Source organism: Aureimonas mangrovi (genome assembly GCF_014058705.1).
Lineage (GTDB): Bacteria > Pseudomonadota > Alphaproteobacteria > Rhizobiales > Rhizobiaceae > Aureimonas > Aureimonas mangrovi.
On sequence record NZ_CP059692.1, the window covers coordinates 2,120,166 to 2,173,362 of the forward strand.

Consider the following 53,197-nt stretch of genomic DNA (forward strand, 5'->3'; position numbering starts at 1 on the left):
GCGCGTGTTGGAATCGGAAACGTTGGCCGACCAGTAGACGAAGCCGAAGCTCGCCGCGAGGATCACCAGCGTGAAGATGCCGACGAGAACGTAATTGGCGCGGTTTTCCATCAGTCTTTCCCGTCGAAGGAAGCGTTTTCGTCTTGGGCGGGCGCGTCCTTCGCGCCGCCGTCCGGCGGCACGATGGTGCGCGCGCGCTTGCCGTGGAAGTACGTCTGCACCCACGGATCGTCGCATTCGAGCATGGTCTGGAGCGGACCTTCCACCAGGACCTTCTTCTGGCCGAGCACCGCGATGCGGTCGCAGGCCTGGAAGAGCGAGTCGAGGTCGTGCGTGACCATGTAGACGCTGAGGCCGAGCGTATCGCGCAGCGTCATGATGAGCTCGTCGAACTCTGCCGCGCCGATCGGGTCTAGGCCCGAGGTCGGCTCGTCGAGGAAGACGATGTCGGGGTCGAGCGCCAGCGCGCGGGCGAGCGCGGCACGCTTGATCATGCCGCCCGAAAGCTCGGATGGGTATTTTCCGGCGGCGTCGGGCGCGAGGCCGACGAGATCGATCTTCAGCCGAGCGAGGTCTTCCATCAGCTTCGGCGAGATGTCGAGATATTCGCGCATCGGCACCTGGATGTTCTCCAGGACGGTCAGCGAGGAGAACAGCGCACCCTGCTGGAAGAGAACGCCCCAACGCTGCTCGACCGAAAGGCGCTGCGCGTCGTTCGCCCGCTCATAGTCAACGCCGAAGACCTCGATCGTGCCGGCCTGCTTGGGGTTGAGGCCGAGGATCGTGCGCAGGAGCACCGACTTGCCGGTGCCCGACGCGCCGACGAAGCCGAGGATCTCGCCGCGCCGCACGTCGAGATCGAGGCCGTCGAGGATCTGCTTCGAGCCGAAGGACACCGAAACGCCGCGCGCACGGATGATGACGTCGTCGTCGCGCTCCTCGCTTGCGGCGTCCGGTCGGGTCCGCTCGTCCATCTCAGTACCCGATCGCTGCGTAGAAGATGGCGAAGATGCCGTCGACGAGGATGACGAGGAAGATCGCCTTCACCACCGCCGAGGTGACGTGGCGGCCGAGGCTTTCCGCGCTGCCGCCGACGCGCATGCCCTCGACGGAGGCGACGACACCGATGATGATCGCCATGAAAGGCGCCTTGATGAGGCCCGCGAAGATCGAGGCCATGTCCACGGCCTCGCGCAGACGCGCGATGAAGGCCTCGGGCGTAATGCCCGAATAGGTCCAGGCGACGAGGCCGGCGCCCAAGAGCCCGCAGATGTTGGCGACGAAGGCCAGGAGCGGCAGCACGATGGTCAGCGCGACGAGGCGCGGGAAGACGAGGACGCCGATCGGGTTGAGGCCGATGACGTGGAGCGCGTCCACTTCCTCACGCATCTTCATGGAGCCGATCTCGGCGGTGATGGCGCTGCCGGAGCGGCCCGCCACCATGATCGCGGTGAGAAGAACGCCGATCTCGCGCAGGGTCAGGATGCCGACGAGATCGACGACGAAGATCTCGGCGCCGAAATAACGAAGCTGGAAGGCGCCCTGCTGGGCGATGATGCCGCCGATCAGGAAGCTCATCAGCGCGATGATCGGCAGGGCGCGCACGCCCATGCGATCCATCTGGTTGACGATCGCGGCCGGGCGGAACTGCGTCTTGCCGGTCAGCCGGCGGCCGGCGCCATAGAGCGAGGCGCCGATGATGTTGAGCCCTGCGACGAATTCCGAGCCGAGGCCGGCGACGCTGCGCCCGAGCCCGTCGAGAAGCGTGATCGGCCCGAAGGACATGCCCCGCTTCTGCGGCGCCGGGCGATCGGTATCGAGGGCGCGCCGCACCGCCTCGAAAAGCGAGGCGTTGCCGCCCTCCACGCCCTCGAACCGCAGCTCGGCGCCCTTTTCGCCGAGCGCGCGCGCCAAGGTCTCGATGAGGTATGCGCCGGACGTGTCCAGGCGGCCGACATCGGTGCAGTCCATCACGATTGTGCGGCCGAGATCGGCCTTGCGCGTCTCCGCGACCGTCTTCTCCACCGAGCCGACCGTGCGGGCCAGCCAGTCACCCGTCACCTTGAGGCGCAGGCCGCCCTCGCCCTTCTCGGCCTCAAGCGCGGGAGGGACGGTGGGCCGTCCGCCGGCCTTCGTGGCCTTTTCGGCATCGGGGATGTCGAGCATCGTGTCGATTTCAGCCCTGGCTTGGTCTATTGCCACCAGACGCGGCGTATTCAATTTCCGGGGCGGGAGCCCTGGCGTCTTGCCGAAGTGTTAACGGCCGGTCGATGCTTTGTCATTGCGACACGGCACGTCAGGCCCCGTAATCGCGAAGGTTTTCAATGGCCCGTCGTCTTTCGGTCACAGTGGAACGGTTCCCGCTCGCCGCATCCTTCACCATTTCACGCGGCACGAAGACGGAGGCCGTCGTGGTCGTCTGCACCGTGGAGGACGAGTTCGGCCGCGGCTGGGGCGAGTGCGTGCCCTATGCGCGGTACGGCGAAACGACCGAGAGCGTCAGCGCCCAGCTCGAAAGCGTACGCGAGGCCGTGGAAGGCGGCGCCTCGCGCCAGACGGTCCAGGAGCTCCTGGCTCCCGGCGCTGCGCGCAACGCGCTCGATTGCGCGCTTTGGGACCTTGAGGCCAAGTCAGGCAACCGACGGCTGGAGGACATCCTCTGCAAGGCACCGGCACGCCCGGTGGAGACGGCCTACACGATTTCGATGGGCACCCCATCCGAAATGGGCGACGCCGCACGCGCCGTCGCCCATCGCGGCGTCCTGAAGGTGAAGGTGGGCGGACGCAACGACGCCGAGCGCATGCGCGCGGTCCGTTCGGCGGCGCGCGGTGCGAAGCTGATCATCGACGCCAACGAGGGATGGACGGCCGACAACGTCGCCGAGAACCTTCTCGCGGCCGCGGCCGTGAACGCGACGATCGTGGAACAGCCCCTGCCCGCCGACCAGGACGACATCCTTGCCGGCATTCCGCATCCCGTGCCGATCTGCGCCGACGAATCGGTCCACGCGACGAAGGACCTCGCCTCGCTGAGCGCGCGCTACGACTACGTGAACCTGAAGCTCGACAAGACCGGCGGGCTGACGGAGGGCATCGAATTCATGCGCGAGGCGCGCCGGCTCGGCTTCGGCGTCATGGTCGGCTGCATGGTCGGCACGTCGCTCGCGATGGCCCCCGCCGTCCTTCTGGCCCAGTATGCGGACCTCGTGGATCTCGACGGGCCACTCCTCCTCAAGCGCGACCGGCCACGCGGCCTCGTCTACGCATCCTCCACGGTCTCTCCGCCCTCGCCCGCTCTTTGGGGTTGAAGCAGAATCGCTGCATCGCAGCGAAACTCAACCGTTTCCATCGTGCGCTGAACCGTTTTAAGACGAGGCCCGAAACGCCCGCCGCTCGGCGGGCGCGAGCAGCCAAACGGAGCGTCCCATGTCGTCGAGCGAAGAGAAGAAGCCAGGGCACACGACCCGCGACCTCGACGAACAGGCGCTTTTCTATCACCGCCATCCCAAGCCCGGTAAGCTGGAGGTCGCGCCCACCAAGCCGCTCGGCAACCAGCGCGATCTCGCCCTCGCCTATTCGCCGGGCGTCGCCGCGCCCTGCAAGGCGATCGAGGCCGATCCTCAGCTTGCGGCCGACTATACGGGCCGCGCCAACCTGGTCGGCGTCGTCTCCAACGGCACGGCCGTCCTCGGCCTCGGCAATATCGGGCCGCTGGCCTCCAAGCCGGTGATGGAGGGCAAGGCGGTCCTGTTCAAGAAGTTCGCGGGGATCGACGTCTTCGACATCGAGATCGACGCCATGGAGATCGACCGCGTGGTGGACGTCGTCTCCGCACTGGAGCCGACCTTCGGCGGCATCAATCTCGAGGACATCAAGTCTCCCGAGTGCTTCGAGATCGAGGAACGGCTGCGCGCCAGGATGGGCATCCCCGTCTTCCACGACGACCAGCACGGCACCGCCATCATCGTCGCCGCGGGCGTGCGCAACGCACTTCTCCTCGCCGGCAAGGACATCGGCGAGGTGAAGATCGTCACCTCCGGTCTCGGCGCGGCCGCCATCGCCTGTCTCAACCTCCTCGTCTCCCTCGGCGCGAAGGTCGAAAACATCACCTGCACCGACATCGAAGGCGTCGTGTACAAGGGCCGCGACGGCCGCACCGACCGCTGGATGGATGTCTATGCGCGCGACACGCCGATGCGCACGCTGGCGGAAGCGATCGAAGGCGCCGACATCTTCCTCGGCCTTTCGGCTGCAGGCGTGCTCAAGCCCGAGCTACTGGAAAAGATGGCGCCGCGCCCGCTGATCATGGCGCTGGCCAACCCGACGCCGGAGATCATGCCCGAACTCGCGCGCGCCGTGCGCGCCGACGCGATGATCTGCACCGGCCGCTCGGATTATCCGAACCAGGTCAACAACGTTATCTGCTTCCCCTTCATCTTCCGCGGTGCGCTCGACTGCGGCGCGACCTCGATCAACGAGGAGATGAAGATCGCAGCCGTCGACGCCATCGCCGCGCTCGCACGCGAGGAGGTGTCGGAAGTCGCGGCCAAGGCCTACGGGTCCGAGACGCCCGTCTTCGGGCCGGACTATCTCATCCCCTCGCCCTTCGACCCGCGCCTGATCCTCAAGATCGCGCCGGCCGTGGCGAAGGTCGCCGAGGAGACGGGCGTCGCGACACGCCCCATCGCCGACTGGGACGCCTATCTCGACAGGCTGAACCGTTTCGTCTTCCGCTCCGGCCTGACGATGAAGCCGATCTTCCAGATCGCCCGCGATTCCGGCAAGCGCGTCATCTTCGCCGATGGCGAGGACGAGCGCGTCCTGCGCGCCGCGCAGGTCATGCTCGAGGAGAAGACCTGCGTTCCGATCCTCGTCGGCCGCCCCTCCGTCATCGGCACCCGGCTGGAGCGCTTCGGCCTGCGCATCCGGCCCGAGACGGATTTCGAGGTGGTGAACCCGGAGGACGATCCGCGCTATCGCGACTATGTCGATCACTATTTCTCGAAGGTCGGCCGGCGCGGCGTCGATCCGGACACGGCGCGCACGGTGGTACGCACCAACACGACGGTGATCGCGGCCGTTGCGCTTTCGCGCGGGGAAGCGGATGCAATGCTCTGCGGCCTTTCCTCGGGCCGCTATTCGCAGCATCTTCGCGACATCCAGCAGGTGATCGGTGTCGCGCCCGGCGTCCGTCGCCTGTCAGGCATGAGCCTCCTCATCGATTCGGACGGCGCGCTCTTCATGAGCGACACCTACGTCCAGGATAGCCCGTCGGCCGAGGATCTTGCCGAGATCATCCGCTTGTCGGCGATCGAGATCGAGCGCTTCGGCCTGAAGCCGCGAGCCGCGCTCGTCTCGCACTCCAACTTCGGCACGGTGCGCACGCCCGACACACTGAAGATGCGCAAGGCGCTTCAGGTCGTGCGCGAAAGCGGGCTCGACATCGAGATAGACGGCGAGATGCACGGCGACGCCGCGCTCTCGGAGGAGATGCGCAAGCGCGTGATGCCGGGCTCGACGCTGACCGGCTCCGCCAATCTTCTCGTCTTCCCCACCATCGACGCGGCCAACATCACGATGAACGTCGTGAAGGTGCGCACGGACGCGCTGCATGTCGGACCATTGCTCCTCGGCACCAACGCACCGGCCCACATCCTGACGCCGTCCGCCACCTCGCGCGGCGTCGTCAACATGGCCGCGATCGCGGTCGCGGAAGCCGTGCAGAAGAGCGGCCGCTAGAGTCTCGCGAGCGTCCTGTCGCGGCCGATCAGCGGCAGGAGAGCGGCCAGTTCCGGGCCGTGATCGAGCCCGGTGAGCGCCAGACGCAGCGGCATGAAGAGCGAGCGGCCCTTGGCGCCGCTCGCGTCCTTCACCGCACCGGTCCAGCTCTTCCAGGTCCTCTCGTCCCATGGCTCCGGCGGCAGGAGCGCCTTCGCCGCGTGAAGCACCTTGCGGGCTTCCTCGTCGAAGGCCGGGACCGACTGCGGCCCCTTCTCGACCGCCACCCACCAGAGCGCAGCATCGCCAACCTTCACGCAATTGCCCCGCACCGCCAGCCAGAACGGCTCGGCAACCTTGTCCGGCACGCCGGCGGAGCGCAGCCTTTCGGAGACGGCCTCGTGGGGCAGCGCATGGACGAGGTCGGCGTTCAGCCGGTCCAGCTCGGCCGGATCGAACTTCGCGCTCGAAGCGGAGATGGCCGAGAGGTCGAGCCGCTTGGCCAGCTTCTCCAAGTCCGACAGTGCCTCGATAGCGCCGGCCATGCCAGTGAGGACGGCGAGGCTCGCCACCGCCATCGGCTCGTAGCCCTCCTCGCGCAACGTGCGCAGCGAGAGGGCACCCGAGCGCTTCGACAGGCCCTCGCCGTCCGTCGTCGTCAGGAGGTTGTGGTGCCCGAAGGCCGGCAGCGAAAAGCCGAGCGCCTCGAAGATCGCGATCTGGACGGCGGTGTTGGCGACATGGTCCTCGCCCCGGATGACGTGGGTGATGCCCATCTTCCCGTCGTCGACGACAGAGGTGATCGTGTAGACATAGGTGCCGTCCTCTCGCACCAGCACGGGATCGGAGAGCGAGGCGAGGTCGATCACCTGTTCGCCGCGGATGAGGTCGTCCCAGCGCGCCTCGGTGCGGCGCATCTCGAACGGCGTCTCGCCGAAGTTCGGCAGGAGGAACCGCCAGTGCGCACGCCGCCCTTCGGCTTCCAGCGCGGCGCGATCCTCGGCCGTCAGCTTCAGCGCCTCGCGCCCATAGATCGGGGGACGGCCGGCGGCGAGATTGCGCCTGCGCCGTCGTTCCAGTTCGTCCGGCGTCTCGTAGCAAGGGTAGAGCAGCCCCGCCTCGCGGAGCCTCTCGACCGCCGCATCGTAGAGGGCGAGCCTGTCCTGCTGGCGCACGGAGGTACGCGGCAGAATGCCGATCCAGGCGAGGTCCTCGGCGATCGCCTGCGCATACTCCTCGCGCGATCGTGCGCGGTCGGTGTCGTCGTAACGCAGCACCATGTCTCCGCCCGCGCTATGGGCGAAGAGCCAGTTGATCAGCGCCGGGCGCAGGTTGCCGATGTGCAGGTGGCCCGTCGGCGACGGCGCGAAGCGCGTGAGGACGTTCATCAGCCGATCTCCGAGGCGCGTGAGAAGAAGGGGGCCAGGACGTCGGCGACGAGCATGCCACCCGCGATAGCCAGCCCGGCGAACGCGAAGACGAGGCCGAGGAGAAGCTGGCGCGCGGCGTGACGACGCTCCGGCTCGCGCTTCTCACCGAAAGCGCCCGCCAGACGCACATGGCGCGCATCAGCGAGGATGTCGACCGGCTCGCCCGCTTCCACGCGCATGCGCCGCAAGGCGAGCGCGAAGCGCATCAGAAACAGAAGGCCGAGAACGCCGGCGACAAGGGCCAGATCTTCGACGGTGGGGAGTTCAGACATGGTGGCCTTCGGGCTGTGCGTCGTGCGACGGCACATACAGGATCAGGAACGCGACCGGTACAGGCCCGCGCACTTCTCGTAACGTTTGCGCCCCATCCCTGTCCGGAAGCGTCACCCTTCATGAAAATGACGCCGTTTGGGCGCCAAGGGGCTTTCCAAGAAGGGCGTTCGCGACGAAAAGGCCCCGCGAGTGGCGCGGGAATCGCGAGCGCCGTGACGTGGCTGCACAGGCGAAACTGAGTTTGGACCAGATTCTCGGCCTCATCGATCGCTTCGGCATCGTCATCGTCTTCATCGGGACGTTCTTCGAGGGCGAGGTCTTCGCCATCATCGGCGGCTTTCTCGCCTATCGAGGCAGCCACACGCTCCAGTTCATGATGGGCCTTGCGTTCGTCGGCTCTTTCCTTGGCGATCTCGCCGTCTTTCTGTTCGCGCGATATTTCTCGGATTCGCCGTGGATCGTTAAGTGGACGCGCAAGCCGCGCTTTGCCCGCGCGCTGCGGCTCGTGGACCGGTTCCAAGCGTACTTCGTCATCGTGAACCGATACGTCTACGGTCTGCGCATGCCGGGGCTGATCGCGCTCGGCCTCTCCTCGATCACCGTCCCGCGCTTCCTCTTCCTCAACCTCATCGGCGCCGGCATCTGGGCGACGCTCTTCACGGGCATTGGCTTCTTCTTCGGCTACTCGATCTCCACCGTGTTCCAGCGGCTGGAGATCGTTGAGGAAGGAATCATTTACCTTCTAGTCGCCGTTGTCGTAGGCGCGGCACTGTTCGGCATCTGGTACCGCTGGGGGCCGGGCGCGGCCGGGCGCATGGCCGACCGCCGGGAAGAAGACAGAAAGGAAGCTCGCGAGCCCTAGGTCGGCCCTTCGCCATCGCGAGCATCGCGCTGACGATCCTTGCCTGCGCGCTCATCGTCCGTGCCGGCCTGCAAATGGTCGTAGCATTCGACGCCCGGACATGGAGCGTCGGGAGCACTCTCCTCGACACGATCGACCGCATCGTCGTCGCGATCGCTGCGTTCGACGTCGGCCAGTATCTTTTCGAGGAGGAAACGATCCGGGCGCGATATCCGGCAAGCGCGAAAAAGCTCCGCCCACGCTGGCGGCGTGGGCGGAAGCCGAAACAGGCCAGTAGCGCGGGCTCGCCCGCGCCGAACCCGGATCAGCCGGCGGCGCGAAGCGCCTCGGGCTGGACCGTCTCATGGTCGCGCTTGACCAGTTCGGAGACGAGGAAGGCGAGTTCCAGTGCCTGGTTGGCGTTCAGGCGCGGGTCGCAATGCGTGTGGTAGCGGTCCGACAGGTCTTCGGCGAGAACCGGGCGTCCACCGCCGGTGCATTCGGTCACGTCCTTGCCGGTCATCTCGATGTGGATGCCGCCGGCATGCGTGCCCTCGGCGCGGTGGACTTCGAAAAAGCGCTGCACCTCGGCGAGGATCCGGTCGAAGGGCCGTGTCTTGTAGCTGTTCACCGTGATGGTGTTGCCGTGCATAGGATCGCACGACCAGACCACCTTGCGGCCCTCGCGCTCCACCGCGCGGATGAGGCGCGGCAGATGCTCCTCGACCTTCTCATGTCCGAAGCGCGTGATCAGCGTCAGCCGGCCCGCCTCGTTGGCCGGGTTGAGCGCGTCGATCAGGCGCAGGAGGTCGTCCGCTTCCATCGACGGCCCGCATTTGAGGCCGAGCGGATTGCGGATGCCGCGGCAATACTCGACATGCGCATGATCGGCCTGGCGCGTGCGGTCGCCGATCCAGATCATGTGGCCGGAGGTGGCGTACCAGTCGCCGCTCGTCGAATCGACGCGTGTCAGCGCCTGCTCGTAGCCGAGCAGCAGCGCCTCGTGGCTGGTGAAGAAGTCCGTCTCGCGCAGGGCGGGATGCGACTCGCCGCTGATGCCGATGGCGCGCATGAAACCCATCGTCTCGGAGATGCGGTCCGCGATCTGCCCGTAGCGCTCGGCCTCCGGCGAACCGCCGACGAAGCCGAGCATCCACTGATGAACGTTCTCCAGATTGGCGTACCCGCCCTGCGCGAAGGCGCGCAGCAGGTTCAGCGTCGCGGCCGACTGGCGATAGGCCTCGAGCTGGCGCTCCGGGTTCGGAATGCGCGAGGCCTCGTCGAAGTCGATGCCGTTGATGATGTCGCCACGGTAGGACGGCAGCGTCTTGCCGTTCACCGTCTCCGAGCCGGACGAGCGCGGCTTGGCGAACTGGCCCGCGATGCGGCCGACCTTCACCACCGGCGAGGCCGCGGCGAAAGTGAGCACCACGGCCATCTGAAGGAAGGCGCGGAAGAAGTCGCGGATGTTGTCGGCGCCGTGTTCGGCAAAGCTCTCCGCGCAGTCGCCGCCCTGCAGAAGGAAGCCACGTCCCTCGGCGACTTCGGCGAGCTGACGCTTCAGCTTGCGCGCCTCACCTGCGAAGACCAGCGGCGGAAAGGTCGCGAGCCTGGCTTCCGTGTCGGCGAGCGCCATCGGGTCGGGATAGTCCGGCACCTGCAGGATAGGCTTGTCGCGCCAGCTCGACGGGGTCCAGTCCTTGGCCATGAGGCTCTCCTTCGCGATCTGCTCGAAGCGGGAGCCGCTTCGCTTCACCGCAATCCGTGGAGCAAGCCCGGCCGCCCGCCAGTCGATCTTCGAGCGCGTTTAATCACCAAAGCGACGATTTGTCATCATCGCGTCACCCGTAGGGCGTGACGACGTCCGGCATGGACACGCGCCGCACGCCCCGCGCGTCGAGAAGCTCATCGAACAGCGCTGCCTCGCCGTCGGCGAGATGCACGGAACGCGGATAGGCCGGGCGGTGGCGATCGCCGACGAGATCGGTCGAAAACCCGTCCGTCTCGGCGACGAACCGCCGCACACCTTCCTCTGCGTACAGCGCATGGAAGCCTTGCAGAACTGCATCGATATACGACTGGAGGATGAACGCGCCGACCTCAGACGCCGTCTCCTCTTCACGCGCCGCTTCGTAGATGAAAAGCGGCACGTCCGAGACCGGCTCCGCCTCGATCGTGCATCGCCCAGGCATCACGACTCGCCTGTGATAGCCGGCTTCGCGTTCGTCGACGGCGGGAAGGTGGTCGGCGTGATCGTAGACGACCACCCCTTGCGTCAGGTGCCCCTCCTCCGGCTTCACAGAAAGGAGGGCGGGCGCCCCTTCGGCACGTAGAAGCCAGAACCTTCGCCACCCCACGACGCTCGCACGGCGGATCGCGAGGAAGCGGGTGCGCAGCGTATGCTTGTTGACGAGCGAGCCGTAACCGAAGTAAGCGACCACCCGCCCTTCGGCGGCGAGCCTTCCAAGGTCTGGATGATCATCGTGGATGTCCATGCGGAAAGTGTCTAGCTGGTCGAGGGCGCTTGGCAAGGCCGGGCGAAACACTTCAAAGGTGATCCAGGGCGGAACCGCCCGATCAGTGCATTTGGCAAAAACGTGGTTGAACTGTGAAGGCGATCGCTCATATGAGTCGATCCCCGGGCTGCCACATTCCGGCCCTTCCTCACGCAAGGTTCGCGAGGCAGGGTTCGATATTTAGGACGAAGTCAGTAAACGAGGTCTTAATGCCGCAGGATGAATTGCAGCACGATCTCGGCGTTTCATCATTCGATGGTCTGGAACACCCTATGAACCGTTCACGGAATATCGCGATCCCCACGCGGGACGGATTGACGCTGGTCGGAACGCTCTACGAAGGCTCGGGAGACGGGCCGGCGATCCTCATCTCTTCAGCGGCGGCGGTCGAGCGCCGCTTCTACCGCGCCTTCGCCGAGAACCTCGTCGAGGCCGGCGCATCGGCCGTGCTTACCTATGACTATCGCGGCGTCGGGAGCTCGAAGGCCCGTTGCCGCAAGGCGCTACACATGAAGGACTGGGGCGTGCACGACATGCCCGCCGCCGTCTGCGCGCTGAAGAAGCTCGCACCCAACAAGCCGCTTGTCGGCATCGGCCACTCCTTCGGTGGCGTCGCGCTCGGCCTGTGCGGCGTCTCGGACGCCTTCGAGCGCTATGTCATGGTGGCCTCGCTGAACGGCTATTACGGGCGCACGCGCGAGCCGCTGAAGGTCTATGCGCGCATGAACCTTCTGGGCGTGCCGATGGCGCTGCTTCTCGGCAAGCTGCCGAAGGCTGCGGGCCTCGGCACCGCCCTGCCCGGCACGATCTTCCGTGATTGGGCGAAATGGTGCCGTCACCCGGAGTTCCTGTTCGCGGACCCGAAGGTCCCGGAGGCTCGCCGCTTTTCCGACGTGCGCATTCCGGTCTATTCGGTCGGAATCTCGGACGACAACTGGGGAACGCCGAAGGCTGTCACGGCGCTTCTCGACCAGTTCTCGAACGCGCCGGTCGAGGAAATCTGGATTTCGCCGAAGGATGCCGGCTGCGAGCAGATCGGCCACAACGGCTTCTTCCGCAGCAGCGTCTGCCAGGGCCTCTGGCCGAAGGTCTCCGATCTTCTGCTCGGGCGCAATCTTCCTGCGGTGCGTCAGGCGGCCTGAGCTAGCCGCTCACGGCGTGAAATTGACTCAAAGAAAGAGCGCCGTGCCTCATCCGACGCACGGCGCTCTTTTTTTGAATCGACGTCAGGCCCCCTAGCGACCGAACGGGTTTTGCGGGAGCGGCGCAGTCACGCCGCCTGTCAGGCGGCGACGCGCTCGCTGCCTTTAAGACGGTAGCTCGGCGTATACATCGTGACGAGTTCCTCGGCGGCGGCCGGATGCACAGCCATCGTCGCGTCGAAGGCCGCCTTGGTCAGTTTGGCCTTTACACAGATGCCGAGAACCTGTGCGAGCTCGCCCGCATCGGGGCCGAAGACGTGAGCACCGACGACGACGCCGCTCGCGGCCTCCACCACGAGCTTCATCATCGTCTTCTCGTCCCGGCCCGAAAGCGTATGCTTCATCGGCCGGAACGTCGCCTTGTAGATTTCGACCTCGTCGAATTCGCGCGCCGCATGCGCCTCGGTCATCCCGACCGTACCGATCTCGGGCTGCGAGAACACCGCCGTCGGGATCATATCGAAATCCGGTTTTGTCGGTCGGTCGAGATAGATCGTGTCGACGAAGCACATCGCCTCGTGGATCGCGACGGGCGTCAGGGCCACGCGCCCCGTGACGTCGCCGATCGCGTGGATGTGGTCGGCGGTAGTTTTGGAGTATTCGTCGACAACGATGGCGCCGCGCGAGTCCAGCTCGACCCCTGCCTTCTCGCAGCCCAGATCCTCCGTGTTGGGCTTGCGGCCGATGGCCAGCAGCACCTCGTCGGCATCCAGGCAGTCCCCGCTCTTCAGATGCGCCTCGAAACGGCCGTCCGGCTTCTGCACCACCTCGCGCAGCGTATCCTCGCAGCGGATGCGGATGCCCTTCTTCACCATCGCCTGATGCAGTTCATGACGCAGGTCGTCATCGAAGCCCTGCAGGATCTCGCGACCGCGGTAGACGAGCGTCGTCTCGACGCCGAGGCCGTGGAAGACGTTGGCGAACTCAACCGCAATGTAGCCGCCGCCGAGAATCACGACGGAGCGCGGCAGGCGCTTCAGGTGGAACGCCTCGTTCGACGAGATGCAGTGCTCGGCGCCGGGCATGTCGGCGAAGGGATTGGGGCGCCCACCCACCGCTATCAGAATGCGCTCGGCCGTGACCACCTTATCGGTCGCCAGCAGACGGATCTCGTGCGGCCCTTCGAGCACGGCGCGCGTTGCCAGAAGCTCCGCACCGGCGCCTTCGAGATTGCGCCGGTAGATGCTCTCCAGGCGGTCAATCTCGTTATCCTTGTTGGCGATCAGCTTGGCCCAGTCGAAGCTGCGCGAGCCGACCGACCAGCCGTAGCCGGCCGCGTCCTCAAAGGATTCGGAGAACTGCGAGGCGTAGACGAGGAGCTTCTTCGGCACGCAGCCGCGGATGACGCAGGTGCCGCCGAAACGGAACTCCTCCGCGATCGCAACGCGCTTGCCGAGCGCCGCCGAACGGCGCGCCGCGCGCACCCCGCCGGAGCCGCCGCCGATGACGAAGAGGTCGTAGTCGTAAGAGGGTTTCGTCACGATTCGCCGGTCCTTCAAACGAAAAGGGCGGCCGAGAGGGCCGCCCGAATGCCGATAGCGCGTTACGCCCTGGAAATCACTGCGCGGGGCTCGCCGCAGCCTCCGCAGGCGGGGCTAGATCGCGCATGCCCGCCTCGGAAGCGGTGCGCAGGTCGCGTACGATGCCGTTCGCCCAGATATCGGCGGCCGACATCATCTCGCGCGTGGCGAGAGGCCCCTGGTTGATCAGCTTGCGGCCGGCCTCCGAGGTATAGAACTGCGAAATCTCGCGCAGTTCCTGCTCGGTGAAGACGCGCGAATAGATGCGGGCAATCTCATTCTCGAGCGCGGCGCGCCGCGGCGCAAGCTCGATGGCGTTGTCGTCCACCATCGCCGAAATCTCGTTCTGGAGATTGGGGTTGTTGACGATCAGCTCCGCCTTGATCTGCGTCGCCGCGTTGATCAGCACCTCGTCGAACTGATCGGTGGTGTCGATCGCGGCGACCGCCTCGCGCGCTGCGGCCAGATGGGAGGGGCTCGCATCCTGCGCCTGCGCCGCGCCTGCCGAAAGGATCGTGGCGAGTGCCGCGAAAGCCATGCCGGCGTTCCGCCAGGTTTGGGTGAAAGCCATCAACTCTTCTTCTCCATCGGTCTTGGCCGGGTGAACGTTACGGTCACTAGGACGATCGCCCTGTTGCCGCAAGCCTTCGCCGCGCAATCAGCGGCCGATCCGCCGGACGCCGGACGGCCCGGCGAGGATCAATTCCTGCGCGAGACCGATGAACAGGCCGTGCTCGACCACGCCCGGCACGGCGTGAAGCGCCACAGACAGCGCTTCTGGATCGCGAATGAGGCCAAATGATGCGTCAAGAATAAGGTGCCCCCCATCGGTGATGAACGGTTCCTCGCCGCGCTTGCGCAACATGATCGTGCCCGCAAGCCCTTGTGCCGCCGCCACCTTTTCGATCGCCAGCACGGTCGCCGTCAGCCCGAAGCCGTTGACCTCGATCGGGAGAGGAAAGGCGCCGAGGGCATCGACCAGCTTGCTTTCGTCCGCGATCACGATCATGCGCCGCGAGGCCGCCGCGACGATCTTCTCGCGCAGGAGCGCGCCGCCGCCGCCCTTGACGAGCCGCAGATCGCCATCGGTCTCGTCCGCACCGTCGATGGTCAGGTCGAGTTCGGGCGTCTCGTCCAGCGTCGTCAAGCTCACGCCGACTTCCTCGCAAAGGGCTGCGGTGCGGGAAGACGTCGGCACGCCGATGACCTTCAGCCCGCTGGCGACCTGTTCGCCAAGGAGCTTCACGAAGGCCTCCGCCGTCGAGCCGGAGCCGATGCCGAGACGCATCCCGTCGCGCACCTCGCCCAGCGCCTCGCGCGCCGCTTCCCGTTTCAATTCCGCCGCATCCGCCATGACTTCGCTCCCCGCGCTCGCGGCTCTCTCCTACAGCATCGACGCGGGGATGGAAGGGCCGCGCCTGTGGCCGGTTTGCGCCAACGCGGGCGCGAACCGACCCGAGAGCAGCCTCGCGCAAGCCTGAAGCGGCGCCGCGCCTTGACGGGCGGGCGGGCCTTCGCAATCTGCCGAAGGGATGAGCCAGCTTCGCGTCACGCCCCCTCGCCCTTCCCCCGTGCCTTACGATCCAGCGGAGGACGGCCCCCTCCTCGCCGTCTTCGATCTCGACGGGACGCTTGTCGACAGTGCGCCGGACCTCGCCGCCAGCCTCAACCATTGCCTGCGCGGCGCCGGAATGGACGAGATTGGCCTCGACGACATCCGCCCCAATGCCGGCAAGGGCGTGCGCGTGATGCTCGAATACGCCTATGATCGTGCCGGCGTGCCGCTCGACGAAGACTTAAGGGCCGCGCATACAGAGCGGTTCCTAGCGCATTACCAGGCCCACATAGCCGATCTATCGCAGCCCTTTCCGGGAACCGTCGAGATGCTGGAGCGCCTTGCGGCGTGCGGCGTCGTCATGGCGGTGTGCACCAACAAATTCGAAGGCCTCGCGCGCAGCCTTTTGGACGCGCTCGGCCTCTCCTGCCATTTCGCCACCGTCTGCGGCGCGGATACCTTCGCCCGGCGCAAGCCCGATCCGATCCATCTTCTCGGAACGATCGAGCGCGCCGGCAGCAACGCCGCTCGCGCGGTGATGATCGGCGACACGATGACCGACATCGACGCGGCCTTCGCCTGTGGCATTCCTTCGATCCTGGCCGATTTCGGCTACGAGCCGGACGAGACCGCGCGGAGGGCGGCGACGCGCGTGATCTCGGACTTTGCCGCCATCGACGCGGATATGCTGGAAAGGCTTCTCGCCCGCCGCCTCGCGGCCGGTTGACGAAGGCGGGCGCCTCCGACTATATCGCCTGACCCGACGACGCGAGACGCCTCGCCGTCCGGCCGGGCGCGTAGCTCAGCGGGAGAGCACTCCCTTCACACGGGAGGGGTCACAGGTTCAATCCCTGTCGCGCCCACCATGTTTTCAGGGGTTTCCGGCCACTCCACCTCGTAGAACGAAGCACCTCAAAGCGGAACAGTGCATGAACGTGCGTGCTGGTGCGGGGGAAAATCGGGGGAATGTGGGGAGCCATGTTCGCTTGACGTTCTTTGTCCCCACATATCGCGATCTGTGGAAACCGGAGCTCGCCATGCCCGCCAAGACTCTCTACATCGTCCAGCAGTTCGAGCGGCAGGGGAAGAAGCTCGTCGCCGGCCGTCAGATGGAGTTTCCATCCGCCCAGGCGGCCGTGGCGCGGGCCGATCGTGACGCAGAGCGCCTGGCAGGCGTTGTCGCCATCACGCAAACGGTGGACACGGACACGGGCGAGGTTCTGGAGGAGCCGGCCGTGCTGGCGCGGCACGGCGATCTGCCGGCGGGCATGTTCGGGGAGGATTGAGGGCTGCCGTTTTGCAAGCGGGGGCAAACCCTGTCCCAAAGGCCGACCTGGAGGCTGAGTTCACGGCCATAGCTGCTTACCTGGTGGCGGGATATGAGGTGTCTTCAGAATCAAGGTGGATCGTTAATGGTGAACATCGAAGCCGTTGGGCCGCGTGTAGGATGCGGCGCAGCCATCATCGAGAACGGAAGGATTCTCCTAGTTCGGAGACGACGTCAGCCCGAGGCGGGATGTTGGGGGTTGCCTGGTGGCAAGGTCGATCTCTTCGAGCCAGTCGCCAAGGCTGTCGCGCGCGAGATACGCGAAGAACTCGGCATCACCATCGAGCCGATCGATCTGCTCTGCGTTGTAGATCAAATCGATCAGGTGAACGGTCAACACTGGATCGCTCCGGTGTTTCGCGTCGATCGCCACGAAGGTACGCCATCCATCTTGGAACCCGACGCGCTGTCGAGCCTAGAATGGTTCGATTTAGATGGCTTGCCCGCGGGCCTTACCGAAGCGACCAAGCAGGCTGTTGCTGCGCTTCAGCGCGAAACGGTCTGACCTTGCCATCGTTGGTCTGGCTATGGACGCAGCGGTGTCCGCGATCGACGAGGGCTTCGTGTGAGAAACCGATGCCTGGTGAAGCTCGACCTCGCTCAGTGGATCACAGGCCGAGGCATGAAAGGCGTGGTTCATGCTGACGGATGATGGGCTGCTCCTCCAGGATGAAGACGAAGCGTGAAAGCACTTCGCCGACGCGATGCGCTCGAGCTCGTCCGCAAAGCCTGCAATGAAGCTCAGGTGAGCGGTGAGGCCGACCAGTCGCGCTGGCTTTACCTCTTCGACCAGCAGGTGGCATCAGCGAGCAAGAAGACGCCGGAAGCGACGAGGCGATACCGCATGAAGTTGCGTCGCGACCTCGTCCAACAGCTCGCCTCGCTGGAAGGCGATGCGCTTTACCTGCCGCACCATGCAACAGATCCGGGCTATCAGGCCTGCGTGAAGCTTTACCGTGCCTTGATACGGCTGCTTGAGAGGCGTTTGGCTGAGAGCATGTCGGGCTGATTGAGAAGCGCTTTCCGCAGAAGCGGTTAGCGATCGCAACGCGACCTTCACCTATTCCCCGCAGATTGGTTAGATGAGAGCCCGACGCAGACAACGCGGAGACGGTTGGGAAAAGAGCGTGCTGTCGTGGCGATCAGCCAGGCAGCGCCTTTCACCGGCTGCAAAGCGGCGGCGCGATGCAAGTGGTGAACCGCGGCTCATGCTTCTGGTATCTGCCTGCCTTTTTGCCTTTGCTGCCCCCTTCGCCGTTCAGTCGTCAGGCGTGCTTGATCTGCGCGCAGCCGGTTGGTCGGTGCCGTCCGCGACAGCTGCTGATAGCAACGCCCCTGCTCTCGCCGTTCCCGTCTGCTCGGGCGGCAATCGCGCAGAACGTCGCCTTACCTGTGTTGTAGACGGCGATACAGGCTGGGAAGACGGCGTGAAATGGCGCCTGACATCACGCTCTGGCGGCGTGGACGCGCCGGAAATCAGCAGACCGGAGTGCTCGGCCGAGCGTGCTGCCGGCGATCGCGCAACACGCCGCCTGCAAGCGCTGATGGCCGGCGGCTATTCCATGAAGACTACCGGCACTGATCGCTACGATCGCGAGCTCGTTGTCATCACACTCGCTGACGGCCGCGATGCCGGTGAGATCCTGATCGCCGAAGGGCTGGCACAGTCTTGGCCGAACAGCGGCAATCCGTGGTGCCGATCGTGAAACCCGCTTGGCGAGACCCGTGGTTCGTGGCCGCTATAGTGTTCGGCGCTGCCAGTCTCTTGATGACCGTGGTTAAGGTGATGGCGTTCTTCGCCTAAAGCTCCCGGTCTTCCTACGCCGGGCGATGCCGCGTCTCGATGCGCAGAAGATGCCGAACCACGGCGCCCTGCTTCTCCGAAGCCTGTAGCGAGACGCCCTCCACTTCAATGTAATCCCGCTTACCGCACTTCGCGCATTTGAGGCGCTGCCGCATCGAATCCACCTCGCGATCCCCGACAAGCCTGATCATGTCCGTGAGCCAGTAGAGCCGGGGCGGCGTCCGGCACAGGAAACAGGTGATGCGGATCATCTGCCCGAGGTCGTGGCGTTGGCTGAGGCGGAGGCCGCTGTTGTCTCGTCGCGTCATGCAAACATATGGAGAACGCCGGGACGTTTCGGCAGGCGCACAGCCCCAACGGTGCGCGCCAGGATCCTGCGCGACACCGGCCCACCTACACGCTTTGGGCTTGCTCCGACCCGCACTTTCTTGATTTCCACAAACGGTCCCTCCGGGGACCGAACCAGCGCCGCGCCCGTATCGGTCAGCCGGACCGAACGAGTAGTCCGTACAACCAACGCGATGCCGAGCGGCTCCTCAGGTGGCCGGACCAACTAGCTGACGCCGAGTGGGTTACCCTACCCGGTCGGACGCAGCGCGAAAATTCTGCTCTTCGCGATGGTTAGGAGGAGGGGCAGCAGGTTGGGGTCCATGGTGATTGTCCAGCTTTCCTAACCAAGCTGCAAAGGAACCGGTCTCTACCAGCTACAAAGAATGGCGTGAATTATACCGGGACAGCTACGAGCCAGATCGGAAGATGATTCACATGGACAAGGTCGTTCTAATTACCGGCGCCTCAAGCGGGATCGGCGAAGGCATCGCGCGCGCCCTGGGCGTAGCCGGTGCGAAATTACTTCTCGGCGGCCGGCGGACAAACCGGCTTGAGGCGATCGCGAAGGAGATCGTGGCGGCCGGCGGAACGGCAGAAGTACGGTCGCTCGACGTCACCAGCCGGAAGGACATGTTCGCCTTTGCCACCGCCGCGCTTGAGCTCTGGGGGCGGATCGACGTGCTGGTAAATAATGCCGGCGTGATGCCGCTTTCACCGATGTCAGCGGGCAAGCATGATGAATGGGAGCGCATGATCGACGTCAACGTCAAAGGGGTGCTGTGGGGCATCGGCGCGGTCCTTCCATCGATGGACCGACAGCAATCAGGTCAAATCATCAACATTGCTTCGATCGGCGCGCTTAACGCAGTACCGACGGCCGCCGTCTACTGTGGCACGAAATTCGCAGTCCGAGCGATCTCAGACGGTCTTCGCCAAGAGAACAGCCATATCCGCGTGACCTGCGTCAATCCGGGTGTGGTCGAGAGCGAATTAGCCAGCACCATCACGCACGAAGAGACCATGGCGTTCATGGAGGAGTATCGCGCCATTGCCCTGCAGCCCGCCGATATCGGCCGCCTTGTCCGTCATGTGATCGAAAGCCCTGACAATGTCGGCGTGAACGAGATCACCGTTCGCCCCCAAGGGCAGCAGGGATGAACAAAACAATTCGGTCGTTCAAATTTTCTCACAGTGAAGGAGAGTAAACATGAAGCGTTCCTACATCCGGCACGGCCTGTGTCTTTCGCTTGTCGCCGCCGGCCTAGCCGCCTTGGGGACGCTGGCGCGGGCCGAAGCGCCTGATCCTGCCGCCGAACGGAACGCGGCCATCGTCCGCGAGGCCTTTGATCGCTGGGCCGCCGGCGGTAGCGTTTTTGATCCGCTGTTGTCGCCCGAACTGAGGTGGACGATCCACGGCTCCGGGCCGGTGGCGGGAACTTATGACCGTGAAAGCTTCCTCGAAGATGCTTCCATTCCGCTCGTCAGTCGGCTTTCAGAGCCTGTGGTGCCCGAGGTTCACGCGATCTGGTCGGTCGGCGACACGGTGATCGTCCGCTTCGACGGCTCGGGCACCACCACCTCGGGCGCGCCATATGAGAACCAGTTTGTCTGGATCTTCCAGATGGAAGACGGGCTCGTCGTGGAGGCCGAAGCTTTTCTTGACCTCGTCGCCTACGACGAAGTGGTCGAGAACAACGAGCCACTCGCCGAATGACTTGTCACAAGCGCCCCCGACAGGGCGCTTGATCCTCCTATCCTGATCAGGATTAAGATGATGCAGAAGAAACTAGCGTCCGCGATAGCCCTTGCAGTCCTCACCCAAACCGCCGAGGCTGAGACCGTAAAGCTCACAGCCAATCACCCCTACGTCGGAATGTGGGTGACGGATGACAACCGGATCCGCCACGAGTTGCTTCCGAACGGTCGATACGACGAAGCACGCGGCACGCGCGAAAGCGCTTATCAAGGCCGCTACGAGGTGGAGGGTAACTACATCCAATATTGGGATGATACCGGCTTTACCGCTGACGGCACTTTCGTCGATCGGGATACGCTGCACCATGGTGGCATGATCCTTCGGCGCCAGTGAGACGCGCATGAAAGGACATGAGCTAGGTCCTGTTGACAAAGTGGGTTCCGGATCGACTGAGTCGTGGTTCAAGGTTTCCTTTTAGGAGGTGGCACTGGCGCGGGGCGATCTGTCGGACGAGGAATGGGTGGTCATCAGCGAGCTTCTGCCAGGCATATCGGGGAGGATTGACGCCACCGGCAGCCTTCGACCCATTCACGTCATTGGGACCGCCGCGTGAAAGTACCCGAAAGCCGACATCCATTGCCCTTGGCCTCTCAATCCTGCGCGGTAGGCCGGACGACGATGCTGCCGATTTCAACGTCGTCTGGCTGCTCGATCGCAAAGGCAATGGCCCGCGCGATGGCGTCCGGCGAGATGGCGAGTTCCTGCTTCTGCCGGCTGACTGCTTCTCGAACGACCGGATCGGTGATCGAAGAATCGACGAATGTCGTGTCGATGAACCCCGGAGACACCTCGGTGACCCGGAGGCCCGGCACACATTCCTGCCGAAGAGCCTCGGTCGCCGTCCGCAGCGCATTCTTGGTCGCGGCGTAGACCCCCATGGTCGGGACGATCTTCAGCCCGGCGGTCGAGATGACATTCACGACGTGGCCGCTACGCTGGGCGCTGAAGATCGGCAGCACCGCCGCGATCCCATAGAGAGCGCCCTTCAGGTTGACGTCGATCATCGCGTCCCAGTCATCGAGCCGTAGAGCGTCAAAGCGGGAGATTGGTCCGATCCCGGCGTTGTTGACGATCACGTCCAGTCGGCCGAACCGATCCTGGGCCAAGCCAGCAAGGGCCTCGAGATCCGCGCGGCGGATTACGTCCACCCTTCGAAAGACGACGCTTCCGCCTTTATCCTCGATCTCGCCGGAAACGGTGGCGATCTCGTCCTCGGTTCTCGCTCCCAGCACGAGGCGAGCTCCGCGTGCGGCAAGGTTCAGAGCCGTGGCTCGGCCGATCCCTCGTCCGGCCCCGGTGATGGCGACGATCTTGTTCGCGACGGTCATGAACACCTCCTTGGTTGAGAGGAGCAAGCCTATGAGAGCGCCGCGAGCGGCTCTATGTTCGATAAACCGTTTTCCTGTCGCGATCCGCCAAAGTCATGCTTGATCCGTTTTCCCAAGTGGTGTCGCTCCTCGGCACAAGAAGCGTCCGCGGTACCAGCCTCGAGGCATCGGGCGACTGGTCGCTATCATTCGACGGCCGGGCACGCCTGAAGTTCGTGGCGGTGACGCGTGGTCAATGCTGGCTCCTGCTTCCAGACAGGCAGCCGGAGCCGGTGGAGGATGGTGACGTCGTTCTCCTGAGCGACACGCGCTACGCCGTGGCGAGTGATCTCGGCATCGAACCTGTCGACGGCATGAAGCTCTACGCCGGTCCGGGACAGGACGTGGTGCGGTTGGGTGATGGTGGCGACACTGCGATGATAGGGGGCGGTAGCGGCTTTGCGAACGGCTGCGCCCCGTTCGTTCTCGAGGCCCTGCCACGGTTTCTTCGGATCGATCGCGTGTCGCCGAGCGCAAAGGCCATCGCGCGGACACTGGCCTCGCTGCGGGCGGAGGTTGAAAATCCGGGTATCGGGAGTTCACTCATTGCCGCCCGCCTGGCCGAGATTCTCGTCGCCGAGGCCGTCCGCGCCTTCGTCACCGCAGGGTCACGCGACGGCATCGGATGGATCGCCGCTTTGTCGAATCCCCGCTTGGCCAAAGCGATCGGCCTGATGCACGACGACGTCGCCCACCGATGGACGGCACCCCTCCTCGCGCGAGAGGTCGGCATGTCTCGCTCGGCGTTCACGTCCCAATTCACCCGGCGCGTCGGTCGCCCGCCGATGGACTACCTGACCCACTGGCGAATGGTTCTTGCACGACATAAACTGGCCGCAGGGTCAAGCGTCGCCGCCGTCGCCGAGGAGGTTGGCTACAGTTCGCAGAGCGCCTTCACCCAGGCTTTCAAACGGACGCTGGGGCGAACTCCGCGATCAAGGGGAGGCGGCGATGAGCGCGGCAGCTTTCCGCAAGCCCTTTCCTGAAAGCTGCTCGACAGCAAACCACCATACTCCGCCGCCAACGCCTCCCTCGCCTGCCCCACGACCGCCGGATCGATCGCGGCAGCGCTGGCGGCTCACCGCCGACCAAATCAGTCGGCATCTTCCATGTCGCGGAGTATCGCGCCAATCAGCATTCCGGAGAACGAGATCTGAGCCTGGTCCATGTCCTGACGCATGGACTTCGCACGATGAGGCGTCGTGATCGAGACCGCGATGATGTTGTCCTGATGCTGCGTCAGGCAAACTCGGTCTGAAAGAACCATTGGCTCTTCGTCACCAGCGCGCTCTTCCGACTGCTGGCGACGGATGAACCCGCATGCGAGTGATCCGTCGAACGCGTCCGTCCCGTCGATGTCGATCTGGAAGAGGCGAACGGGATCCGTCGTGTAGCCGTCGCCGAGCGCTCCGGTTCCTTCGGACAGGTTCCGCGACAGGAGGTCGAGCATCGCCCTCTGAGCGGCAGGTGTCTCGCCCGAGACGCTGGACCGATCGTCCTCGTCACCATTCTCGTCCGCCTCCGGAGCGCCGAGGACCCTAAGCGTCGCTCGCCCGATCGTCTCGCCGTAGTAGGCGACGAGTTCGCCGTCCTGCATTCCGTGCTCTTTCAGCTCCATGTCGATGATGGCGACCGGAAGGTGCGGCACGTAGTCTTCCGGAGTTGCGTGGGCCGCCGTCGCGATCGTCGTGGTTGCCAAGGCGGTCGCGAAAGTCCGTAGGTACATCGATGCATTGTCCATGCTGGTTTCCAAACGTTGGCTAACCGACACGACGCGTATGCACATAATGTGGCTGCGCCCGGTGAATGCTTCGGTGCCGCGAACGAAGGGCGCATGGCGAGGAGTGAATTCTGAGATCAACCCTACCGCCCTACCGCCTCCCCGTCATCGCCTGCCGCAACTCCCTCACCTGCTCTTTGAGATCGTCCACCGCATGGCGATGGCGGTCGGTGGCCAGCGTCTGTGCCTCCATCGCTGCGGTCTGCGAAGTCAGTGCGAGCGTGTGACCGGCCATCTCGCCGGCCAGCAGCTTCGAATTTCAGCTACCGACTAGAGCGCCGACAATATCAGGACGCCCGGTTGGCGCGAGACACGCAGGCGGTGCCCGCGTATGCCTCTGCACCGATCAACGGATCGCGTACAAGAAGCGCGGCCACCCGGCCTAACGCTCATTCGAAACAGGATGTCTTTCGAAGTGAACAGCCCGAATAGGACCTATATCCCCGAGTTGGACGAACTGCGGGCGTTCGCTGCGTTGCTCGTCATATTCTATCACGGCTTCCAGCTGATCGGCGCGCAGCTTGCGCACGGCACATCGTTCGATCCGTTTTCCCATTGGGTAACGGCCGGAAATCCGCTGATCGCCCTCATCGAGGAGGGGCACTCGGGTGTCGCCCTCTTCGTAGTCCTGTCCGGATTCGTGCTGGCGAACGGACTATTCGGACGCGACGTTCGGTACCCGCTGTTCATCGCCGCGCGCGTCGTTCGTTTGTATCCGCTCATGCTGACAATGACCCTCGCGGCCGCCGCGTCGTTGCAACTGTCGTCCGTAGACGTTCTGAGCAGCCTCCTACCGCTGCCGTCGTACCAACCGTTGCCCTCGCCTTTCACCGCGATGTTCTGGGCGGTGATGGTCGAGTTTCAATGCTACCTTCTGTTTCCCCTTGTGCTGTTTTTCATCAACAGGCGGGGGATCAAGCCGGCGCTTTTGCTCATCGCGGCGGCGATCATGATCCGGTTCATGGTCGTCGCCGTTTCCGACGTCAGCCCCCGAGATCTATCGTACTGGACGATGCTCGGACGCATCGATCAGTTTCTTATCGGGATGTGCCTCGCCTTCCTCGTTTCGCGCCATGATCCCGGCATGCTCCGAGGAGCGAAGCTGTTCCCGCTTGCCGCCGTTGTGGCCTTCGGCCTTCTCTGGGCGTTCAACCGCGCCGGGGGCTGGCCGAACGATGCGACCTGGAAGATCGTCTGGGGAGATGTCGAAGGCCTGATGTGGGCGTTCTTCATCTACACGTTCGTGCCGTTCTCCAGGCGACTTCCGCGAATGATGAAACGGTTCGTCGGCTACGTCGGCGTGATCAGCTTTCCGCTCTACCTCGTCCACTTCGCGGTGATCGGGACGGCGATGCGTCACGGCATCTACGTCACGGTCAGCGGAAACGGGTACTACGACGCCCTTCTGACGACGGCCTTGGTCGTGATCCCGCTCTCGCTGGCCTCAGCAGCCTTGCTTCACTACGCGATCGAGAAGCCGTTCCTCGCCTTCCGCCCTCGCTATGTCGCCGGGCCGGCCCATTCGCCGGTCGAACTGGCCACGGCGGAAGCCCGCAAGGCAGGATAGAGGAGCGGCCGAAACGCAAAAAGCCCGCCGCCTCCGGAGAGACGGCGGGCCCTGGAAGGAACGAGGCTGGGACTTTCGCTTGATAATGAGGATCGCACCGGCCCCGCTGTCCTGCAATCCCGGCGAAGCGGTGCATGACGCGCGCAGCCTCAGTGGTGCCGTTCGCTATCCGTTATCGTCGCGCAGGCCAGTCGGAGGCCGCTGCAATTGGCAAGGCATCTGGGTGATCCCCTCAAGCTGACGGCAGATGGCGTCAATGTTCTCGATGCCACGCTTCCTCGCCTGCTCCTGGTAGACGATCGTCAGCATGACCGCGCCTGTGAAGCAGGCCATCATGCAGAACAGGATCGCGATGTCGCGCTTCCTCATGACTGACCTCCGAAATGGGTCGTCTCGAATTCCGGTATCTCCAGCTTCGCAGCGGCCATGATCCGCTCCAGCTTCCCGACGTGCCTCGCGTAGTCCGAAAGCATGATCTCCTGGCGGTTGATAGTCTGGGCCTGAGCGACCATCGCGGCCTTCATGTCCGTCATCTGACGCGCCTGATCCTGCCGCTGCCATTCGAAATCCTTCCGCAGTTCGGCCATGCGCTCGTCTCCATCAGCCCTCAGATCATCAAGGGCCTTCTGGAGATCCTGCACGCGCCCTTCATGCGTCTTGGCGTTAGCGTTGGCCTGCGACGTGCTCCATGCCAGCAAGCCGCCGAGGATGGCACCGATCGCCGTGAGGACCGCTGCAAACTCGCCTAGGGATAGTCCGGTCACCGGCTCGGCCTCATGGTTTGCGGATTAGGATGCGGCTTCTGGCCGGCGCGCCTGCACCTTCGCCTCGGTGATCTTCGGCAGAAGCAGTTCGCCAATACGCTGATCGTCCAAGGCGAACTTCGCCACGGCGTCAGGCACCGACTGACGCACGTACTCGATGGCTGCGTAGGAAGCGCCCTGCCCCGTGCCGCGTGCTAGAGCCAGCATGGCGGCGCTCTGGAGGGCCGACTGGAGCGCGTCGCGGTGCTTCGCCTCGATGTCGATGCCGAGTTTGCGGAACCATTGCACCAAGGCGGCGACGAGGACCGGGATCAGCGCCATGAGCAGCGCGGCGATGACGGGGGCGAGGATTTCGAGGATGGTTTGCATGTCAGGCCTCCAGCCGTTCGTATTCATCGAGAAGGGTGTTGATCTCCGCGCGGACGGTGGCGCGGGTGCGGGTGGGCGATGGAGTGATGAGGTGCTCCTCCGACCCCCACCCCGCATCCTTCAGCGCGGCCTCGAACTTTTCAGCATAGCCGGCGATCAGCGCGGCACGGTCGGTGCCGTTCACCGTGCGGCGGGCGTTGACGTAGTCCACCTTGGGGCGTGGAGGGCTGACCGTCAGCATCGTGTTGCTGTCGATGTAGTCGGCCAGCTTCCGGCCCGTGAACGTGCCGAGCATCATGCCCTCGACAAGGATGCGCGCGGCGATCTCGCGATCTTCCACCAGCTCGGGCTTGCCGACGAGGTCGATGCCGAGACGCCGGGACCAGTCGGTGTAGTTGCGTCGTCCTGTGATCTGGACGAAGCCGCGCCCACGGAAGCGCACGCCGTCGCCCTTCTGCGTGTTGCCGAGGGTGGCGCGCCCCTCGTAGGCAGCACCGCTGGCATACTCGCGCATGGTGCGGAAGCGGTCGGCCTCGTGGAAAGCCGTGCCAAGGATGTACGCCAGCTTGCGCAGGTCGCCATCGCCCCAGCGATCGAACGCCGGCAGGATGGCGCTGATGCCGTCCACTGCGCCTTGCGATAGCGTGCCGCCGAACAGCGACGTGCGGATGCGGTCGAAGAACCGGGTGAGGTCCATCGGTCTCTCCTATGATGCTGACATGAAAAAGGGCGGCTCCGAAGAACCGCCCTGGTGGGTGAGACGTGTTTGCCGCCTACTCTTGGCGCGACCTAGATTGGGCTGCTGCGAACAGCTTCTTGAACGCTGGCCACGTGTCGGAAGCTCTCATCAAAGTCGTCGTAGCTGTGATCTGCCGTTGCAAGTGAGGGTGCCCCACGTCCTCAGTGAGGTACTGGTGGTTACGGCGCTTGTTGTCGGGATTTTTTGCCTTCAGTTCCTCCAAGACGCCGTCAGGGAGAGCCTCATAGATGTATTTGTTGGTGTATTTTCCGACGACGCCGGGACGTGCAACCGACTTCGGGTCATATGGCCATGAGTGAAGGCGAAACATTTCCTCGTAGAAACTATCGGGGAACCGCTTGCTCCAAGGCATCAGTTCTTTCGCGATGTACGCTTCCAGAATTTGATGGAGTTCGCCGCGTTTCCTGACGCGCTCATACCCCGTAGCCTCATCAACGAGTGCTACGATGCCAACCCGCGCGAAACCTCTCATGAGAATTTCGCACTGCTGAGCGATCGGCATCTGCTGGGCCTGAAGTTTGCCCGCTTGCCTCGCCTCCAGAACCGCTTCGCACAGCTCTACGAGAACCTCGGCTTCGTAGCCGTAAGCTTTCCCGTTCGCCGGCGTTCTGAACAGAATAGGGTTTTGGACTCTCTCCCTCAAATCACTGGAAACAAAGGGGGAAATGATCTTTCCGCTAGTGAAAAGCTCCAGCCGACTCAGGCCCTTTTTCATCGACCCGCCTTGGGCGATGGCCATGCCAAACTGCACACCGCTAGCCGTCAGAACCCGCCGCTCGTCGTCGAGAACGTAGCAGGGCAGGTCAATCCGGCCGATTTTAAGGGGTGCGTCAGCCGATCCGTACACCGCCCGAGGCAGCGTTTTCTCTCCGCTCCACCTAGCGTCAGCCGCTTTCTTCGCTATCGCGCTGCGAGCAGCGGCACCGTCAAAAAGGTCATCACTCATGCTAGCATCTCCTACCTTCGATGCTAGCAAGTTGCGGCTAGCAAAAAGCGAGGTCAATGCTAGCGTCAGTCTTTCCACAGGCTCCATGAAAAGGCGCCTCGCGGGCGCCGGTGTCGGTCAGGTTGTGGGTGCGGCCGTCAGCCTATCAGGGCTGCATCTTCGAACAGGGCGTCGATCTCTGCCTCGTCGAGGGCGCACAGGATCGCGCTGGCGAGAACCTTCCGACGCCAGACGCCGCGCCGCAGGAATACTCAACTCCCCGTTATAATGACGAAATTGCCATCGCGGCGCGTTAGCCCTCTTAAAGACCCACTCGCTTGGGAGGGCGAGGCTTTTGGAAAAACCCCGTCATGATGGCTGCGAACGCGGCCGCTACTCGCCGTTGCGCCTGATCTTGCTGATCTGTCTGATGGTGGCAGCGGCGATGATCACGGCCCGGCTCTCCTTCATCCGATGAGCGCCGGGAGCCGCCAGCCAAACCCGGTCATGGGGGCCATTCGTTAAGCCTCGGGCACTATCGTGCCAGCATCGGGCGCCTTACAGCCTGACCTCCAGAGCGCCGGGCGCGTTCCGTATCGCCCGGCGCACTTCTCTTCATCCGGTCGGGTGATCCGGGAAGAAGCCCTTCCCGACCTCCGCGCCGAAGACGTGTACGAACAGCGCCTGCACCGTCGGCCAGGCATCATCGGTGCTGGTGAAGGTCGAGCCGTTGTTCCAGGTTACGCGCTGGCGCGCCGGCGCCGTGCGGAAGCGCTCGTCCCACGTCTCGAACTGCTCGTCGGTGAAGCTGTTGATGACGGACATCTTGTCGCGAACGTGCGGCTCGGGCGGCGGAGGCTCCGGCTTCAAGTCGTCCGGCAATGCCGGAATATCGCCCTCGGCGATCCGCGCCTCGACCAGCTCGCGCAGCTCTGCCGGCGCGTAAGGATCGTCCGAGCGGTAGGTGTACGGCACGATGTCGCCACCATCCGCCAGCCGAACGCGCAGCACGTGGTAGTCTTCGTGGGCGAAGATTTCGAGGAGTTCCATCACGCGATCCTCTGGCAAGCATAAACCGGACTGGCGCTGTTGGGTGACAGGAAACCAGTCAGCCCAAGAACGACCCATGTCCCCGCTAGGGGAATGGAACCATTGACTTGGTAGTAGGCTGCAGCCCCCGCCCCCTTTCCCAATGAGATGTATTGGCGGATGGTCAAACCGCCGGAGGCGTACAGAGCGATTAAAACCGTGCCGATTGGGAAGTTGGTCACGTCCGGATTGTTGGAGACTTCCGGCAACGGCATCTTCGAGTTGATTGCGGCATCTGTTTCACCGCGCCGCGCCAGATAATAGACTTGATCGTTGACGCCGCGCATGTACGGGAGGTCGGGGTTCCCGCCCGCGAAGCCGACAACCTTCGCGCTGTCACCTATGGGTCGGGCGTTGAGAGCGGTGAAAAGGTCGCCGAGCTGCTGGGTCCATACGGAACCGTCCCCGAAAATTTTGAAATGATCGGTGCCGCTTTGATCCTGGTAGGTCAAAGCACCATCGACGGTGATGCACCATCTGGCACGCTTGACCCCTCCGCGATGGAACCATAGCGACGGCGCAACACCGATGCCTATGATCTCCAACGGACCTGTCATTTCGTCGCCGGTTTTGGCAACTCGTCCGGCAGCGCGGTTATCGGCGAAGGCAGCCGCACGGTTTTCGATACGTGTGTTCAGGTCTCCGAGTTGCTCGGTAAAAATGGACCCGTCAGGGCCGAGCCTGAAATGGATCCGACCCAGACCATCATCGACCCAAACCAGGTTCCCGTTGTGGTCGAGCGCCAGTCTCGCATTTTTCACGCCAAGGCGCTGAAACCGAAGGGATGGAGCGATGCCTTGAGTATCGGCAATTTCAAGCTCGCCATTCAGCACGGTTACGTCGCCGGTGAACGTGCCGCCCCCTTTGTCCATCTTGCCTGACAACGCGTTATTAACGTCATCCCGGAAGGCAAGCGCAGTCGCACTCCCGTCGATCTTCATGAGCAGGGCGTTGCCCGTCCACTCTATGCCGAGGCGGCCGGGAGAATCGGACCGGACATAGTTCGCCGGGTTGAACGTCGCGGCAGCCGCTGCGCTCGCGGCAGCGGCTGCGCGATCCTGCCCTGTCTGGCGGCGATCGTCGGACGTCGCCTGTCGCAGCTGCCAGACCTCGTCGGCGGTGATCGCGACGAAGTTGCCGACGACGCTGAAGTCCTGCAGCGCCTTCGGGAACACCTGCCGGTGGCCGCCATTGCCGAGGCCGAACGGGTTCGCCGTCGCATCGTAGAACTCGCCGTTGACGCGCGCGAGCCGATCCAGCTCGGCAGTCGGTTTCGTGGCCATGTCAGCGAAGCTCCTTGATCTCGAAAGCCATGGAATGGGCCGAGCCGCCGTTCATCCACGTCACCTGCTCGAGCGGCGAGAGCTGGCGCAGGCGGCCCATGAAGTTGCGGCGAAGGCCCTGATAGAGGTCGGTCGGGTCCGGGATCACCATCAGCTCGCCGTGGATGCCGGCGCGCCGCACGATCTCCTGGAAGGTGCCGAAGGCTTCCTCGTCGGCCATGTGCTCAAGCGTGAAGCGGAACACGCGCACCGGCTCGCGCACGTCGAAGAACTCGGCGCCGCCGAGCGCGGTCTCGACCTGCGTGCCGGTCTCGTAGGCGGCACCCGCGCCCCAGGAATAGTTGATGCGCGGCTGCACGCCCTCGCCGATGAAAAGGCGGCCGATCTGGATGAAGCCCGCCGGGTTGCGCGCGTCCTGGATCGATAGGCGCCAGAAGCGCGCGAACACCGGGGCGTCGAGCACATGCACCGAGACGGCGGTGAAGCCTTCGACCTGCTCACGGCTGTATGTGCCGTACCAGTAGTTGTCGGACTCCCACTCCAGCTCGTTGATCATCCACGGCGCGCCGATCAGCCCGCCCCAGGCGTCGCGGAAGCCGGTGTCGTGGACGAGCGTCCGGAAGTCGGCGAACTGCGAGGCCTCGATGCGCAGGCGCCCCTGCAGGGTGATCGTGTGGGCGATGAGCCCGAGGACGCGGATGGACTTCGGGTCGCCGAGGTCGAGCACCATCTGCGTCGCGTTCTCGGCCGCGCTCGCGGAGCGCGCGACACGGCTGAACAGGCGGTTGCGCAGATTGGCGAGCGGCAGGCTCTCCACCCATGCGCCGCCCGTGATCTCGCACTGGTCGATCCGGTTCGGAAAGCCCAGCATGATGTTGTGCGCTCGCGCCATGTCTTACCCGTAGAGATCGAGGACGGTCGTTCCCGTCACCAGCGTCACGTCCTCGCCGAGGACGACGAAGGGCTTGCCGCCATCAAGGTCGAAGCGGTCTATGGCGAGCGTGACGACGTCGCCGAGATCGATGTCCGGCAGCTCCGCGCGGGGCACCGGCACCCGGTAGCGGTCCCGGCGCACGCCGTAGATGCCGAGCCGGCGCTGCGCCTCGGCCTGCGCATCCGCCTGCGAGACGAAGGCGCTGTCGAAGCTCGGCTCGGTCGCGAGGAGATGGCGCGTGCGCACCGATGCGTCCTCGGCCAGCGCGTTGCGATACTCCTCGGCGGCGAAGGCCTTGATGGCCGGCGTCGCCGCGGTGGCGTCGAGCGTCGCCTTGGACTGGATCGTCCAGTTGCGAGCGTAGCGCACCGTCACCTTGGCCGCCGGCACGCCGGAGCCGTCGTCTTCGGTCGCCAGGCGCTCTATGCCGTCGCCGCTGTCCAGCACCAGCGCCCGATCCAGGACGGGCGCATTGGCGTCGAAGGCCGGCGCGTCGAGGCGACGCACGCGGAAGCGGCCGAGACGGTCGGGCACGATCCAGGCGCCGACGCTGGCGAGGACCGTCGAGAGAACGGCGGAGATGTCGCGGCGGTCGAGCCCGGTCCACGTTCCGACCTCGGCCGGGTTCGCAGCATGCAGCGCGTCGAAGTCGGACACGACGAAGTCGGCGCCGGCAACGAAGCCCGCCGCCTCGAGGATGCGCCGCGAGACACGCGCGGCCGAGCGCTGGCCCGCCGCGCCTTCGGTCGCGTCGATCGTCAGGTCGCCGCTCGGCACCGAACCCGTGCGCAGGAGGCCGAGCGCGAGACACGTTCCATAGCGCCCGGCCGGGATCGCCGCCGCGCGCAGCGTGGCGACGCTGGCATAGTTCGCATGGAAGCCGATCGGCACGCCGTTGTCGCGCACGGCCTCGACCGAGGCGAGCGGCCGCGAGGAGGCCTGCCAGATGAGATCGAAGCGGTTGGCGAGGATCGGCGAGACGTTGAGAACGCGGCCCCACAGCGTCGGCTTGGGCTTGTCCTTCAGGTCGTCCTCGGCACCCTCGGCCTCATTCATGCCGCCGGCAACCGTGGTGCCGGCATAGACCACCTTCTGCAGCGGCTCGTTCAGCGCCGCCATGCGGTCGCGCAGGCGCACCGTCGCGCGACGCCAGCCGAACTCCATCTGCTGCATCGTGCCGGCCAGGACGCCGACACGCGAGGCGAAGGGCGAACGCTCGTCGGCCAGCGCCGTGATGCGCAGCGCCCGACCGTCGACGGCATAGCGCGCCATCCGGTCGATGCCGCCGTCGGCGTTCGCCAGTTCGATTAGCCCGAAGGCAGCCGAGGCCGCGCCGTTCGTGCGCCCGGCTTCGAAGACCGAGCGCTGGAAGTTGCCGGGGTCCTGCACCCGCTCCTCGAAATGCGTGTGCCGCGGCGTGTCGTTCGGCCCGGTGGTGTAGCCCTGCGTGGCGAAGCGCTCGACCACGACGGCGCCGGCCTGCGGATCGTAGGCCTCGATCTCGACGAGGTAGATCATGCCGCATTCCGCCGCTTGGAAGCGCTGACACCCTCGCGTGCGACCGCATTGCCGCGCTCGACGGCCGCGACGGTCTCCTGCGCGCCGATGCCGACCGCTTGGCGAAGAGTACGCACCTCGTCACGCAGCGCCCGAACCTCCGCAACGAGCGCAGCCTCACTGCCGCCGGTCGCCCGCACGGCGGGCATGCGCAGGTCCGGAAGCCGGCGAGCGTTCGCCGCCTCCATGAAGGCGCGCACGCCCGGCATCTGCATCGCGGGCGCCGTGAGGATGCCCTCCCCACCGGCCAGAGCGATGTTGCCGCCACCGGCATAGCGCGCGAGCACGCTGTCGCGGTTCCAGATGCCGTTGCCGACAACGCCGCCGGTCTGCATGCCTGGAACAGCTCTGTACCGGCTGGCGAGATGTGCGCCCCAGTTGCTCGGATCGTCGTATACGAAGCGGCCGTTGATCCACTGCCCGCCCTGCCCGTTCTGCGGCAGCTGGTTGGCGTAGTGGATGCCCGCCTCATAAGGCGTCCGGGGGCCAAGGATCGTCGTCTGCCAGCCGTTCTGGTCGCTGGCGCGCTCGACGCGCGGGCGCCAGTACTGGCCTTCGCTGGAGCGCCACGCGCCCGTCTCGTCGGTGCCGATCTTCTTCCACGTCAACGTCTTCGGCCCGGCGGGCGCGTCGCCACTGCCGTCGTCGGCCGGGTTCACAGTCACCGGCGGCGCCTCGTAGGACGGGATCGCCGCCTCCGGGTTCAGCGCGCGGACATAGTCCTCCAGTGCCTTCGCCTGCGCCGTGTCGCGGGCCGCCTGCGCCGCATTGAAGGCGGCGATCGCATCGGCAACCGAGAGGACGCTGTCGTTGATGTCGATCAGCGCGCCGACCTGAATGTCGAGAAGGTCGAGCTGCGCCTTGGCCGCGTCAATCTCTTCCTTGGCGCTTGTCTCGGTGCGGGCGAGGATGCCGGACACCTCGTCGAAGATCGAGAAGTAGTGCTCGCTCGAGGCGTAGTAGCTCTTGGCCTCGTCGAGATACGAGCGCGACAGGTCGATGAGCTGGCCCTGCGCCTCCTCGTCGCCGGCGGCGGCCTTCGCGGCGGTCTGCCGGAACTTCTCCTGTGCCTCCGTCAGCTTGTCGAACGGCGCCAGCGGCGAGAGATTGCGGTCGAGGCGGATGTCGTCGCGATACTTCGCCAGCGCCGCCGAAAAGCCCTCCAGCCGCGACACGCTCTGTTCCAGCTCACCCTTCTGTTTGTTGTAGGCAGCGCGCAGGTCGCTTTCGGCGCGCGCGAGGGTGTTCTCGATCGTCGCCATGCTCTCTTCGAGCACGCCGGCAAGCTGCGGGAAGAGATCGATGAGCGGATCGAGCGCGTCGCCGACGAGACCGGTGCCGTCGACGACGTTCTGCACCTGCACCTGAAACCAGCGCTCGATCAGCGCGGGATCGACGCCGAGCGAGCGGGCATCGGCGCGCGGTGCCATCGCCGTTCGGCAGCTCGATCTTGAAGTTGAACGGATCGAAGCTGTCAGCAGCCGCGACGAGCGCCTGCTGCCCCGGATCGTCGGCCTGACGCGAGACGGTCAGCTCCATCGTGCCGGCGTTCGCCGTGCCCTTGCCCTTGCGGGTGCGGCCATCCGGGACCTCGTCGACAGTGATAGTCTGAAAGGTGTCGCCGAACGCACCGATGTTGCGGATGCGGCCGATGGGCGTGAACGTGTCGGCGGCGAGGGCCACCTGGGTGTATTCGGCCGTCGCCGTGCCGATGGACACCCGCGAGCGGGCGACCGGAAGGACTTTGTTCGCCATGAGAAACCTCTTTCGTGATGGCATGAAAAAGGCCGCTCAAGGCGGCCGTGGTCTCGCGGGTGCGAGGGCTGAAGCGCGGGGCGCGCTACTCGGTAGGCTCGGTCGGCGCCTTTTCGCGAGCGACCTTCGCCGCCTTCGCCGAGGTGCCGCCGACTTCGATGAGCTTGGCGCGCAGCTTGGCGACGATCTGCGGACTTTCACGATCGATCTCGACCGGGGCGGCCGTGCCGGGAGCAATGGAGACGAGGCCGCCCGCCGTTTCGGTGAAGTGCTGAGCGACGCCGCTGATGTTGGCGATCTGGACCATGATCAGGCTTCCTTGTGCTGGATCAGGAACTCGTAGGGGACGGAGAAGCTAAGCCGGTAGAGGCCCGCGACATCGTTGCGATCGTCCGTGACCGGCGAGGACGGTGCAAACGTCTGCACGCCGTCGAACTGCGTGCCGCGGAAGGCGCCTGCCAGATCGTCGAGCCATCCACGCGCAACGTCCGTGCCGCTGCCGCGACGGATTGACAGGACGAAGCGAAACGCACCCTCCTCGAGGAAGTCGGAACCGTCCGGCCCCTCAACCGTCTGCCATTCCGATCGGCTCCACGGGAACTGCATCGCGAGAACAGGGCCGCCGTTCTCGTCGAGCCCGTCCTCGTCGTTCTCGACGCGAATCGTGGAATGCGACCAGTGCTCGCGCAGTCGAGCCTCGACGGCTTTCACGACCGCCAAATGCGCCATCAGTAGGCCCTCACGAAAATCGCTGGCTGCCTGTCGCTCTTCGCCTTCGCGCCCGTCAGCGAGCGGAAGCCGTAGCCGATACGGGCGATGTTGCCGAACCGCTTGGCAGCCGTGGTTGAGATCGCCTCGTACACGCCGTCGGGCGCCTGGGCGGACTGCGGTTGACGCCCGCTGTCGCCGCCCTCGATCTTGCGGGCGTAGGGCTGCGAGTTGAGGAAGACATACTCGCGCGCTCCCTGCGGAATGTTGCCGGGCGTCACCTCGACATCGTCGGCGAACAGGATGTGGCTGCGCATATAGGCGCCGGTCAGGATCGGGCTGGTGAGGAGCAGCTGCTCCCCGATCCACTCCAGAACCTCGTCCATCAGATCGAACTCGGCGATGACGACGCCGTCCGGCTTCACCACTGCCAGCGGCGCGCCGCGCACGCCGTCGACGTAGACCTCGTGCGGGGCGTCGCGACCGGTCGCTGCCTTGTTCTCGATCTTCACCCGCGCAATCTCGTCGCCGGCGAACTCTGCGAGCCGTGCGGAGCGAGCCTCCGGGGTCGCAAGGTCGGCGACCATCAGGTCGATCTCGCGCGAGATGGGGTCAAGACGCGCCATCAGGCCCCTGCCGCCAAGCAGTCGTAGGCGAGCAGCGTCTCGCCATCGCGATGCGTCTGGTCATCCGGTCGCTGAGTGAAGGTCAGCCGCACGCCGTCGACGATGACGTCGTCGTTCATCTTCAAAGGACGCCACTCGGCCGGGATGTCCTCGGCGAGGATCAGCACCTTGCGCGCGTTTGCATCGATACCGCCGACCACCTCTTCCGGGGTGACGCCTCGCACCCGAGCGCGGACGTTCTCTACACGCATCGGCTGGCCGTTCGTGACCTGGCGCTCGATCGTCACGCGCCGGCCGGCGCGATCGAAGAGGCTCCGGTAGCTCTCCAGCCGGCTCACAGCGCGTAGACCCTCAGAGGGGCGAGGAGACGATCGACCGCGACGGTGCGCGCCTTCGCGACCATCTCCGGGCTGTTGTAGGCCTCGCTGAACCCGCCATCGATAGCGAATGTCCGTAGCCCGCCATTCGCCTTCGTCTGGGCCAACAGCTCCTGCGTCATCAGGATCACGGCTGCCACAGCGTTCGGCGGCACCTCCCCCGTCGAAGGCGCATTATCGGGCTTGCCGTTGTAGCCGGCGCGATACCGGCACCGGAACTTGCGCGCCGGGCGCGGTGCGTTATCCGGGATGATCAGACACCCGTCGAACTCGATGCCGACGCCCTCAACCTCGATGTCGTCGACCGTAATGCTCTCGATCTCGATGATCGGACGGGACGGCAGCGAACTCGGCCAGCATTCAGAAGCCAGCTCGAGCGTCTGCTCGCCAAGCGAGCGACCAAGCCATCCCGTCGGACCATCGATCTCGGCCTGCGCGGCCTTGATCATCGTCGTCACCAAGGCATCGTCGGCCGCATGCCCGCCAGGAACCTGCGAGGGCGTGACGATCGGCTTCGGCTGCTCGATGACGACGATGCGCATGGTCAGTCCTTGGCCTTCTCGTCGGCCTTGGACTTCGGGTCTGCCTTCGGCTTCGGGGCCGGTGACTTGGTCTCTTCGACGAGGCCGCGGCTCAAGTGCTCCTTCGCGCGCGCTTCGCTCATCGTCACCGGCATGCCGCGGCGGATGTTCTTGTCGCCGAACCGGAAGGTCCGCAGTGCAGTCAGGTCCATTGCCTTGCCTCCAGATGAGAAAGGCCGCCCCAGGATCGAGGCGGCCTATGTCGGTTCGAGATCAGCCGCCGGCGGCGACCGCCGTGCCGAACGGCCCCGTGACGAACGCCTCGGGCCGCTTGACGGCGAGCGCGGTGCGCTCCTCGCAGCGGACGGAGATCATGTTCTTCTCGAAGTCATCGACGTTCTCGGTCGAGATGACGACATTGGCGTCCTCGCGATCGAAGATCTGTGCCGCCGTCCGGAACGCGCCGGCTAGGAACTCGCCTTCGAACTCGGGAGCTTCGGTCTCGACCACCGGGCGGCCCCACAAGGTCGGACCTGCAATACGGAGCGGGTTCGCGAGGATGTAGCCGTTGTTGGCATCCTTCGTGAGCTCGATCTTCGCCCAGTCGACGAAGTGAATCACGAAGCCGTCGACCGGAAGGCGAGCGAGCTGCGCCTGCAGGATGGCAAGCCGCAGATCGTCGATCGGCGTCCGCGCCTCCGGTTCGAACGCCGGTGCGAACGTGGACGCCTGCGGGACGATGCCCTCCAGATGCCCGCCCGTGCCGGAGCCGAACAAGAACTCCTGCTCCTCGACGAACTTCAGCCCGTAGCGCATCTCCGCATCGATCATCGACTGGAGCTGCGTGAAGTCGTCCAGGATCTGCTTCGACGCCTTGAACATATGCGCGATCGTCACGACGGGCGTGATCTTGGTCGCGAACTCGATGTCCGAGTATGGCTTCGGCGTCCCTTCCGGAACCACGCGAGCGGCGTTGGTGAAGCCCGTCTGCTGCACCCAGAAGATTGCGGGACTGGTCGTGCGACCGCCAGCGATCAGGTCGCGGATGAATAGGCGCTGCTTGGGCATCTGGTCGATGCCGGGCAGACGCTGGGGCTCGACCACGCCTTCGGCGATGTCGGTGCTAAGCACGTTCTTCACGGGCGCGGAGACGCTTCGGCCACGGCCGATGCTGGAGTTGACGCCCTTGAAGGCGTCCGACTCCACGGCCTGCCTGCCAGGCGAATGCTGCTCCGGCGCACCTCCGCCGCGGCGAGCGGCCGACTGCTCAACCTCGCCGAGACGAGACTGCAGATCCTCGAGCCGGCCCGTCAGGTCCGACTGGTTGGTGGCGAGCTTGTCCACCTCGGCCTTGGTCTGCTCCGACAGCTTGCCGGTGTTCTTGACCTCGGCCAGGCAGTTCTCGGCCTTCTTGCTGAACTCGTCGTTCACGCGCGAAAGGTCGTTCGTGACCTGCCTCAGCAGGTCGCGGACTTCATCGGCCATAGCGGCCTCCTGTCTTTGAAGGGTGTTTGAGCCGTCAGGCCCTCGTCAGGCTCAGCCGAGCCGCTGCAAGGCGCAGGCGGTCGACTGCATCGTCGTCAGCGCTCGGCATGACGGTCTCGGCGGCAGCGCCCGGCGTGCCCCCGGTGATCTCTTTCATCAGTCGGCGGCGCTCAGAACGGGGCAAAGCCCGCCCGCTGGTCAGCGCCGCCTCCAGTCGATACAGCGCGGGCGCCTCGTTGCGAGTGCCCTCCTCCTGAATATCGAAATCGACGACTGCATCAGCGAACCCTCTCGAGACGGCCTCGCTGCCGGAAAGATAAGTCGTCGCGTCCAGCATCGCCGTCACCTCGGCCACATCGATCCCGGACCGTTCCGCGAACATCTCCGCGGCCGCGCGATCGAACACCTCCATCGCGTCTGCGGTCGTGCGAAGATCACTCTTCTCACCGACGGCGCCCCACTGGGTGTTGTGGATCATCATGAAGCCGAGGCTGGCGATCTGCACCTCATCGCCCGCCATCGCGATCACTGCGGCGGCCGAAGCCGCGATCCCAAGGATTTGCACCGTCACCTTCTGCGGGTGCGCGCGCAGCATGTTGTAGATCGTCGTGCCCTCGAAGAAGTCTCCGCCGGGTGAGTTGATCTGGACCGTGACCGGTCGGTCTCCGATCGAGCGAAGCGCTGCACCGATCCGCTTCGCGGTCACGCCCTCCTCCGTCCACCAGTCGTAGCCGATGGGGTCGAGAATGCTGATCGTGTCGGAGGCGTTCGCTGCAGCCTGCACCGGCCTCCAGTGCTTTAGGGCTTCTTCGGATAGCATGGGGGAGACCTTCGCCCCTTCTGGGGTTCGAAGCTCGGGCAGTGGGCGAAGGCTCATGTCTGATTCTCCTGTGCCGCCGCGTCCGCCTGGTCGATCGGCACGTTCTGCATCTGCGTGCGGATGACGTCGCCGCCCTCGACGGGCGGGTCGCCCTCGTAGCGGCGGATCTCGTTGATCGTCTTGAAGCCGGCACGGCCAGCGATCTCGTGGGCCTCGTAGCGAGCCTTCGTGTCGGTCCGCAGAAGGTCTTCGTAGTTGAACTTCACCGAGAAGCGCCGCCGCTCCTCTGGTGTCATGATGCGCTTCTCGATGGCGGATTCGATCCGCTTTAGGCGGCTGCGCAGGCCGAGGTTCAGCCAGCTCTGCATGATCGCGGAGACGCCAGTCCCCCACATCGTCTGCCCCTCGGCAGCGTGCCCGACGAGAACGGGCGGGATGCCGATCCAGCGGCAAACGTCCTCGACGTTGAACCGTCGGTTCAGGATCATCTCCGCGTCCTTCATCGACAGGCTGATGCCCTTGAAGTCCATGCCGCCTTCCAGGATCATCGCCCACGGTGCGTTCGGACCGCTGTTCGCCTCGACGAAGCGTTTACGCGCTTCTTCGCGCTGTTCGGGGTTCAGCTTCTCACCAGGCGGCATAACGAAGAAGCCCTTCGTCCGGAGCCCCTTCGAATAGGCCTGACCGGCCATCTTCTCGGTCGCGATGGTGATGCTGAGCGTCTGACGCGCGTACTCGACCGGAGAGAAGCCTAGGTCGCCCTCGCCAAACGCCTTCACGTGGAAGACCTTCTCGGCTGGCAGCACGATCTCCTTGCCGCGGTCCTGGAAGCGATACTCGAGCTTGTCGTTGGCGTTGCGGCGCACGGCGGTGTCGGCCGGCATCGGGTTAAGCGCAACCCGCCGCGTCCCGATGAAGGACTTCTCGGCGTATCCGTTGCCCGTCGTACCGAGGCCGAGAACGATACCCTCCCAGAACTCGATGCTCGTCTGATCGGCGTTTGGGCTCTCATCGAGTAGAGCTTGCAGGGGATGGTCCTTCGCAGGCACCTTCACCCCGTCTGATCGCTTCTCCATGACGTCGAGCGACAAACCGGCAACCGTCTCTGCCGTGAGGCGCGTGCCAGCCCAGAACGCGGACAGATTCAGCGCGCTTTTCGCGGTCACGCTCTCGCCGGCCCACGTATCCCCGCCGCCGAAGAACTCGTAAAGCCCGCCGTCGCGCGCCGTGAGGCGCTTGCCGAAAAGCCGGCTCCAAATGCTCATCAGGCACTCACAACGTTCGAGAAGATGTCAGACCAGTCCATGCCCGCCTCCTCGGCGCCGGTGACGAACCGAGCCAGCGCCCCGATATGGGCGACGACGCCGTCGATCTTGTTTTCGGGTCGGTCCTTGCGGGGATAGACGTTGTCCTTGGCGTCTTCCTTCGCGACTGTGTTCGACAGCATCCAGAGGAAGACAGGGTCGCCGTCATGAGCGATCTTCCGGGACCGGATGAGGCCTTCCATCGTCTTCATCGGCTCCGAGAAGTTCTGGACGGTCGCGCGCATCTCCACGCAGGTGAGACCCTGCTCTTGCAGGCGCGTGATGAGATATGCGGCCTGCCACGGGTCGTAGACGACCTCGTCGACCCGGATCGGTAGCGAGAGGATGTCCCCCTCGATCGCCGCAAAGTCGATCATGTCGCCATCGGTCTCGACGATCAGGCCTTTCTCGTGCCAACCGCGATAGTGCTCGTTCTCCGGCAGAGCGATGGTCGCCTCCGGCAGGTAGTATCGGCCGAACCGAACAAACTCCCTGCCCTCGTCGATCAGGCGCTCGGCCACCGGGCAATCCCGGCACTCAGCAAGCTTGATCAGGATCTCCATCGCGGCAACGTCGACCTTCGACGCTAGGTCGAGGCTGACGCGCGCCGGCTGGCCGGCGAAATCCTCCAGCTTCAGCAACGGGTCCGCCGCCTCGCTCCAGCGCTGGACGTTGAAGTAGGCGTTCCGCGCCTGCACCCACATGTTCAAGTGCTTCGTCTTGAACACGCCGACACGGCGGGCGTTCTGGATAGCGTCCTTCTGGCGGGCCTTCAGGAACTCCCCGCTGACCGAAACGTCGAAGTTCGGGTTCGCCTTGCGCAGCGCCGCCTCGCTCGTCCAGTCATCATCGGCGTCGACGGTGTAGATCAGCGCAAACAGCTCGTCGTTCTGCCAGACGCCTTCCAGAACCTTCTGCGCGTCCTGCAAGAGCGAGAAGCACGGTCCGGCCAGGTTGTCGCCGGCCGTCGTGATGATCAGCAGCAGGGGCTGCTCGCGCGCCCCCATGCCGGTTTCCATCGTGTCGACCTGCGTGTCCGTCTGATGCTCGTGGTACTCGTCGATGATCGCGCAGCTCGGCGAAGCGCCGTCGCCGGGGTTTCCGATCACCGGTTCGAACCGCGAGCCATTGCCGATGATGTGCAGGTTCGACGCGTTCACCTGCACGCCGAAGGCGGACAAGAGCGACGGCGTCTTCATCGCCATCAGCCGCGCCGGCCGGAACACCTCCCATGCTTGCTTTTCAGTCGTCGCGCCCGAATACACCTCGGCGCCGTGCTCGCCGTCGAGCGTCAGCATCCCGAGGCCGACGCCGGCCGCCCAGGTCGACTTCGCGTTCTTGCGCGGCTCGAGGATCAGCGCCTTGCGGAATCGACGCAGCTCATCCGCCTTGCGGAGCCAGCCGAACAGGCAAGCCGTCTTGAAGCACTGCCACGGCTCGAGCTTCAGCTTCTGCGCCTGCTGCGCCCACTTCCCCTTCGTGTGCGGCAGAAGCTCGATGAACCGGCACCACTTTTCAGCGGCGCCCGGATCGAACCTGTACGGATATGCCTTCGCCTTGGCCGCCTTCAGGTCGTCAAGGTGACGCTGGCAGGCAAGCCGCACCCATTTGCAGGCGAGGATCTTGCCGGCCACGACATCACGAGCGTAGCGGTGCGCCGCATCGACATGCGGGTGAGATGATTTGGCCATCCATCACCCCAGAGCTTTGAACGGGTTCTCCTCCGGCTTCTTCGTGACGGAGACCTTCGAGCGGGCCGCGGGCGACAGGCCGAACTCGGCGAGAAGGGACTGCGCATGACGCATCGCCTCACTGCGCTGCGCGACCGCTGGATGCCCCTTGATCTGTTGGCTGACGATCCGGTCCTCGTCGTCGCGCTCGATCTGGCTGGTGAAGAACCGCCCGCCGTCCTCGATGACAGCGGTGCAGATCTCGACCTCCTCCAGACGAGAAGCGGCCATCGCCAGCATCGCCGCATCGGCCGATGACGCGATCCCCATCTCGTCGATCACCGCAACGAGCTGCAGGAACAGTTCAGCGCCTCGATCCGACAGCCACTCCGGCGCGCTCGGCAGGTCTGCGGCCGCCTTCGGAGCGTCCGGGTTCATCCGACAGGGCTGCGCCGTTCCGGCGACGATCTTCAGGTGATCTGGCTTGCGCTTTCGACCGGCCACTTTTCACCTCGATTTTGCACGCGCATGAATTTCACTACCCAGCCGGTCTAGGCCCCTTAGCATCCGGACTTTCGGATGCCCCCCCTTCCGGTCTAGGCGAAGGCGAGGGCCAGCACGAAGGCGACGCCGCCGGCGAGGATGGTGCCGACACCTACGCGCAAGGCAGACCAGAGCCGCGCGCCGTTGATCTTCATCCGATCGTGGTTGTCAGCAATCGCCTCGGCGTGGTTCGCGCACTGATCAGCCAAAGCATGCTCAAGGGAGACACCTTGCGCCACGTCCGACGCCCAGTCCGAAGGAGAGCTTCCAGCGAAATCGAAGGCGCTCGGTGCGGCGGTCCGCAGAGCGAGAAGAACCGAAGTCATCAACCCGGCCGCGACCCAAAGGCATATGACGCCGAGAAGTCTGTGCTGCTCCTGACCGACGATGAACGAGGCCGAAGCACCTATCAGCACAACGATGGCTGCGGACATGAAGCCGACTAGCGTCATCGCTCTCTGATCGGCAGCCAGGGCTACAGTCTGTTGACTCGCCAAGTGCAGTTCGGCTTCCCTTAGCATCTCTCTAAGCGTGTCCGCGTCTGCCTTCCGCAGGCGCTCGGAAAGAGGCAGATCGGTCATGCTCGTTCCTTCCGTCGAAGCTCAACCACAGAAGCGTCCAACTGGCACTAAGGGCCCATCCGGCGAAACGCACGGAAACAAGAGTGTCGGTGACTCCAAGCCTACGCCTAAGCCGGCTCCGAAGCCCAGTCCCAAGCCGAAAGGTGGCAAGAAGGGCTAGGTCCTTCGGCGGTTCTCTTCACCTGCCCTTCTCCTCGCGCTGCTTCTCGCGGTCGTGGTGCGGCTTGCACAGGGCCTGCCAGTTCGAGCGTGACCAGAACAGCGCCGGATCGCCTCGATGCGGAACGATGTGATCGACCACGGCGGCCGGCTCGACCGTTCCCGCATCCTGGCAGCGGCAGCAGAGCGGATGCTCGGCGAGGAACTGAGCCCGCGCCTTCTGCCACTTCGAGCCGTAGCCTCGCGAGGCTGACGAGCCGCGCCGGTCGTCGTGCTGGCGATCCCGCTCCCTCTTCGTCCGGGCACCAACGGGGCGATGCATAGGCGAGCGAACGGGCATCTCTATTCAATCGCCTTGCCGCTGATCCGATCAACTGCTGTGCTGGTTCGACTGGAGGAATCGCAATGGCGAAAGCTTTTTATGCCGGACCATCTAAGGATTTTGGAGGTCAGATTATTGTCAGGCAACGATCTGACATTGCCGCGGCTGTCGCCGCCATCGGAAAAGCGTACAGTTGGCTACCGGGAGCTACGGGGCATCCGAACATCAAAGACCAAGCTCGGCAGCTACTTGATAATCGCCTTAACGCACTTCGTAAGATCTCAAACTTAACATCTAATGACGATCAGGTTCGGAAGCTTCTAGACGACGCTCTCAACGCACCAACTTCCATCCCAGTCGATGGGAGCCGCGACTTAAAGCTTATAGATCGTCTTAGAGAAGTCCACGGCGACAACGTGGCCGCATCAGCCCTCTTGCACGTCATGGGTGGGAGCACCGCATTGGGCGGCTATCAGGTTCAGATGGGTGCTACTGCAGTCACGCTTGTACGCCTCGGGCTGGGAAACGATTTCGCTGAGTCGACGCGCAAAAGTGTCAAACGCGTCTACGATCAGTTCCGCCGACAGGCCGCTCAGGCAGACGCCGCTAGAGATGAATACACCGCCAAGATGGGACGGCATGTGTCCCGGCAGTTGCGCATCCACAAGGCGGTGATCAAACGCTTCAAAGCTAGCGAGTATGTCCGCCGAGAAAATTTCGATGAGGCCCAGGAAGGGGCTCGCAACGAGATCGGCGCGCTAATTTCACTGTATCAGGAACACCTCAAACTAAAGGCACCGGTAGATTATTGGACACAGAAAGCCTCTCAGCATCGAAGCCAATCAATCGCGTACCGCAATCTAGCGTCGAAGGCCGGCTTGAGTTGCGGAGTGCTTCTCCTCGTCTTCCTAGCGGTTCTCGCTAAAGCTTCCCTGAACTACGCTGCGGCTGACGCAAACCCATCAACGCTGCTCATATTCGCGACCATGGGTGTCGTCGCGACGACTGGCGTTTTGTGGGCGATGCGGATTATCGTTCGGCTGTTTCTGAGCGAACACCATCTCGCTATCGACGCGGAAGAACGCGCGACGATGGCTCTAACGTACTTAGCCCTTACAGCCGAGGATAAGGTCGATACTGAGGATCGACAGCTGGTTCTCGCATCGCTCTTTAGACCGACAGCAGATGGCATCGTTAAGGACGACGCTGCTCCGGTTTTTGGTCCCAGCGGCATTCTTTCTTCCATGGCGACAAGATGAGCTGGGGCACCACCCACAGGTAGCGATGCGGACAGAGGCAGGTTGGAGCGCTACCTCGCCTGCCCGCGCTCCACCACCGCGCCCCACTTCGTTTCCGATGGGCTCGATGAAGCGCTACCCCATACGAAAACCCCGCCGGGCCGGAGCGCGACGGGGTTCGAATAAATGCGCATTTTCTGCGTATTAAACTTGCTTAATACGCAATTTCTGCGTATAAGAAAGGTGTCAGGCAGTTCCGCCTGACTGCAAAGGAGAAGGCCATGTCCTACGAGACAGCCAGCCTGATCCTTCAAGCCTTAAGCGTGATCATCGCCCTAGCAAGCCTGATCATCGCCTTGAGGTAAGAAGCGGCCGGGGGGCCGGTGAGGTCCCCCGGTTGCAGCCTCAAGATAGACCTCAAAAGGTTGCTGATCAATGACCCTCGAAGAGTTCATCGCCCTACGCAAGCACCTCGGTCTTACGCAGGCAGAGATGGCGCATCGCATGGGCCTGAGCACCCGCTCTCTCAACGCCATCGAAAGCGGCAGCACTCCTTTGCGAACGCTTCACATCCGTACCGCCGAGCGCATCGCAATGATCCGCGCCGTCGTAGAGAACGACCCGATGCTCGTGCCCGACGAGGTCCGTGCCCAATGCACCCGAATTCACCAGCTTGCGACGGGGCAGCGTATCGACTGAAACGAAAAAGGCCCGCTCACCGGCGGGCCATGCGAGCGAAAGGCGGGAGCCCGTTCAGACACCCGCCCTCTCACTGCCTAGCGGTTAGATGATGTTCCGCTCGTCCCTCTTGCCCGAACCGATCTCGTTCAGGCCGCCGGCTGACGTCTCATCGACGTCGCCGTCGTCTTCGTCCTCATCTTCGAGGCCTGCATCGTCCTCGGGAACGATGACATCCGGGTCCAGCGGTTCGCCGTCCGGCAGCTTCTCGTTCGGGTTCTGGGTGACTGGGTTGGTCTCTGACATTCCTGCCTCCTCTGGCTGCGAAAGGAAGTCAGCGGAGGACTGAGATGTTCCGAAGCGGCAAAGGTCCACGCAAGCGAACCGCTGTACAAAGGTTCGTCGTAGTCCGAAGGCAGCGCACTCAATGGCCGAAACTTGTAGTGGCTGCCGGGATGGACCCCCCTTCCCCATTGAAATCACGATGGCATTCCAGCCGATCGTCGACCTGACCACGCAAAATGTCTTCGCCTACGAAGCACTGGTACGAGGTGTCGATGGCCAGGGCGCCGGTGAAGTCCTCTCGTCGGTCACAGCTGGAAATCGCTACCGCTTTGACCAACTTTGCCGTGTGAAAGCCATCGAACTGGCAGGCAGACACATGCCCGGTTCGACGGCGCGGCTTTCAATCAACTTCCTTCCGAACGCGGTCTATGAGCCGCGTGCCTGCATCCGAGCATCATTGAATGCCGCGCATGACGTGGGCTTTGATCCGACACGACTGATGTTCGAGTTCACGGAGAATGAGCAGGTGATGGACACCGCCCATCTCGAGAACATCGTACGCAGCTACAACCGAATGGGCTTTACCACCGCCTTGGACGATTTCGGCGCTGGCTTCGCAGGGCTTTCGCTGCTGTCAAAATTCCAGACCGACGTCATCAAGATCGACATGGAGATCACCCGCGACATCGATACGTCGCGGGCAAAACAGGCGATCGTCAAAGGCATTCTCGATATCGCCGGCGCCCTCAGCATCAAGGTCATCGCAGAAGGCATCGAGACGTCAGATGAAGTCAGAACGCTTCAGGCAGCCGGCGTGAACCTCTTCCAAGGCTACTACTTCGCCAAACCTGAAAGGGAGACCTTTCGCACCGCTTTCCCGATGATGCGTTAAAGCTCAACAAAAAGGCGGGAGCCCGAATTGGACTTCCGCCTGGGACTTCGTACCGGGCAGTCGGCGGGCTTCTCAGCTCGCCTGTCGCCACCCGCGCAACGAACCTGATCTTATCAAGTTCGAGGTCGTTTCTGCCGGTTCGTGAGACACCTGTCCATCCAGGTCGGCGGGCAACGGAATGCCCTTGTGGTCGAGCGCGTCCGCGATGCCCTGACAAGCGCGGGCGATCCAGCGGTATGTTGTTCGTCTAACCCAGCCCTTTTTCGCTGGGTTGCGCCGATTGCGAGCCGAAACAGCGCGATCCCAATCCCATCCGCGTGCCCTCACGACCGCATGCCGCATCAGCACTTCGCGCAAGTCCGGCGTCGGCACGAATGCTGGCACCCACGCGAGCGCCTGGTCGGCCCGGCTGATGTCCGCGGCGGTCGCCCTCGCCCGGCGCAAGACCGCCCTCGCCTTCGCATCGTTGTCGTTCGCCTTCGCTCGGCCGCCGGCGGTGAACTCGTCCTTCACTTCGCGAAGGATCGGCGGCATCGTCGAACCGTAGGCTTGCGGTCCCGTGCGTATCGGCAATGCGTCGTAGACCTCGCACGCCCGGATCAGCTCCTCGAGCACAAGCTCCCTCGTCCAGCCGGTCATTCGCCGATCATCCTGTCTGCAATGAGGGTGGTGAGCGCGTGCGGCCCCGTACCAAGCCGGTGAGCACGAGCGCGCAACGCGAGCATCGGGAGCGCCTCGAACCATTCCATCGCCTCTCTGCGGCTTGGGAAGCGGCCAGGATGGCCCTTCAGCGCGTTCGAGACAGACGTGATGACGTCGGCGCCGAGGGCGGACGGGTCGGACGCGACCACGCAGCGCAGGACGAGCGAGGTGTGATCCTCGCCGTCAAGGATCAGCATGTTGCGGATCGTGCCGAGAGCGTAGGTCTCCATCGCCGGACGCCGGCGGCGGGAGCGGTGGATCGGCCGAACCCGGATGCCGAGCCCTTCCGCGAAGCGATGCACGTTGATGCCGTTCTGCCTCAAGCAGCAGCCCTCCCCGTCACGAGGTGCTGCCAAGCAGGGTGATCTTCGACCGACGCCGTCGATCCGTGGTCAGCGAGGAAGGCCGGGAGCGCATAGTCGATCCGACCACCTTCGCGCATCGTCTCGGCGTAGTGCGCACTCGTCGGCTCGTTCTCGACGCGTGGCACCTTGTGATCGATCTGAAACCGGACGACCTCGCGGAGACGCTCGGGCCAGAGCTCGACGACGTCTTCACCAGCTGTCATTGCGGTCAGGCTGACCGCCCAGCTTGGCTTGGCGATGAAGAGCTCGCGAAACAGCGCATCCGCACTGGGCAAGGCTTGTTTGCGCCGGCCGCGCTTGCTGTCCTGAGGGCCGAGCGCGATCGACCAGCCGAACAGCCGAGCCAAGATGAGTTCGTGGAATGCGCCGGCCTCCGCCGTCGACATCGGCCTCATGCTGCGACCTCCAAGATCGAAAGGCGACCGCGATCGGCGAGTTCATCTGCGCGCTCATTGCCGAGCGTCCCGACGTGCCCACGCGTCCAGCGGACATCGACGATGCGGCTGTCGAGCAGGCCGTCCAAGATCTGCCACAGCTCGGCATTCGCCAGCGCGCTTTTCGGGCCGCGTGTCCAGTTCTTCTTCCGCCAACCATGCCGCCACTCGATGCAGCCGCGGACGACGTACTGGCTGTCGGACCAGACGATGGCCGGCCGCGCGGGATCAAGCCACCGCAGCGCTTGGATCAGCGCCTGCAACTCCATCCGGTTGTTCGTGCTCGCCGCATCGCCGCCGGACGCCTCGTGGATCTCCTCCTCGCCGCGGTAGGCGACAAAGCCCCAGCCGCCCGGCCCCGGGTTTGGATCGCACGAGCCATCGGTGAAGACTTCGATCGCGTCCGCCGGCATATCGATCGGCGCTGGCGTCGGGCCGAACTCCATCGTCGGGTTCGTCGCTGGGGCGAAGTCGAGCAGCTTTGCATCGAAGCCGGCCGGGAACGGGCATGACGCGGGAACACCGAACTTCAGCAGCCTCTTCCGCCAGCCCTCCTTCGGCGGGCATCGGACGCCCCAGGCGCGGAGCTGCTTGTAGGTGAAGCCTCCCTTAGGCGTCTTGCCGGCCTCGATCTCGGCTGCCGTGATCGGACGGTGTTTCATTGTTCAAGCCTCTGTTGCCAGAGCCATTCGGCTGTGTTCTCGGATCGGTTGAGTGGGCTGCCGTCGTGTCGATCAATCCACCTCCACGCGGCCGAGCTGGTTTCAAAACCCCATGCGAGCGCACCGTCGCCATCGACGACCTTGTACGTTCCATCCTCAGTCTGGACGACAGTCATGACGCCTCCTCATCTCGGCGGCCGTAATCGATCGAGTTTTCATGCGGCAGCCCTTTCATTCAGAAGGTCCATCGGCTTGGGAGAGGGTGATCGCTTTCGCGCGTTGTCGCTCTCCCGTCTCTGTCTGCGTCTTCGGTCTCGGTCTTTCTCTCTTTCTCGGGTCTCCTTCTCTGTCTCCGTCTCCTTCTCTTTAGTTCGGTACTGTTGCTGATAGACGGTGATACTGTCTGGATACCGTTTCATCGCAGCCCATCCGTCAGGCGAGACCGTCTGCTCGCGTCGTTAGGCGCTGGTTTTGCAGCGTGGAAACCGTTTGCGTCGGCGAACTCCTGCTCGACGATCTCACGGATACTGTCGCTTTCGATCTCCGAAATTTGCTTGACCGTTCCCTGCGCGTGTTTCGGGTTCATCGGCGGGCTATGCTTGAACCAGCGTCGAACGAAGATCAGAGAGAGTTCGAGATCGATAGCGATGAGGTCCGCTTCGACGAGCTCATCGCGCGCCCCAGCGTATTTCTCGGATAGCCATTGTAGATCGGCGCAGGCGTAGCCGTCTGGAAGGCGGAAGCATCCAGTTGAATTCTGGTGCTCGCAGGTCAGGAGGTAGGCGTAGAGTACTTTCCCTGCATCCGTCAGGCCGATAAACCGTCGCGATCGCCAGAGGTTAGGCGAAACCTTTGTGAACTCGCGGCGGCTCATGCGAGCGCCTCACGAGCCAATCCTTCAGAAAGCGCAGCCAGTTGCCGAGTTGGTAGAACGAAGAACCATGCGTCGTCCCAAGGCAGCCCGAGCCTGATGGCAGCGTTCCTGATACGGATCATTTCCGCTTGTGCGGGAGCCAGATCACCTGCCTCCCACCTGGACACAGTTCCCTGTGACACGCCCGCGATCCGGCCGAAGGCCTTCTGGGTTTCTTTGAACACGTCGGTTCTGATGAAAGTGATGGGTCGCATATTCGATTTTATTATTCGATTTCGAATTTACGATCAAGAAGGATATGCGAGGCAGAATGGCGAAAGCCGAAGAGGGGGTGCCATGGACTTCGCTGCCGAGATCAAGCGCATCAGGAAAGCCCTTGGGATGAACCAAGCGGACTTCGCAGCGGCCATAGGCGCGCGACAGGGGAGCGTGTCGAAGTGGGAGGGCGGTAAAGAAAAGCCGCGGTCAGAGGCATTGCTCAGAATACAGAGCCTTTACGAGAGCGATCAGAGCCACCGCAGCGGTGCACCATTCGCTTACGATACGGTGCCAACGATAGTGGACATCCCCCTCGTAGGCCCGCTTGGAACCCCCACAGAGGTAAACTTGCGGAAGGAACTACCTTCAACAACGCCAATCCTCCGGCTTCCCCAACATCCGGATATCAAAGGTACGATCTGGGCCTGGAGCATTCCGCCGCTCGCAAGTCGTGTCGAAGGTTTCAAGCCAGGACAGATCGTTTTCAGCCACAACCACCAGCTGGATCGCATCGAGGATGGTGAGAGGGTGATCGTATGTGAGACAGGAAGCAGCGAACTGTTAGAGTACATTCCGCGCTACTACGGGCGATCGGACAAGGGTTTGGAGTGGTTCACCAGTTCTCCGACGGCTGAGAACCACGTACGCTTGGATCAAGCCATTCCCGAAGGTCAGCGTGAGCGTCATGGTATCGCGGTCGTCGGAGTCGTCTTCGCCTCGTTTAAGTACGAGTCTCTGCGCCAGCGGTTCTGGGATGGCGTATGGAATGACGCCCTCGACGAATATTCGTCACCGAATTTTTAGCTTGTGTTAAATTCGAATTCGAATATATGGTTGCTTCATCCCAACGGATGGAGCGCCAGATGGCATCCGCAGTCCTACCCACAGTCCGCATAGCTGAAGCAGACGTTCAGATCGTCGAGTACCGTGGCGAACGCGTCGTTACCTTCGAGCAGGTCGATACGGTGCACGGTCGCCCCGAGGGGACGGCCAAGCGGAACTTCCACGACAATCGCACGCGCTTCGTTCAGGGGGAGGACTTCCTCGAGCTATCTCGGAACGAAATTCGTACCGAGATACCCGATGGGGTTTTCGCGTCGAAGGCTCCGCGCGGCTTCCTGATCACGCACCGCGGCTACCTCAAGCTAGTGAAATGCCTGAACGACGACGTCGCATGGACCGTCTTCGGCCAGATGGTTGATCGATACTTCGAGGAGCCCGCGCCGGTCGCCGTGGCGAACGCGATGGCCGACCCCCGTGAGGTTCGCCTTGCGATGAACCAGTCTCTGCGCCTGGCGAAGATGGCCGGCCTTGAGGGGGTCTACGCCCTACACGCCGCATCAGCGCAGACCTATCGACTGACGGGACACGATACGCTCAAGACGATGGGCATTGCGCGCCTTGCCGCACCGAACGACGAGAAGCCGCTGATCCCCACGCAGATTGGCGTGCGTCTGGGAGGGCTATCGGCGCAGGTCGTCAACAAGCTCCTCGAGGCGCATGGATTTCAAGACAGGGACGAGCGCGGAGATTGGCAGGCGACCGAAAAGGGTAAGGCTGCCGGCGCCCGTGTTGTCTTAACCACTCGTCAGCACGTCGAAGGCCCCGCCTACCAGCTTCTGTGGCCTACCGCGATCGTCGCGGTGCTGCGCCCACTTTTGCCGCCCGACGGGAAAGTGTTGGCCTTCCCTTCCTGAAGCCCGCCCCAGCCCCGGCATGACGCCCGCGGCCTAACCCCAACAACCGAAGAGAACGACATGACGACGAACCCTACGGTTCCGGCGACCGCCGGAGGTATGCCCGACCACGCGATCCTCACGCCCTTCGATCAGGATGAACAGGCGCGACGCCACCTGACCGCGTATCTAGAAACGCTCGATCTGTCTTCGCTCCGGAAGGGCCTCGCGTTCAGCGCGTGTCGCATGGGAACGCTGATGCTGAAGGCCGAGGCGATGAACGCGCTGATGGACCGCGACAAAGAGGCTGATCAGTCGATGGCAGTAGCGGTGGCCCTGTCGCTCGCGACTGATCTCGTCGCGATGAACGGGGCGGGCCCGGCCGCCTATGTCACCCTTCCCGCCATTACCGGCGGACGTGAGCGTGAGATCGCCTACGCCTACATGCAGTGGCTTCACATGGAGAAGCGGCTTCTGTCGGCGCAGCTCTGGCCGGGGATCCGCGATGCTGATGACGCGATCCCGCACAACACGGAGGCGCAGTCGTTTCACTTTCCGGACGACCGCCCTTGGAACGAAGCGCCGATGCCGTCGACAAGGGCGGAGATCGTCTTGCGCTTCGTCGGCGTCGATCTCGACAGGAGGGCTGCGTGATGGCTGCTCCTTCTGTCGCTCCACTCCGGGCGCTTGACGTCTACGGCGCCGCTCCGGCTGGCTGTTTTGTCCACATGGCACGCAACGACAAGGACGCACCCCACATCCGGGCCGGCGAATGGGTCGTGGTCGATCCGAACGACCGGGAAGCGGTTAAAGGCGAGCTGTTCCTTGTTCAGTGGAGCGGCGGTCGCCGGAGCGTCATGCAAACGACCTCCCGCATCGTTGAGCGCTGCTGGAACAGCCGCGGCGAAGAGTTTCGGAACAAGGAGTTCTGGACCCTTCGCTCGATCGGTCATGCTCTGTCGCTGTCCGATGGCCCGCTCCATCCAGACCATCTGCGCGACATCATCGTCGGTCGCGTCATCGGGCTCTTCGAGCCGACCTTCGATGAGGCTTCGCTCAAGGTGATCGGGAGGCCGGCATGAACGTCGTCGCCTTCCCTCCCCGCGCGCGGCCGCACGTCGTCATCGAGAGCGGCCGCTGCACGAAAAGCAGTGACGGCACCCTGATCGGGCGCTGGGTCTACATGGTCGATTTCATCGACGAGGACGGCTCGGTCCTGCACGACTACGTCGGCACGGACTATACCAAGGCCGGCCGCGCCGCGATCGAGTGGGCGCGCGACTACGGCTGCAAGATCTTCGATCGATCGGAGGAGGAGTCGGGTCGATGATCACCGCCCTCGACAAAGCCGAATGCGCCGATCGCGAGGTGAAGCAGCGGCGTCGCGTTTATCCCCGGTTCGTGTCTGACGGCCGGATGACGCAAGCGTTCGCCGATCGGCAGATCGCGGTAATGGAAGCGATCGCCGCAGACTACCGCATCGTGGCGGACGCGGAAGCTGCAGCAGGGAGGCTACTATGACCGCCCTTCGCCCCATCCAGCCAATCGACATTCGCGGCCTGTCGCCTCGGGCACCCTCGTCAGGCGCGCCGATC

General features: G+C 64.2%; 67 protein-coding genes and 1 tRNA gene (2 of these 68 only partly in view). 25 read left to right on the forward strand and 43 right to left on the reverse strand.

The window, feature by feature from the left end; translation table 11 throughout:
- The 3 genes in view from H1343_RS10045 to H1343_RS10055 are tightly spaced (at most 1 nt apart) and all read right to left on the reverse strand, a layout consistent with a single transcriptional unit that may run on beyond the window.
- Positions 1–111 carry the beginning of an MlaD family protein gene (locus H1343_RS10045; RefSeq protein WP_185982784.1) on the reverse strand. It extends 1,824 nt beyond the left edge of the window, so the window shows 111 of its 1,935 coding nt (coding positions 1–111); it begins with the start codon at positions 109–111; its stop codon lies beyond the left edge, outside the window.
- Entirely contained in the window at positions 111–974 is an 864-nt protein-coding gene (locus H1343_RS10050; protein ID WP_185982785.1) for an ABC transporter ATP-binding protein, read from the reverse strand. The genes H1343_RS10045 and H1343_RS10050 overlap by 1 nt, the downstream gene beginning before the upstream one ends.
- A gap of 1 nt (position 975) precedes the next feature.
- Entirely contained in the window at positions 976–2,166 is a 1,191-nt protein-coding gene (locus tag H1343_RS10055; protein ID WP_185982786.1) for an MlaE family lipid ABC transporter permease subunit, read from the reverse strand.
- A gap of 158 nt (positions 2,167–2,324) precedes the next feature.
- Between H1343_RS10055 and dgcA the strand changes: the two genes are divergently transcribed.
- Together dgcA and H1343_RS10065 are read left to right on the forward strand one after the other, a co-directional pair.
- Positions 2,325–3,308, forward strand: a complete 984-nt coding sequence (dgcA, locus tag H1343_RS10060) for an N-acetyl-D-Glu racemase DgcA (RefSeq protein ID WP_185982787.1) — start codon at positions 2,325–2,327, stop codon at positions 3,306–3,308.
- Positions 3,309–3,426: 118 nt separating this feature from the next.
- Positions 3,427–5,739, forward strand: coding sequence for an NADP-dependent malic enzyme (locus H1343_RS10065; RefSeq protein WP_185982788.1), 2,313 nt, complete (start codon positions 3,427–3,429; stop codon positions 5,737–5,739).
- Here H1343_RS10065 and H1343_RS10070 read toward each other — a convergent pair.
- Both H1343_RS10070 and H1343_RS10075 read right to left on the reverse strand, forming a co-directional pair.
- Entirely contained in the window at positions 5,736–7,106 is a 1,371-nt protein-coding gene (locus H1343_RS10070; RefSeq protein WP_185982789.1) for a glutamate--tRNA ligase, read from the reverse strand. The genes H1343_RS10065 and H1343_RS10070 overlap by 4 nt on opposite strands.
- Complete coding sequence (locus H1343_RS10075) at positions 7,106–7,420, reverse strand: hypothetical protein (RefSeq protein WP_185982790.1); 315 nt, start codon at positions 7,418–7,420, stop codon at positions 7,106–7,108. Before H1343_RS10075 ends, H1343_RS10070 begins: the two co-directional genes overlap by 1 nt.
- A 242-nt stretch (positions 7,421–7,662) precedes the next feature.
- On the opposite strand from H1343_RS10075, the gene H1343_RS10080 reads away from it, so the two are divergent.
- Complete coding sequence (locus H1343_RS10080; RefSeq protein WP_185982791.1) at positions 7,663–8,283, forward strand: DedA family protein; 621 nt, start codon at positions 7,663–7,665, stop codon at positions 8,281–8,283.
- Between the two features lie 304 nt (positions 8,284–8,587).
- On the opposite strand, the gene H1343_RS10085 is transcribed toward H1343_RS10080, so the two are convergent.
- Both H1343_RS10085 and H1343_RS10090 read right to left on the reverse strand, forming a co-directional pair.
- Positions 8,588–9,970 (reverse strand): class II 3-deoxy-7-phosphoheptulonate synthase, encoded by a 1,383-nt coding sequence (locus tag H1343_RS10085; protein WP_185982792.1) that lies wholly within the window; start codon positions 9,968–9,970, stop codon positions 8,588–8,590.
- 133 nt (positions 9,971–10,103) lie between these two features.
- Complete coding sequence (locus H1343_RS10090) at positions 10,104–10,757, reverse strand: gamma-glutamylcyclotransferase family protein (protein WP_185982793.1); 654 nt, start codon at positions 10,755–10,757, stop codon at positions 10,104–10,106.
- A 293-nt stretch (positions 10,758–11,050) separates the two neighbouring features.
- On the opposite strand from H1343_RS10090, the gene H1343_RS10095 reads away from it, so the two are divergent.
- The gene (locus H1343_RS10095; RefSeq protein WP_185982794.1) at positions 11,051–11,920 is read left to right on the forward strand and encodes an alpha/beta hydrolase family protein; all 870 of its coding nucleotides are present in this window, start codon (positions 11,051–11,053) and stop codon (positions 11,918–11,920) included.
- A gap of 140 nt (positions 11,921–12,060) precedes the next feature.
- On the opposite strand, the gene gor is transcribed toward H1343_RS10095, so the two are convergent.
- The 3 genes from gor to rpiA all read right to left on the reverse strand — a co-directional run bounded on the left by gor (position 12,061) and on the right by rpiA (position 14,854).
- Entirely contained in the window at positions 12,061–13,461 is a 1,401-nt protein-coding gene (gene gor, locus H1343_RS10100; RefSeq protein WP_185982795.1) for a glutathione-disulfide reductase, read from the reverse strand.
- 76 nt (positions 13,462–13,537) lie between these two features.
- On the reverse strand, positions 13,538–14,071 hold the full coding sequence (locus H1343_RS10105) for a DUF2059 domain-containing protein (RefSeq protein ID WP_185982796.1): 534 nt from the start codon (positions 14,069–14,071) through the stop codon (positions 13,538–13,540).
- A gap of 87 nt (positions 14,072–14,158) precedes the next feature.
- Positions 14,159–14,854, reverse strand: coding sequence for a ribose-5-phosphate isomerase RpiA (gene rpiA, locus H1343_RS10110; RefSeq protein ID WP_185982797.1), 696 nt, complete (start codon positions 14,852–14,854; stop codon positions 14,159–14,161).
- A 178-nt stretch (positions 14,855–15,032) separates the two neighbouring features.
- On the opposite strand from rpiA, the gene H1343_RS10115 reads away from it, so the two are divergent.
- The 6 genes from H1343_RS10115 to H1343_RS10140 all read left to right on the forward strand — a co-directional run bounded on the left by H1343_RS10115 (position 15,033) and on the right by H1343_RS10140 (position 18,088).
- Complete coding sequence (locus tag H1343_RS10115) at positions 15,033–15,782, forward strand: HAD hydrolase-like protein (protein WP_185982798.1); 750 nt, start codon at positions 15,033–15,035, stop codon at positions 15,780–15,782.
- Between the two features lie 64 nt (positions 15,783–15,846).
- Positions 15,847–15,921: transfer RNA gene (locus H1343_RS10120), tRNA-Val, on the forward strand.
- A gap of 171 nt (positions 15,922–16,092) precedes the next feature.
- Positions 16,093–16,341, forward strand: coding sequence for a hypothetical protein (locus H1343_RS10125; RefSeq protein WP_185982799.1), 249 nt, complete (start codon positions 16,093–16,095; stop codon positions 16,339–16,341).
- Positions 16,342–16,467: 126 nt separating this feature from the next.
- Entirely contained in the window at positions 16,468–16,887 is a 420-nt protein-coding gene (locus H1343_RS10130; RefSeq protein ID WP_185982800.1) for an NUDIX domain-containing protein, read from the forward strand.
- 177 nt (positions 16,888–17,064) lie between these two features.
- A complete protein-coding gene (locus H1343_RS10135) occupies positions 17,065–17,391 on the forward strand; it encodes a hypothetical protein (RefSeq protein ID WP_185982801.1) in 327 nt (108 codons plus the stop codon).
- Between the two features lie 199 nt (positions 17,392–17,590).
- Positions 17,591–18,088, forward strand: a complete 498-nt coding sequence (locus H1343_RS10140; protein WP_185982802.1) for a thermonuclease family protein — start codon at positions 17,591–17,593, stop codon at positions 18,086–18,088.
- A gap of 112 nt (positions 18,089–18,200) precedes the next feature.
- Here H1343_RS10140 and H1343_RS10145 read toward each other — a convergent pair whose 3' ends face one another.
- Positions 18,201–18,437 (reverse strand): hypothetical protein, encoded by a 237-nt coding sequence (locus H1343_RS10145; RefSeq protein WP_185982803.1) that lies wholly within the window; start codon positions 18,435–18,437, stop codon positions 18,201–18,203.
- A 514-nt stretch (positions 18,438–18,951) separates the two neighbouring features.
- Between H1343_RS10145 and H1343_RS10150 the strand changes: the two genes are divergently transcribed.
- Genes H1343_RS10150 through H1343_RS10160 form a run of 3 tightly spaced genes read left to right on the forward strand, consistent with a single transcriptional unit; the run spans position 18,952 to position 20,605 of the window.
- Entirely contained in the window at positions 18,952–19,674 is a 723-nt protein-coding gene (locus H1343_RS10150) for an SDR family oxidoreductase (protein WP_185982804.1), read from the forward strand.
- Between the two features lie 49 nt (positions 19,675–19,723).
- The gene (locus H1343_RS10155; RefSeq protein ID WP_185982805.1) at positions 19,724–20,230 is read left to right on the forward strand and encodes a nuclear transport factor 2 family protein; all 507 of its coding nucleotides are present in this window, start codon (positions 19,724–19,726) and stop codon (positions 20,228–20,230) included.
- 60 nt (positions 20,231–20,290) lie between these two features.
- Positions 20,291–20,605 (forward strand): Atu4866 domain-containing protein, encoded by a 315-nt coding sequence (locus H1343_RS10160; RefSeq protein ID WP_185985594.1) that lies wholly within the window; start codon positions 20,291–20,293, stop codon positions 20,603–20,605.
- Between the two features lie 257 nt (positions 20,606–20,862).
- Here the strand turns inward: H1343_RS10160 and H1343_RS10165 are convergent, their stop codons facing one another.
- Positions 20,863–21,600 (reverse strand): SDR family oxidoreductase, encoded by a 738-nt coding sequence (locus H1343_RS10165; RefSeq protein ID WP_185982806.1) that lies wholly within the window; start codon positions 21,598–21,600, stop codon positions 20,863–20,865.
- A gap of 95 nt (positions 21,601–21,695) precedes the next feature.
- Between H1343_RS10165 and H1343_RS10170 the strand changes: the two genes are divergently transcribed.
- A complete protein-coding gene (locus H1343_RS10170; protein ID WP_185982807.1) occupies positions 21,696–22,625 on the forward strand; it encodes an AraC family transcriptional regulator in 930 nt (309 codons plus the stop codon).
- A gap of 107 nt (positions 22,626–22,732) precedes the next feature.
- Here the strand turns inward: H1343_RS10170 and H1343_RS10175 are convergent, their stop codons facing one another.
- Positions 22,733–23,500, reverse strand: coding sequence for a hypothetical protein (locus H1343_RS10175; RefSeq protein WP_185982808.1), 768 nt, complete (start codon positions 23,498–23,500; stop codon positions 22,733–22,735).
- A gap of 367 nt (positions 23,501–23,867) precedes the next feature.
- Between H1343_RS10175 and H1343_RS10180 the strand changes: the two genes are divergently transcribed.
- Positions 23,868–24,986, forward strand: a complete 1,119-nt coding sequence (locus H1343_RS10180; RefSeq protein ID WP_210270022.1) for an acyltransferase family protein — start codon at positions 23,868–23,870, stop codon at positions 24,984–24,986.
- 165 nt (positions 24,987–25,151) lie between these two features.
- Here the strand turns inward: H1343_RS10180 and H1343_RS10185 are convergent, their stop codons facing one another.
- The 23 genes from H1343_RS10185 to H1343_RS10295 form a co-directional block, all read right to left on the reverse strand.
- Entirely contained in the window at positions 25,152–25,355 is a 204-nt protein-coding gene (locus tag H1343_RS10185) for a hypothetical protein (RefSeq protein ID WP_185982810.1), read from the reverse strand.
- Positions 25,352–25,750, reverse strand: coding sequence for a hypothetical protein (locus H1343_RS10190; protein ID WP_185982811.1), 399 nt, complete (start codon positions 25,748–25,750; stop codon positions 25,352–25,354). Before H1343_RS10190 ends, H1343_RS10185 begins: the two co-directional genes overlap by 4 nt.
- A 24-nt stretch (positions 25,751–25,774) precedes the next feature.
- Positions 25,775–26,119: a hypothetical protein gene (locus H1343_RS10195; RefSeq protein WP_185982812.1), complete on the reverse strand. Its 345-nt coding sequence runs from the start codon at positions 26,117–26,119 to the stop codon at positions 25,775–25,777.
- 1 nt (position 26,120) lies between these two features.
- Entirely contained in the window at positions 26,121–26,816 is a 696-nt protein-coding gene (locus H1343_RS10200; RefSeq protein ID WP_185982813.1) for a hypothetical protein, read from the reverse strand.
- Between the two features lie 76 nt (positions 26,817–26,892).
- Positions 26,893–27,825 (reverse strand): P63C domain-containing protein, encoded by a 933-nt coding sequence (locus H1343_RS10205; RefSeq protein WP_185982814.1) that lies wholly within the window; start codon positions 27,823–27,825, stop codon positions 26,893–26,895.
- Between the two features lie 594 nt (positions 27,826–28,419).
- Positions 28,420–28,854, reverse strand: coding sequence for a hypothetical protein (locus H1343_RS10210; RefSeq protein WP_185982815.1), 435 nt, complete (start codon positions 28,852–28,854; stop codon positions 28,420–28,422).
- Positions 28,854–30,176 carry a hypothetical protein gene (locus tag H1343_RS10215; RefSeq protein ID WP_185982816.1) on the reverse strand — a complete coding sequence of 441 codons (1,323 nt, stop codon included), beginning with the start codon at positions 30,174–30,176 and terminating at the stop codon, positions 28,854–28,856. The genes H1343_RS10210 and H1343_RS10215 overlap by 1 nt, the downstream gene beginning before the upstream one ends.
- Position 30,177: 1 nt before the next feature.
- Positions 30,178–31,068, reverse strand: coding sequence for a hypothetical protein (locus tag H1343_RS10220; RefSeq protein WP_185982817.1), 891 nt, complete (start codon positions 31,066–31,068; stop codon positions 30,178–30,180).
- Positions 31,069–31,071: 3 nt separating this feature from the next.
- Positions 31,072–32,628, reverse strand: a complete 1,557-nt coding sequence (locus H1343_RS10225; protein ID WP_185982818.1) for a hypothetical protein — start codon at positions 32,626–32,628, stop codon at positions 31,072–31,074.
- Entirely contained in the window at positions 32,625–34,097 is a 1,473-nt protein-coding gene (locus H1343_RS17010; protein ID WP_246332929.1) for a hypothetical protein, read from the reverse strand. The genes H1343_RS10225 and H1343_RS17010 overlap by 4 nt, the downstream gene beginning before the upstream one ends.
- 410 nt (positions 34,098–34,507) lie before the next feature.
- Entirely contained in the window at positions 34,508–34,729 is a 222-nt protein-coding gene (locus H1343_RS10235; protein WP_185982820.1) for a hypothetical protein, read from the reverse strand.
- 2 nt (positions 34,730–34,731) lie between these two features.
- A complete protein-coding gene (locus tag H1343_RS10240) occupies positions 34,732–35,151 on the reverse strand; it encodes a hypothetical protein (RefSeq protein WP_185982821.1) in 420 nt (139 codons plus the stop codon).
- Positions 35,151–35,756: a hypothetical protein gene (locus H1343_RS10245; protein WP_185982822.1), complete on the reverse strand. Its 606-nt coding sequence runs from the start codon at positions 35,754–35,756 to the stop codon at positions 35,151–35,153. The genes H1343_RS10240 and H1343_RS10245 overlap by 1 nt, the downstream gene beginning before the upstream one ends.
- Positions 35,756–36,094 carry a hypothetical protein gene (locus tag H1343_RS10250; protein ID WP_185982823.1) on the reverse strand — a complete coding sequence of 113 codons (339 nt, stop codon included), beginning with the start codon at positions 36,092–36,094 and terminating at the stop codon, positions 35,756–35,758. The genes H1343_RS10245 and H1343_RS10250 overlap by 1 nt, the downstream gene beginning before the upstream one ends.
- Positions 36,091–36,675: a phage gp6-like head-tail connector protein gene (locus H1343_RS10255; protein ID WP_185982824.1), complete on the reverse strand. Its 585-nt coding sequence runs from the start codon at positions 36,673–36,675 to the stop codon at positions 36,091–36,093. The genes H1343_RS10250 and H1343_RS10255 overlap by 4 nt, the downstream gene beginning before the upstream one ends.
- 2 nt (positions 36,676–36,677) lie before the next feature.
- Positions 36,678–36,866, reverse strand: coding sequence for a hypothetical protein (locus tag H1343_RS10260; protein WP_185982825.1), 189 nt, complete (start codon positions 36,864–36,866; stop codon positions 36,678–36,680).
- A 61-nt stretch (positions 36,867–36,927) separates the two neighbouring features.
- The gene (locus H1343_RS10265; protein ID WP_185982826.1) at positions 36,928–38,139 is read right to left on the reverse strand and encodes a phage major capsid protein; all 1,212 of its coding nucleotides are present in this window, start codon (positions 38,137–38,139) and stop codon (positions 36,928–36,930) included.
- Positions 38,140–38,173: 34 nt separating this feature from the next.
- On the reverse strand, positions 38,174–38,959 hold the full coding sequence (locus H1343_RS10270; protein ID WP_185982827.1) for a head maturation protease, ClpP-related: 786 nt from the start codon (positions 38,957–38,959) through the stop codon (positions 38,174–38,176).
- Positions 38,960–39,012: 53 nt separating this feature from the next.
- Entirely contained in the window at positions 39,013–40,224 is a 1,212-nt protein-coding gene (locus tag H1343_RS10275; RefSeq protein WP_185982828.1) for a phage portal protein, read from the reverse strand.
- Entirely contained in the window at positions 40,224–41,954 is a 1,731-nt protein-coding gene (locus H1343_RS10280; RefSeq protein ID WP_185982829.1) for a terminase large subunit, read from the reverse strand. Before H1343_RS10280 ends, H1343_RS10275 begins: the two co-directional genes overlap by 1 nt.
- Positions 41,955–41,957: 3 nt before the next feature.
- A complete protein-coding gene (locus H1343_RS10285) occupies positions 41,958–42,437 on the reverse strand; it encodes a phage terminase small subunit P27 family (protein ID WP_185982830.1) in 480 nt (159 codons plus the stop codon).
- Between the two features lie 92 nt (positions 42,438–42,529).
- Positions 42,530–43,057: a hypothetical protein gene (locus H1343_RS10290; RefSeq protein WP_185982831.1), complete on the reverse strand. Its 528-nt coding sequence runs from the start codon at positions 43,055–43,057 to the stop codon at positions 42,530–42,532.
- Positions 43,058–43,235: 178 nt separating this feature from the next.
- On the reverse strand, positions 43,236–43,556 hold the full coding sequence (locus H1343_RS10295; RefSeq protein WP_185982832.1) for an HNH endonuclease: 321 nt from the start codon (positions 43,554–43,556) through the stop codon (positions 43,236–43,238).
- Positions 43,557–43,621: 65 nt separating this feature from the next.
- Between H1343_RS10295 and H1343_RS10300 the strand changes: the two genes are divergently transcribed.
- Both H1343_RS10300 and H1343_RS10305 read left to right on the forward strand, forming a co-directional pair.
- Positions 43,622–44,797 (forward strand): DUF6161 domain-containing protein, encoded by a 1,176-nt coding sequence (locus tag H1343_RS10300; RefSeq protein ID WP_185982833.1) that lies wholly within the window; start codon positions 43,622–43,624, stop codon positions 44,795–44,797.
- 414 nt (positions 44,798–45,211) lie between these two features.
- Positions 45,212–45,475 carry a helix-turn-helix domain-containing protein gene (locus H1343_RS10305; protein WP_185982834.1) on the forward strand — a complete coding sequence of 88 codons (264 nt, stop codon included), beginning with the start codon at positions 45,212–45,214 and terminating at the stop codon, positions 45,473–45,475.
- Positions 45,476–45,559: 84 nt separating this feature from the next.
- Here H1343_RS10305 and H1343_RS10310 read toward each other — a convergent pair whose 3' ends face one another.
- The gene (locus H1343_RS10310) at positions 45,560–45,760 is read right to left on the reverse strand and encodes a hypothetical protein (protein ID WP_185982835.1); all 201 of its coding nucleotides are present in this window, start codon (positions 45,758–45,760) and stop codon (positions 45,560–45,562) included.
- 178 nt (positions 45,761–45,938) lie between these two features.
- Between H1343_RS10310 and H1343_RS10315 the strand changes: the two genes are divergently transcribed.
- Positions 45,939–46,631, forward strand: coding sequence for an EAL domain-containing protein (locus tag H1343_RS10315; protein WP_246332931.1), 693 nt, complete (start codon positions 45,939–45,941; stop codon positions 46,629–46,631).
- Positions 46,632–46,703: 72 nt separating this feature from the next.
- On the opposite strand, the gene H1343_RS10320 is transcribed toward H1343_RS10315, so the two are convergent.
- The 6 genes from H1343_RS10320 to H1343_RS17200 form a co-directional block, all read right to left on the reverse strand.
- Positions 46,704–47,270, reverse strand: a complete 567-nt coding sequence (locus H1343_RS10320) for a hypothetical protein (RefSeq protein WP_185982837.1) — start codon at positions 47,268–47,270, stop codon at positions 46,704–46,706.
- A complete protein-coding gene (locus H1343_RS10325; protein WP_185982838.1) occupies positions 47,267–47,656 on the reverse strand; it encodes a hypothetical protein in 390 nt (129 codons plus the stop codon). Before H1343_RS10325 ends, H1343_RS10320 begins: the two co-directional genes overlap by 4 nt.
- Positions 47,653–48,084, reverse strand: a complete 432-nt coding sequence (locus H1343_RS10330) for a hypothetical protein (protein WP_185982839.1) — start codon at positions 48,082–48,084, stop codon at positions 47,653–47,655. The genes H1343_RS10325 and H1343_RS10330 overlap by 4 nt, the downstream gene beginning before the upstream one ends.
- A gap of 5 nt (positions 48,085–48,089) precedes the next feature.
- Positions 48,090–48,578, reverse strand: coding sequence for a ribonuclease H family protein (locus H1343_RS10335; RefSeq protein ID WP_246332933.1), 489 nt, complete (start codon positions 48,576–48,578; stop codon positions 48,090–48,092).
- 631 nt (positions 48,579–49,209) lie between these two features.
- Complete coding sequence (locus H1343_RS10340) at positions 49,210–49,668, reverse strand: hypothetical protein (protein ID WP_185982840.1); 459 nt, start codon at positions 49,666–49,668, stop codon at positions 49,210–49,212.
- Positions 49,665–49,922, reverse strand: a complete 258-nt coding sequence (locus tag H1343_RS17200; protein WP_185982841.1) for a helix-turn-helix transcriptional regulator — start codon at positions 49,920–49,922, stop codon at positions 49,665–49,667. Before H1343_RS17200 ends, H1343_RS10340 begins: the two co-directional genes overlap by 4 nt.
- Before the next feature lie 82 nt (positions 49,923–50,004).
- On the opposite strand from H1343_RS17200, the gene H1343_RS10350 reads away from it, so the two are divergent.
- The 7 genes from H1343_RS10350 to H1343_RS10380 form a co-directional block, all read left to right on the forward strand.
- On the forward strand, positions 50,005–50,730 hold the full coding sequence (locus H1343_RS10350) for a helix-turn-helix domain-containing protein (protein ID WP_185982842.1): 726 nt from the start codon (positions 50,005–50,007) through the stop codon (positions 50,728–50,730).
- A 59-nt stretch (positions 50,731–50,789) separates the two neighbouring features.
- Positions 50,790–51,623, forward strand: coding sequence for an ORF6N domain-containing protein (locus H1343_RS10355; RefSeq protein WP_185982843.1), 834 nt, complete (start codon positions 50,790–50,792; stop codon positions 51,621–51,623).
- Between the two features lie 60 nt (positions 51,624–51,683).
- Complete coding sequence (locus H1343_RS10360) at positions 51,684–52,256, forward strand: hypothetical protein (protein ID WP_185982844.1); 573 nt, start codon at positions 51,684–51,686, stop codon at positions 52,254–52,256.
- A 74-nt stretch (positions 52,257–52,330) separates the two neighbouring features.
- Entirely contained in the window at positions 52,331–52,684 is a 354-nt protein-coding gene (locus H1343_RS10365; RefSeq protein WP_185982845.1) for a hypothetical protein, read from the forward strand.
- Positions 52,681–52,932 (forward strand): hypothetical protein, encoded by a 252-nt coding sequence (locus H1343_RS10370; RefSeq protein ID WP_185982846.1) that lies wholly within the window; start codon positions 52,681–52,683, stop codon positions 52,930–52,932. The genes H1343_RS10365 and H1343_RS10370 overlap by 4 nt, the downstream gene beginning before the upstream one ends.
- Entirely contained in the window at positions 52,929–53,123 is a 195-nt protein-coding gene (locus H1343_RS10375) for a hypothetical protein (protein WP_185982847.1), read from the forward strand. Before H1343_RS10370 ends, H1343_RS10375 begins: the two co-directional genes overlap by 4 nt.
- Positions 53,120–53,197, forward strand: partial view of a ParB N-terminal domain-containing protein gene (locus H1343_RS10380; RefSeq protein ID WP_185982848.1) — the 5' portion only. The gene runs 975 nt beyond the window's last position; the window shows 78 of its 1,053 coding nt (coding positions 1–78); the start codon lies at positions 53,120–53,122; the stop codon falls past the right edge of the window. Before H1343_RS10375 ends, H1343_RS10380 begins: the two co-directional genes overlap by 4 nt.

What these genes read in the sequence shown, in the direction of transcription:
- H1343_RS10340 (WP_185982840.1), bottom strand. Translation starts at nt 49,668, where the DNA reads ATGAGCCGCCGCGAGTTCACAAAGGTTTCGCCTAACCTCTGGCGATCG.
- H1343_RS10240 (WP_185982821.1), bottom strand. Translation starts at nt 35,151, where the DNA reads ATGGCGCATTTGGCGGTCGTGAAAGCCGTCGAGGCTCGACTGCGCGAG.
- H1343_RS10115 (WP_185982798.1), top strand. Translation starts at nt 15,033, where the DNA reads ATGAGCCAGCTTCGCGTCACGCCCCCTCGCCCTTCCCCCGTGCCTTAC.
- H1343_RS10210 (WP_185982815.1), bottom strand. Translation starts at nt 28,854, where the DNA reads ATGGAACTCCTCGAAATCTTCGCCCACGAAGACTACCACGTGCTGCGC.
- H1343_RS10220 (WP_185982817.1), bottom strand. Translation starts at nt 31,068, where the DNA reads ATGGCGCGAGCGCACAACATCATGCTGGGCTTTCCGAACCGGATCGAC.
- H1343_RS10145 (WP_185982803.1), bottom strand. Translation starts at nt 18,437, where the DNA reads ATGATCCGCATCACCTGTTTCCTGTGCCGGACGCCGCCCCGGCTCTAC.
- H1343_RS10075 (WP_185982790.1), bottom strand. Translation starts at nt 7,420, where the DNA reads ATGTCTGAACTCCCCACCGTCGAAGATCTGGCCCTTGTCGCCGGCGTT.
- H1343_RS10280 (WP_185982829.1), bottom strand. Translation starts at nt 41,954, where the DNA reads ATGGCCAAATCATCTCACCCGCATGTCGATGCGGCGCACCGCTACGCT.
- H1343_RS10055 (WP_185982786.1), bottom strand. Translation starts at nt 2,166, where the DNA reads ATGCTCGACATCCCCGATGCCGAAAAGGCCACGAAGGCCGGCGGACGG.
- H1343_RS10215 (WP_185982816.1), bottom strand. Translation starts at nt 30,176, where the DNA reads ATGGCCACGAAACCGACTGCCGAGCTGGATCGGCTCGCGCGCGTCAAC.
- H1343_RS10335 (WP_246332933.1), bottom strand. Translation starts at nt 48,578, where the DNA reads ATGGAGTTCGGCCCGACGCCAGCGCCGATCGATATGCCGGCGGACGCG.
- H1343_RS10255 (WP_185982824.1), bottom strand. Translation starts at nt 36,675, where the DNA reads ATGCGCATCGTCGTCATCGAGCAGCCGAAGCCGATCGTCACGCCCTCG.
- H1343_RS10360 (WP_185982844.1), top strand. Translation starts at nt 51,684, where the DNA reads ATGACGACGAACCCTACGGTTCCGGCGACCGCCGGAGGTATGCCCGAC.
- H1343_RS10050 (WP_185982785.1), bottom strand. Translation starts at nt 974, where the DNA reads ATGGACGAGCGGACCCGACCGGACGCCGCAAGCGAGGAGCGCGACGAC.
- H1343_RS10205 (WP_185982814.1), bottom strand. Translation starts at nt 27,825, where the DNA reads ATGAGTGATGACCTTTTTGACGGTGCCGCTGCTCGCAGCGCGATAGCG.
- H1343_RS10085 (WP_185982792.1), bottom strand. Translation starts at nt 9,970, where the DNA reads ATGGCCAAGGACTGGACCCCGTCGAGCTGGCGCGACAAGCCTATCCTG.
- H1343_RS10195 (WP_185982812.1), bottom strand. Translation starts at nt 26,119, where the DNA reads ATGCAAACCATCCTCGAAATCCTCGCCCCCGTCATCGCCGCGCTGCTC.
- H1343_RS10105 (WP_185982796.1), bottom strand. Translation starts at nt 14,071, where the DNA reads ATGGCTTTCACCCAAACCTGGCGGAACGCCGGCATGGCTTTCGCGGCA.
- H1343_RS17200 (WP_185982841.1), bottom strand. Translation starts at nt 49,922, where the DNA reads ATGCGACCCATCACTTTCATCAGAACCGACGTGTTCAAAGAAACCCAG.
- H1343_RS10365 (WP_185982845.1), top strand. Translation starts at nt 52,331, where the DNA reads ATGGCACGCAACGACAAGGACGCACCCCACATCCGGGCCGGCGAATGG.
- H1343_RS10320 (WP_185982837.1), bottom strand. Translation starts at nt 47,270, where the DNA reads ATGACCGGCTGGACGAGGGAGCTTGTGCTCGAGGAGCTGATCCGGGCG.
- H1343_RS10290 (WP_185982831.1), bottom strand. Translation starts at nt 43,057, where the DNA reads ATGACCGATCTGCCTCTTTCCGAGCGCCTGCGGAAGGCAGACGCGGAC.
- rpiA (WP_185982797.1), bottom strand. Translation starts at nt 14,854, where the DNA reads ATGGCGGATGCGGCGGAATTGAAACGGGAAGCGGCGCGCGAGGCGCTG.
- H1343_RS10370 (WP_185982846.1), top strand. Translation starts at nt 52,681, where the DNA reads ATGAACGTCGTCGCCTTCCCTCCCCGCGCGCGGCCGCACGTCGTCATC.
- H1343_RS10185 (WP_185982810.1), bottom strand. Translation starts at nt 25,355, where the DNA reads ATGAGGAAGCGCGACATCGCGATCCTGTTCTGCATGATGGCCTGCTTC.
- H1343_RS10300 (WP_185982833.1), top strand. Translation starts at nt 43,622, where the DNA reads ATGGCGAAAGCTTTTTATGCCGGACCATCTAAGGATTTTGGAGGTCAG.
- H1343_RS10310 (WP_185982835.1), bottom strand. Translation starts at nt 45,760, where the DNA reads ATGTCAGAGACCAACCCAGTCACCCAGAACCCGAACGAGAAGCTGCCG.
- H1343_RS10305 (WP_185982834.1), top strand. Translation starts at nt 45,212, where the DNA reads ATGACCCTCGAAGAGTTCATCGCCCTACGCAAGCACCTCGGTCTTACG.
- H1343_RS10355 (WP_185982843.1), top strand. Translation starts at nt 50,790, where the DNA reads ATGGCATCCGCAGTCCTACCCACAGTCCGCATAGCTGAAGCAGACGTT.
- H1343_RS10200 (WP_185982813.1), bottom strand. Translation starts at nt 26,816, where the DNA reads ATGGACCTCACCCGGTTCTTCGACCGCATCCGCACGTCGCTGTTCGGC.
- H1343_RS10245 (WP_185982822.1), bottom strand. Translation starts at nt 35,756, where the DNA reads ATGGCGCGTCTTGACCCCATCTCGCGCGAGATCGACCTGATGGTCGCC.
- H1343_RS10295 (WP_185982832.1), bottom strand. Translation starts at nt 43,556, where the DNA reads ATGCCCGTTCGCTCGCCTATGCATCGCCCCGTTGGTGCCCGGACGAAG.
- H1343_RS10130 (WP_185982800.1), top strand. Translation starts at nt 16,468, where the DNA reads ATGGTGAACATCGAAGCCGTTGGGCCGCGTGTAGGATGCGGCGCAGCC.
- H1343_RS10090 (WP_185982793.1), bottom strand. Translation starts at nt 10,757, where the DNA reads ATGGACATCCACGATGATCATCCAGACCTTGGAAGGCTCGCCGCCGAA.
- H1343_RS10095 (WP_185982794.1), top strand. Translation starts at nt 11,051, where the DNA reads ATGAACCGTTCACGGAATATCGCGATCCCCACGCGGGACGGATTGACG.
- H1343_RS10275 (WP_185982828.1), bottom strand. Translation starts at nt 40,224, where the DNA reads ATGAGCATTTGGAGCCGGCTTTTCGGCAAGCGCCTCACGGCGCGCGAC.
- H1343_RS10160 (WP_185985594.1), top strand. Translation starts at nt 20,291, where the DNA reads ATGCAGAAGAAACTAGCGTCCGCGATAGCCCTTGCAGTCCTCACCCAA.
- H1343_RS10140 (WP_185982802.1), top strand. Translation starts at nt 17,591, where the DNA reads ATGCTTCTGGTATCTGCCTGCCTTTTTGCCTTTGCTGCCCCCTTCGCC.
- H1343_RS10235 (WP_185982820.1), bottom strand. Translation starts at nt 34,729, where the DNA reads ATGGTCCAGATCGCCAACATCAGCGGCGTCGCTCAGCACTTCACCGAA.
- H1343_RS10150 (WP_185982804.1), top strand. Translation starts at nt 18,952, where the DNA reads ATGGACAAGGTCGTTCTAATTACCGGCGCCTCAAGCGGGATCGGCGAA.
- H1343_RS10330 (WP_185982839.1), bottom strand. Translation starts at nt 48,084, where the DNA reads ATGTCGACGGCGGAGGCCGGCGCATTCCACGAACTCATCTTGGCTCGG.
- H1343_RS10375 (WP_185982847.1), top strand. Translation starts at nt 52,929, where the DNA reads ATGATCACCGCCCTCGACAAAGCCGAATGCGCCGATCGCGAGGTGAAG.
- H1343_RS10065 (WP_185982788.1), top strand. Translation starts at nt 3,427, where the DNA reads ATGTCGTCGAGCGAAGAGAAGAAGCCAGGGCACACGACCCGCGACCTC.
- H1343_RS10225 (WP_185982818.1), bottom strand. Translation starts at nt 32,628, where the DNA reads ATGATCTACCTCGTCGAGATCGAGGCCTACGATCCGCAGGCCGGCGCC.
- H1343_RS10350 (WP_185982842.1), top strand. Translation starts at nt 50,005, where the DNA reads ATGGACTTCGCTGCCGAGATCAAGCGCATCAGGAAAGCCCTTGGGATG.
- H1343_RS10270 (WP_185982827.1), bottom strand. Translation starts at nt 38,959, where the DNA reads ATGCTATCCGAAGAAGCCCTAAAGCACTGGAGGCCGGTGCAGGCTGCA.
- dgcA (WP_185982787.1), top strand. Translation starts at nt 2,325, where the DNA reads ATGGCCCGTCGTCTTTCGGTCACAGTGGAACGGTTCCCGCTCGCCGCA.
- H1343_RS10070 (WP_185982789.1), bottom strand. Translation starts at nt 7,106, where the DNA reads ATGAACGTCCTCACGCGCTTCGCGCCGTCGCCGACGGGCCACCTGCAC.
- H1343_RS10260 (WP_185982825.1), bottom strand. Translation starts at nt 36,866, where the DNA reads ATGGACCTGACTGCACTGCGGACCTTCCGGTTCGGCGACAAGAACATC.
- H1343_RS10165 (WP_185982806.1), bottom strand. Translation starts at nt 21,600, where the DNA reads ATGACCGTCGCGAACAAGATCGTCGCCATCACCGGGGCCGGACGAGGG.
- H1343_RS10155 (WP_185982805.1), top strand. Translation starts at nt 19,724, where the DNA reads ATGAAGCGTTCCTACATCCGGCACGGCCTGTGTCTTTCGCTTGTCGCC.
- H1343_RS10170 (WP_185982807.1), top strand. Translation starts at nt 21,696, where the DNA reads ATGCTTGATCCGTTTTCCCAAGTGGTGTCGCTCCTCGGCACAAGAAGC.
- H1343_RS10125 (WP_185982799.1), top strand. Translation starts at nt 16,093, where the DNA reads ATGCCCGCCAAGACTCTCTACATCGTCCAGCAGTTCGAGCGGCAGGGG.
- H1343_RS10265 (WP_185982826.1), bottom strand. Translation starts at nt 38,139, where the DNA reads ATGGCCGATGAAGTCCGCGACCTGCTGAGGCAGGTCACGAACGACCTT.
- H1343_RS17010 (WP_246332929.1), bottom strand. Translation starts at nt 34,097, where the DNA reads ATGGCACCGCGCGCCGATGCCCGCTCGCTCGGCGTCGATCCCGCGCTG.
- H1343_RS10315 (WP_246332931.1), top strand. Translation starts at nt 45,939, where the DNA reads ATGGCATTCCAGCCGATCGTCGACCTGACCACGCAAAATGTCTTCGCC.